Annotated in this window: 35 protein-coding genes; 17 read left to right on the plus strand and 18 right to left on the minus strand. The window is 42.3% G+C overall.

All coding sequences use genetic code 11. The features are described from left to right. Nucleotides 1-183 precede the first annotated feature (183 nt). The 12 genes from QZR76_RS11475 to QZR76_RS11530 all read right to left on the minus strand — a co-directional run bounded on the left by QZR76_RS11475 (nt 184) and on the right by QZR76_RS11530 (nt 19,907). Nucleotides 184-2,787, minus strand: coding sequence for a zinc-dependent metalloprotease (locus QZR76_RS11475; RefSeq protein WP_294142961.1), 2,604 nt, complete (start codon nt 2,785-2,787; stop codon nt 184-186). A gap of 6 nt (nt 2,788-2,793) precedes the next feature. Then, nucleotides 2,794-5,448: a zinc-dependent metalloprotease gene (locus tag QZR76_RS11480; protein WP_294142962.1), complete on the minus strand. Its 2,655-nt coding sequence runs from the start codon at nt 5,446-5,448 to the stop codon at nt 2,794-2,796. A gap of 170 nt (nt 5,449-5,618) precedes the next feature. Next, entirely contained in the window at nt 5,619-7,208 is a 1,590-nt protein-coding gene (locus QZR76_RS11485) for a PKD-like family lipoprotein (RefSeq protein ID WP_294142963.1), read from the minus strand. 17 nt (nt 7,209-7,225) lie between these two features. Next, complete coding sequence (locus tag QZR76_RS11490) at nt 7,226-7,975, minus strand: DUF4843 domain-containing protein (protein WP_294142964.1); 750 nt, start codon at nt 7,973-7,975, stop codon at nt 7,226-7,228. A gap of 23 nt (nt 7,976-7,998) precedes the next feature. Beyond that, nucleotides 7,999-9,564 carry a RagB/SusD family nutrient uptake outer membrane protein gene (locus QZR76_RS11495; protein ID WP_294142965.1) on the minus strand — a complete coding sequence of 522 codons (1,566 nt, stop codon included), beginning with the start codon at nt 9,562-9,564 and terminating at the stop codon, nt 7,999-8,001. Between the two features lie 17 nt (nt 9,565-9,581). Continuing rightward, nucleotides 9,582-12,998: a SusC/RagA family TonB-linked outer membrane protein gene (locus tag QZR76_RS11500; protein WP_294142966.1), complete on the minus strand. Its 3,417-nt coding sequence runs from the start codon at nt 12,996-12,998 to the stop codon at nt 9,582-9,584. A 103-nt stretch (nt 12,999-13,101) separates the two neighbouring features. Continuing rightward, the gene (locus QZR76_RS11505) at nt 13,102-14,268 is read right to left on the minus strand and encodes a FecR domain-containing protein (protein WP_294142967.1); all 1,167 of its coding nucleotides are present in this window, start codon (nt 14,266-14,268) and stop codon (nt 13,102-13,104) included. An 88-nt stretch (nt 14,269-14,356) separates the two neighbouring features. Further along, nucleotides 14,357-14,938 carry an RNA polymerase sigma-70 factor gene (locus QZR76_RS11510; protein ID WP_294142968.1) on the minus strand — a complete coding sequence of 194 codons (582 nt, stop codon included), beginning with the start codon at nt 14,936-14,938 and terminating at the stop codon, nt 14,357-14,359. 683 nt (nt 14,939-15,621) lie between these two features. Beyond that, complete coding sequence (locus tag QZR76_RS11515; RefSeq protein WP_294142969.1) at nt 15,622-16,212, minus strand: LUD domain-containing protein; 591 nt, start codon at nt 16,210-16,212, stop codon at nt 15,622-15,624. After that, nucleotides 16,205-17,575: a lactate utilization protein B gene (locus tag QZR76_RS11520; RefSeq protein WP_294142970.1), complete on the minus strand. Its 1,371-nt coding sequence runs from the start codon at nt 17,573-17,575 to the stop codon at nt 16,205-16,207. Before QZR76_RS11520 ends, QZR76_RS11515 begins: the two co-directional genes overlap by 8 nt. Next, nucleotides 17,572-18,309, minus strand: a complete 738-nt coding sequence (locus QZR76_RS11525; protein ID WP_294142971.1) for a (Fe-S)-binding protein — start codon at nt 18,307-18,309, stop codon at nt 17,572-17,574. The genes QZR76_RS11520 and QZR76_RS11525 overlap by 4 nt, the downstream gene beginning before the upstream one ends. 98 nt (nt 18,310-18,407) lie before the next feature. Then, the gene (locus tag QZR76_RS11530; RefSeq protein ID WP_294142972.1) at nt 18,408-19,907 is read right to left on the minus strand and encodes an L-lactate permease; all 1,500 of its coding nucleotides are present in this window, start codon (nt 19,905-19,907) and stop codon (nt 18,408-18,410) included. A gap of 242 nt (nt 19,908-20,149) precedes the next feature. Between QZR76_RS11530 and QZR76_RS11535 the strand changes: the two genes are divergently transcribed. After that, a complete protein-coding gene (locus QZR76_RS11535) occupies nt 20,150-20,728 on the plus strand; it encodes a hypothetical protein (RefSeq protein WP_294142973.1) in 579 nt (192 codons plus the stop codon). An 11-nt stretch (nt 20,729-20,739) separates the two neighbouring features. Continuing rightward, on the plus strand, nt 20,740-21,186 hold the full coding sequence (smpB, locus tag QZR76_RS11540; RefSeq protein ID WP_294142974.1) for an SsrA-binding protein SmpB: 447 nt from the start codon (nt 20,740-20,742) through the stop codon (nt 21,184-21,186). 496 nt (nt 21,187-21,682) lie between these two features. Here smpB and QZR76_RS11545 read toward each other — a convergent pair whose 3' ends face one another. Beyond that, nucleotides 21,683-23,569, minus strand: a complete 1,887-nt coding sequence (locus QZR76_RS11545; protein WP_294142975.1) for an amidophosphoribosyltransferase — start codon at nt 23,567-23,569, stop codon at nt 21,683-21,685. A gap of 187 nt (nt 23,570-23,756) precedes the next feature. On the opposite strand from QZR76_RS11545, the gene QZR76_RS11550 reads away from it, so the two are divergent. The 14 genes from QZR76_RS11550 (at nt 23,757) to QZR76_RS11615 (ending at nt 40,156) form a co-directional block, all read left to right on the plus strand. Then, nucleotides 23,757-24,173, plus strand: coding sequence for a DUF1573 domain-containing protein (locus QZR76_RS11550; protein ID WP_294142976.1), 417 nt, complete (start codon nt 23,757-23,759; stop codon nt 24,171-24,173). Nucleotides 24,174-24,308: 135 nt separating this feature from the next. Further along, nucleotides 24,309-26,912, plus strand: coding sequence for a hypothetical protein (locus QZR76_RS11555; protein ID WP_294142977.1), 2,604 nt, complete (start codon nt 24,309-24,311; stop codon nt 26,910-26,912). 22 nt (nt 26,913-26,934) lie between these two features. Next, a complete protein-coding gene (locus QZR76_RS11560) occupies nt 26,935-29,559 on the plus strand; it encodes a hypothetical protein (RefSeq protein ID WP_294142978.1) in 2,625 nt (874 codons plus the stop codon). Nucleotides 29,560-29,663: 104 nt separating this feature from the next. Next, a complete protein-coding gene (locus QZR76_RS11565) occupies nt 29,664-30,035 on the plus strand; it encodes a hypothetical protein (RefSeq protein WP_294142979.1) in 372 nt (123 codons plus the stop codon). A gap of 103 nt (nt 30,036-30,138) precedes the next feature. Beyond that, a complete protein-coding gene (locus tag QZR76_RS11570; protein WP_294142980.1) occupies nt 30,139-30,489 on the plus strand; it encodes an NADH-quinone oxidoreductase subunit A in 351 nt (116 codons plus the stop codon). Next, on the plus strand, nt 30,480-31,037 hold the full coding sequence (locus QZR76_RS11575; protein ID WP_294142981.1) for an NADH-quinone oxidoreductase subunit B: 558 nt from the start codon (nt 30,480-30,482) through the stop codon (nt 31,035-31,037). Before QZR76_RS11570 ends, QZR76_RS11575 begins: the two co-directional genes overlap by 10 nt. A gap of 12 nt (nt 31,038-31,049) precedes the next feature. Further along, the gene (locus tag QZR76_RS11580; RefSeq protein WP_294142982.1) at nt 31,050-32,672 is read left to right on the plus strand and encodes an NADH-quinone oxidoreductase subunit D; all 1,623 of its coding nucleotides are present in this window, start codon (nt 31,050-31,052) and stop codon (nt 32,670-32,672) included. 87 nt (nt 32,673-32,759) lie between these two features. After that, a complete protein-coding gene (gene nuoH, locus QZR76_RS11585) occupies nt 32,760-33,836 on the plus strand; it encodes an NADH-quinone oxidoreductase subunit NuoH (RefSeq protein WP_294142983.1) in 1,077 nt (358 codons plus the stop codon). A gap of 10 nt (nt 33,837-33,846) precedes the next feature. Beyond that, complete coding sequence (locus tag QZR76_RS11590) at nt 33,847-34,317, plus strand: 4Fe-4S binding protein (protein ID WP_294142984.1); 471 nt, start codon at nt 33,847-33,849, stop codon at nt 34,315-34,317. A 70-nt stretch (nt 34,318-34,387) separates the two neighbouring features. After that, a complete protein-coding gene (locus QZR76_RS11595) occupies nt 34,388-34,897 on the plus strand; it encodes an NADH-quinone oxidoreductase subunit J (RefSeq protein ID WP_294142985.1) in 510 nt (169 codons plus the stop codon). Between the two features lie 54 nt (nt 34,898-34,951). Then, nucleotides 34,952-35,251, plus strand: coding sequence for an NADH-quinone oxidoreductase subunit NuoK (gene nuoK / locus QZR76_RS11600; protein WP_294142994.1), 300 nt, complete (start codon nt 34,952-34,954; stop codon nt 35,249-35,251). 50 nt (nt 35,252-35,301) lie between these two features. Further along, complete coding sequence (gene nuoL / locus QZR76_RS11605) at nt 35,302-37,203, plus strand: NADH-quinone oxidoreductase subunit L (RefSeq protein WP_294142986.1); 1,902 nt, start codon at nt 35,302-35,304, stop codon at nt 37,201-37,203. Between the two features lie 17 nt (nt 37,204-37,220). Continuing rightward, the gene (locus QZR76_RS11610; protein WP_294142987.1) at nt 37,221-38,714 is read left to right on the plus strand and encodes an NADH-quinone oxidoreductase subunit M; all 1,494 of its coding nucleotides are present in this window, start codon (nt 37,221-37,223) and stop codon (nt 38,712-38,714) included. Nucleotides 38,715-38,737: 23 nt separating this feature from the next. After that, nucleotides 38,738-40,156, plus strand: a complete 1,419-nt coding sequence (locus QZR76_RS11615) for an NADH-quinone oxidoreductase subunit N (RefSeq protein WP_294142995.1) — start codon at nt 38,738-38,740, stop codon at nt 40,154-40,156. An 87-nt stretch (nt 40,157-40,243) separates the two neighbouring features. Here the strand turns inward: QZR76_RS11615 and QZR76_RS11620 are convergent, their stop codons facing one another. The 5 genes from QZR76_RS11620 to QZR76_RS11640 form a co-directional block, all read right to left on the minus strand. Further along, complete coding sequence (locus QZR76_RS11620; RefSeq protein WP_294142988.1) at nt 40,244-41,557, minus strand: hypothetical protein; 1,314 nt, start codon at nt 41,555-41,557, stop codon at nt 40,244-40,246. A gap of 205 nt (nt 41,558-41,762) precedes the next feature. Next, nucleotides 41,763-43,955 (minus strand): patatin-like phospholipase family protein, encoded by a 2,193-nt coding sequence (locus QZR76_RS11625; protein ID WP_294142989.1) that lies wholly within the window; start codon nt 43,953-43,955, stop codon nt 41,763-41,765. 20 nt (nt 43,956-43,975) lie between these two features. Beyond that, on the minus strand, nt 43,976-45,367 hold the full coding sequence (locus QZR76_RS11630) for an alpha/beta hydrolase (protein WP_294142990.1): 1,392 nt from the start codon (nt 45,365-45,367) through the stop codon (nt 43,976-43,978). 27 nt (nt 45,368-45,394) lie between these two features. Further along, nucleotides 45,395-46,093: a hypothetical protein gene (locus QZR76_RS11635; RefSeq protein WP_294142991.1), complete on the minus strand. Its 699-nt coding sequence runs from the start codon at nt 46,091-46,093 to the stop codon at nt 45,395-45,397. After that, nucleotides 46,074-46,871 carry a metallophosphoesterase gene (locus QZR76_RS11640; RefSeq protein ID WP_294142992.1) on the minus strand — a complete coding sequence of 266 codons (798 nt, stop codon included), beginning with the start codon at nt 46,869-46,871 and terminating at the stop codon, nt 46,074-46,076. Before QZR76_RS11640 ends, QZR76_RS11635 begins: the two co-directional genes overlap by 20 nt. 181 nt (nt 46,872-47,052) lie before the next feature. Between QZR76_RS11640 and ybaK the strand changes: the two genes are divergently transcribed. Continuing rightward, nucleotides 47,053-47,538: a Cys-tRNA(Pro) deacylase gene (gene ybaK / locus QZR76_RS11645; RefSeq protein WP_294142993.1), complete on the plus strand. Its 486-nt coding sequence runs from the start codon at nt 47,053-47,055 to the stop codon at nt 47,536-47,538. Nucleotides 47,539-47,687 lie beyond the last annotated feature (149 nt).

The raw sequence follows: 47,687 nt of genomic DNA on the forward strand, positions 1-47,687 counted from the left end.
TGATCTCGAAATTGATATCCCGGATCGCCCACTGGATCGTGTAGCGATGGGATAGGTTTTCAACTTTTACGATTGATTCTTCCATACAATAGATTTACTTTATATTAGTGATTAAATGTTTTTATTCTTATTTTTAAATCGGTAAAAAACCACAACAATATTCCTTCCCCAAATACCGACTATCTATTTTTTATCCAACATCTTCTGTATCTTATACAACAGATACTCGTAATGTAACTTGGTATCACCGGTACTTTTAGGGAGCGCATTCTTTAACAAAGTCTGAACTTTAAACAACATTCCGTAATAGTGATTTACCGGAATATAGTCACTTGGCATAACCACATTCATATTCGGGTAAAAACCGCTTTGTTCTTCCATGACATTCCTCTTATCCTGCACGAAATAACGATACTCCTTCATTAATTGATCAGCCGTTCTCCGGTCTATAACAGACAATTCGTTCTCCATATTCACCAACCCTTTCTTAGGAACGAAATTGCCCGCATTTGTCGCCACCGTCGAAGAAGCAACCACACTTCCCAGGAACTCACGCTGTAACGCCATCTCGTACTTTTCCAAAGGCCGATTTTTAATGGTTCCTTCCCAAACAGCTTTATATATATCATCAACGTATTCTCCAACAGAATAATCTCCTCCTTTTTCAGCTCCCAATGCCACATACTTCAAACGGAAAGTCAACGTTCCGAAAATAAAGCTTCGAATCCGGTCGATATAAGAGTTACCTATCTCGAGGTTACGAAGAGTCTCTTTATTTTCCAACCAGGAAAGATCTTTCGCCAAATCGACCATAGCTTTTAAAGCTGCTTTTTGCGTCGCCTTCGGAACCACGACATAACTCGTCATATTCTCATCATCAAAAGCTTCCCGTTGATAAAAACCGCCCAAGTTCACCGACAGGTCATTTACCCTTTTCTGTAATTGGGAATACAACATATTATATAGAATAGAACGTTTGCTTTGATCGGCATCTCCTTCCGCGTACCATTCATAAAAATGTTGAACGGACAATTTCAAATTATTAACGGCATACTGTAAGGCTTTTAAATGATCATCTCCCAAATCGTTAGCAAACGTGGTAGGGTCATAATAATAATAAGGCATCTTCCCGAAATGACAATAAGGATTATTACGCTCCGCCTTTATCCAACCATCCAATGTTTCAAATTCATCTTCCGGCTGAGCGGCATGGGCAATCGGTCGGTACAACCATTTGATCACGTAATGATCATATTCTCCCAATCCTTTCGGAGTCATACGAACACCTCTTTCGACATCTCCCGGTTGAGCAATGTAATTACACGGGACATAATCCATAATAGAAGGACTAAGTCCGTATTTTTGAGTGAACGAGGGTGAGCGTAGGGAATCCACCGGATAAACACTTGAAGCTCCGGCATTATAGACTAATCCCAAGTTAATTCCTATCTCCCGCATCACACTCGTACGGATAAGATCACCGATCAAATCATCAGAGAGCTGATTCTGCCTCACGCTCGGATCGGCAGCCATTGTCGTTACCTTACGACTCCATTGAACATCCGAAGCCAAACCATCATACAAATAAAGCGATGCATTCAATATCTCTCCCGTTCTCGGATCAACAGTCATAGAACGCTGCATGTCCATCCAGAGGGGTGCATACCGAATGGTTGAGTAACTGATGTTATTGGCATTAAAATCAGGATCATTTCTCGGAAAATCAACTACCCGAATCGCATTTTTGAATCCTATTTTTTCAAAAGCCTCGTTCCATGCCTCGATTCCCTCCTTCACGTATGTCTTCCAAACCGAAGGGATCAAGGTATCCATGTAAAAAACAATCGGCTTTAGGGGTTCAACCAATTCTCCCCGCTGATAAGCTTCCATATCACTCGGTTCAAGTCTCCAGCGTTTTGTCAAATAAGTAGTTTCCAACGGCTTCCGGCCATCCGGAAATTGGGATACACTCATAAACGATACTCCCAGACGGGGATCTGCCAACCGGGGTTTCATTTTCTCTTCCGGTAGTAACAACAACATCTTATTGGCCGTCACGGAAACCGTTATATCTGCCGGTAACATTTTGAAAGCCCCGAACAAATACATATTTTCAATAAAACCTAACTCGCAAGAAACCATTATATTATCTTTAAAGGCTTTCACGTCTTTCAAGAAGGAGGTCTCTTTTTTAAATTCATGAATGCGGGCTATGTATCCATAAAATGAATTGGCAGAATAAGAGGCGAAAGGTGTAGTGTAGGGGGAATACTCCATAAACAAAGGAGTCATATCCACCACGATAGCGCTACTGTCCGGAGTATACGCCGCAATTTTAAAAGATGCATACACGCCGCCTGCATTAGCGAGATCTATAGCCTCACTCATATTTTGTTCTCCGGTACGATTTAACGGTTTATCCAAAAGTGAAATCCGTGCCTGTAGAGTGGAGTCCATACGTACAAAACGAAAAGGAAGAGAATAACCGCCGAATTGCCCGACAACACCTTCTCCGTTATCGCTTATATCTTCGATTGAAGAAACCAGTAACATATCTTTTCCCAACAGGTTCAGGGGATATTCCACGTATACTTTATCCCCTACTTTATGTATCGTCATCAACCCCTGAGAAGTTTTTATCTTTTTACCCTGAAAAAGTTTTTGATAAGGGGTCAACGTTTCTTTCTTGTCTTCCTTTTTCTTTTTTCTGGCCCAAGAGACCTGATAAAAACCACACAAGAAAAAAGAAGTGATCAATATATATAGTATTCCTTTCATATTTACCATGATGAATTATTTCAACGCCTGTTCCAATTTATAGAGTAGCAAACGATAATGTTGACGGGTATCTTCGGACCCTGTATTGGCCTTCGCTTTTATCAAGGATTGCATTTTCTTCAACATATCGAAATACAGATGATCAAGCGGTTCCACAACCATATTGCTATTGACATTCACCCAATAACCAAATCCCTGCCGTTCCATTTGTTCCATACTCATACTCTGCTCCAATGCCGGAATCTCTTTACAAATCTCAATCTGAGGCTGATCGGAATACATGCCCATCCATTCCACGGGTAACATCCCGTACTTCTCCCGATGAAGAGTTTTCACGATCTCCGGAACCTCTATCATCTTACTATTCGCGGTTATCGAGAACGGATCTCCCGATATTCCTTTCTTGGCCACATCCGAGAACAACATGATATTGGCAAGCAGTTTCATTTGAAGTTTTTTCTCCGAAACGGATAAAGTCTTTCCCTTTCTTGTCGGTTCGAAAACATACTCTTGCACATCATTTAAAAATTCCCGCGGAGTATAAGTATTCTTATTTTCATCTTTTACGGCTGTTAAAGCGACACTCCCTAAACGACTCATTACCGCTCCGAATATCTTATCTTCCAACTCGGAAGAAATATCACTTCTCAACGGCCACTTCGACTGCAATTCTCTGGCATTAAGCCAATCCATTTGACCGATCTGGCCCAATAAAAACTGAAATGCACGTCGTTGTTTCTCCTTCGGTACCACAGCATAACTGGGGCGTTGATCCCCGTCATAGCGTTCATTCAAATAGATACCACCTATATTCAATAAAACATGATTCACGTAACGAACATACTGGTAAAGAATCTCGTTGTACATGTTTTGACGGAACGTGAGGTCGGGGTCATCTTTTCCCACCCAATCACTCATGTTAGCCAACACGTATTTTAAATTTTTCACACCGTAGGTTGCCGATTTTATAGCGTCATCGCCCAAATCTTCCTCTAAAGAACTCGGGTCAAAACGAGAAAAAATCTGTTGTTTTCCGTAACGATAAACAGGATCTCCGGATTTCTCACTAATCCATCTATTCAGAGTCGGAACTTCATCTTTTGCACTCTTGGCATCTAATATCGGTGTATACAACCAGGCAATAGCATACAAATCGTATAAACCTAAATTCGGGGGTGTTAATTTCACTCCCCGTTCTTTATCTCCCGGTTGAGCCACGTAATTATTACGAGCGTAATCCATGATAGAATAAGTCGTTCCGTATTTTTGCGTGAAAGAAGGAGAACGTAAAGAATCAGTCGGGATGGAAGAAGAACCGGCCATATTATGCATTAAGGCCAAGCAATGCCCAACCTCATGCGCTACCACGTAGCGAATACAATTACCCAAAGTCTCCTCGTCAAAAACAATCTTACGCACGTCCGGATCAGCCGGGGCCGTTTGCAAGAAACGCCAATTCGTTACCAATTCGACCATATTATGGTACAAGTAAACAGAAGCATTTAAGATCTCCCCCGTTCTCGGGTCGGTCCAAGAGGGACCCATGGCATTCGCGATCCAGGAAGGCGAATATCTCACGCAAGAATATTTCAGGTTATCCGGATCAAACTCCGGGTCATCCGTGGGAAAATCTTTCGCGATTATCGCGTTTTTAAAGCCTATTTTTTCAAAAGCAGCCTGCCACTCTTCAACTCCTGCTTTGATGTATTTTCTCCAACTTTCGGGAAAAGCGTTGTCTACATACCAGACAATAGGTTTTTTCGGTTCTACCAGTTGTCCCGCCCGGTAGGCAGCCTCATCAGAAGGTTCCAGACGCCAACGGGTAGCGTAATAAAGTGCTTCCACACCTTTATTCTCGTGACTAAACGAAGATACGCCCTGAAAGAAAATACCGATACGAGGATCAGCCATACGGGGACGCATAGGTTCTTCGGGTAGAAGAACAAGACTACGGGTCAAAACCGAAGTGAACGGTAACTTGTAGACATAATAATATTTCCCGTCCCGTACGTTTACCTCGTAACTTAAAGAAGACTGCACGCTTACGTTATCTGAAAATGCTTTTATTTTCCCCAACTGGGATTTATCCTTTTTAAACTCCTTCACGATCCAACGACCGCTTCCCAATATCGGTGCATAAGGAGAGAAAGGTGTCAATTCTTCGTTATCGCTTATAAAAAAATCCGTCACATCCACGACAACTGCCGTGCTGTCCGGATTATAAGCGAGAATATTGAAATTATATAATATCGCGGGTCTTGTACTCGCCTCTATACGTCCTTTTATATTTTCCACTTCCGTGGTATACATCGTGTTTACTTTACATAAACTGATAAGAGAATCCGTTTTCGTGAAAACAATATGCAAGGGATCGGTCGGTTTTTCTCCCACGCTTCCGAACCAGTTACTCGTCGTTTCCGAAATAGTAGATCCCAAAAGCATATCCCGGTTCAGTAGTGCCAACGGGATTTCAAAATAGACCTTACCGTCCATTTTATGAATAGTTAAAAGTCCCTTTGCCGTCTCACAAGCTTTTCCTTTAAACAATTTTTGATAAGCCGTCTCCGTTTCCGGCTGACTCTTATCTTTTTTCTTTTGCTTTGCCAAGGTAACCTGTCCGCTCCCGAACAATGCAAACACAACAAAGAAAATCACAACTCTTTTTTTCATTACCAATTCTTTTCAATTTTACAAATACAATATAACATTTCCCTTCTATAACAGCTCCGACACCGTTATAGTTCTACAAATCAACCAAATATTTAGGAAAGAAGGTATTCCAAAAGTACTTTTGGAATACCTTCCAAATTAGTCATTAACCAGAACTTCTCAACAACTGTTTACTTATAAAAATCAGTATAACTATTATAAGCTAACTCCAAAAGATCAACAATTTTGCCTCCCACATTAAACCTTGTCTCTTCTATGATCTTAGGAGTAATGATATTGGATATGTCGATCGCAAAGAAATCTCCGTTTTCCAATGCAACATACAATCTATTATAATCTATATTAGATGCATTATAGATAAATGCCGTAACATCGGCGGCGAAAGGAGCCATCAACGTACCGGTCGTATTGTTTTCCCGGTTCACATAATGAATCTCTTTTCCCTTGGAATAGAAGATATAGTTATTGGAAATCGGTGCTCCATAATCCGAAGCCGAGGTCAGGAATTTCGTTCCCTTAGGCAAATTTCCTCCCGGAAATGCTTGCTTGCCGGCTTCTTCATGTTGAACCACCAAACCGGTAGCACGATTAACAATAAAATCGGTCAACCAGGTTTTTCCGTCTTTATCATTATAGATAATGGAATACTGATACACATTTCCCAGGTAGTTGTAATACTCCCCTGCATACAGATGTAAAACTTCTGTTCCCTCCGGCATAGCCCAAACAGGATCCGGATAATCAGCTCCATCCACGTAAGTCAAAGGGAAAATATTATAAGGTTCCGAATTCATCTTGATCATCAACACTCTTCGATTCTTTTCGTCCCAACAAGGAGAGATATACCCTCCCGACGGAGTACGTCCCAAACCGAAACCTGTCACATCATAACCTTTTTCATCTACAATATAAGGTTCCGACAAGAATTTTCCTCCCAACCAACTGGCCGTCTTCACTCTCCGGTACAATTTCCCGTCTGCCGTCGCCAATAAAGAGATCCGACCTCTATGGAATGCACTCACGACATCAAAATTAGCAGGAGTCCCACTCATAAATTCATCTTTCAGCTCTCCGGCAAATCTCATACTCTCGTTATTGACCACATAAATACCTTTATTCGTCAATACGGTCGTAGCAGCCATCGAAGAGGAGATCGCATTGTCATGATTCGCGTATAACCCCCGGGGAGTTCCCTGCAACTTCATATTGTCGTTCGCCTTCTCGAAAACATTATCTTGCAAACTATAAACGACTTTACTTACGCCGTTAACGGTTTGGGTTGTCTGGGAATAACACGACAATTTAGCGTCGCTTCCGTTTTCAGACAATATCAACACATTACCTCTCCTGTATCTTCCGTATGTATAAAACCAAAGTCTTGCGACGAATTTCATTCCGGTCGATTGGTCAACGGCAGTAAAAGTTCCGGTCTGCGGAATTTCCGTATAAGACGTAATTCCCAATCTTGCGAACAAGGTATCCGTTGATATCGCTAAGTCTCTATCCTCACAGAAAAGTTTTCCGTCATAAGTTCTCCATTCGAACCTAAAGCTGGAAGAGTCTCCTTCAAAATGCATCGGCACCGTAGCTTTCGTGGAGTCACCCTCGTAAGCACGAATGTAAACCGGAGAAGAGGCATAATTATAATCCCATACCGGACCGTTAATCTCTTTATAGTCATATGTTCCCTCGTCGTCAAAACAACCTATCAACAAGGTGGCGAGGAATAAACATCCTAACAATATTTTGTTTTTCATCATAATAACTTCATTTTAAATTACAACATTACTTGCATGTACTCGTTATTTTCATCATCGTATATTCGAGGATTTTGTTCCAGCAACCACTCTTTAAATTGTAAAACAAGTTGAATGGCTCTATCAGGAGATTCTGCAATCAATTCTTTACCCATCTCTCCATTCTTATCGATCTCGTTCATGAATAATTTGAACTTCTTCTCCGAATATTTTCCTAACAGGTAATTCGTAACCTCGCTATCCCACCATTCAGGTTGTGACACCTGAGTCGAAACAACAATGATTGCTCTTCTTCTCTCCCATTGTCCCAAATTAAGTTTTTCGCCGGGAACCAATTCCACGATAATCCGTACAGGAGCTGCATCCATTTTAGCAGTCCGGTGTATTTTCAGGTATATGGTATCCCTGATATCTACGGCATCTTCCCCGACGGTCGTCGACTTAAACGTGTATGAGGGATCCAGGGTAAACTCTTTTCCTTCTTCACCCGTACTGCCTTCCGTAACGGCTTTTAAACCGAACGTAAGATCTTCCGTCAAAAGATTTCCGGATAGACAAACAACAAGCGGAATTTCTATATCCTGCGTTCCATCAGGATAATGGAAGAAAGATATCACGGTCGAATCGGCCCCTTCCGTACCGGGATAGATCGCATTCATATAAAATTTATCGAAAAAAACTTCGGGACGATCCGTAAACGTAAAAATTTTCTCTTCTTCACAGGCCCAGAATAAAAAAAGAAGGAAACTTAAATATATACTCTTTTTCATATCTATAAATCATTTAAAATTTATCATAATCCTTCATTCGTCGGCATCGGTAACAAATATTCACCACGAGTATAAGGACGAACCGTTCCATTACCGAAATCAACACTTGCATTCAAACGCTTATATAAATAGAATAATTGTCCTTCACCGATCCACTCCCTGCGGGCGTCACGGATTAATTCGTTTACAAAATCCGCCCAACTGGAAATACTAAGGGTTTCAACACATCCTCTTGCCGTACGGATATCTTCTAATATCCTTTTAGCTTCGCCGAAATTATTTTGACGAGCAAAATACTCCGCGATGATGTATTTCATCTCTGTCGCACGAATCAACGGAATAACCGTAGCATTATAATCCCGGGTCGTTTCATCCGTACTACAATAATACTTTCCGGAAATCGGATACTCTCCTCCGGCAAGGTAGGTCAAACGCAAATAACGATAATCCCGATCGGATTCGTCCACGCCGGCATAGTTCTGGAAAACCTTCTGTCCATCGAGATTGAGCACAAACCATCCCGCACTTCCCGTATACTCAGGTGCATAACTGTAAGACAACCCGAAATCTTCATAGGCGTTTTCATTATACACTCCAAAAATCAGGTTACTGATCGTTTTCAAATCTCTTTTATTATTCCAATTGGTAGTACTGGCGCCGGAATAATCATCTTTATCGAAAGCCAACTCATCACCGTAATTACTCTTTACTTTAAAATCCAACACCTCTTTTGCGCATTCATAAGCTTCCTGATACCTGCCTGCATACTGGTAAGCTCTTGCCAATAAAGCCGTAACGGCAAAATAGTGCATACGGTATCCGCGTCCTTTAAAGAAACTCTCCACATTCAGAGTCTGATTACCGTAAATCTCCGTTCCGAACACGAATGTATTATGGAATCGACTCTCTCCTCTGATCAAAGTTCCTCTTCCCACGAGAGAAGTATCCCAAACGACAACAAGCGGACGAGCTTTTTCCAAATCGGTTATTATCTTATCAATAGCAGATTGTACGCCCATTTTTTGCGAATAGAGGCTGGGATAAGTTTCCACATAGGGAATATAAGCTTTCCCGTCGTCATTGACCGGAGCAGGAGCAAACAACCGCAACATATCAAAATGCATAAAAGCCCGACAAGCGTAAGCCTCTCCTAAAATAAGGTTTTTCTCCATCTCTCCTTGTGAGAAAAGATCAGAAGAAGCATTTTGTATATTCTGTATTAAGTTATTAGCATTGGCAATAATATTATAAGCATCCGTCCAAACAGTTTTTAAATAACTGATCGAATTGGTTGTCGTATAGTCGAGTTTTGCAAAATCTCTCCAAATCCGACCTGCATAAAAGTTATCTTCTTCCAACTTATACTGTTGTGATATGCAATCCAACATACCCCAGGTTAACTCTTTTCCGTACAAGGCTGTCTCTCCCATGGTTTTGTATAAACCATTCAAGACTGATCTGTAACCATCTCCCGTTTTTAACAAGGATTCTTCGGTAATTTGCGTTTCCGGCTGCACGTCTAACCAACTTTCACAAGCGGCAAGCGAAAACGATATCAATAATACCACTATTTTAATATAATCTTTCATTTCTATTACTTTTTAGGTTAGAAACTAATATTCAAGGTAAAACTATAGTTCCACGCGTACGGGTAATTAGTTCCCCTTTCTACTTTTACCGTTGACCAACGAGCAAGTTCGTTCATGTTGAAGCGTAAACCCAATGCCGTTAATCTCCATTTGCTTATCAACTCCTTCTTAAAATCATAACCAACAGATAAACTGGTAAATTCCAAAACATTCTCATCCTGCACAAATCGACTGGTCGGTTGCGTACTTGCATTATTCTGAAGATTACGATAAGGGGTTATATCTCCCGGTTTTTTCCATCTATCGGTGAGTAATCGCTTATCCACATTTTGAGATTGAATATTGGGATTTTCTACCCGATTCATCAACGTCGTATTGTAAACCTGTCCTCCCCATTGATAGCTGAAGGTAGCATTCATATAAATACCGCGGAAATTAACATTGATTCCGAAAGAACCCTGAGCGTCAGGTAATTGATCTCCGACAACAACCTGGTCGTTGGAATCCCACGTATAAGTACTTGAACCGTCTCTTTTAATATACTTTTCTTTACCGTTTGCCGGATCGATACCAGCCGAACGTACAGCATAAATAGCCGTAGTGGAAGCACCCTTATAATATCTCGTGAACGGAGCATATTGCGTATAAGAGGACCAACCTCCTTGATAAGCCTCATTAATAGCCTCGTTATAAGCTTCTGCGGCAGCTCCCAATTTCGTTATCTTATTCTTGTTACCTCCCATATTACCCATGAAGCTAACGATCCAGTCTTTATCCTGGTAAAGAGTAGCAGATAAGTCTATTTCAAAACCTTTATTCTCGACAGAACCCGAATTGTCCCGGTATTCGCTGAAACCGGAAGAAGGACGAATGGAGATCTGATCGATCAAATCCACGGTTTTCTTAATATAATAGTTGGCAGACAAAAGTATCCGATCGTTGAGGAATCCCAACTCGAAACCGACATCTGTCGTCTTTGTCGTTTCCCATTTCAATTTCGGATTACCCAAGTACTTCAATGAAGTAGCCGGTCCCGTATAGTACCAATGTTCGGAATCCACCTCATAAGTGGAGATTGCCGTGTACGACGGGAAATTCACCTTACCCGTACTACCGTAAGAAGCCCGGAGCCGTAACCGGCTTAATAACCAATTATCCTTCAACCAGCTATAATTATGGATATTGATACCGGCACCAACTGACCAGAAAGGAGCGTATCTCTTATCCGACCCGAACTGTGAAGATCCGTCCAAACGTATGGATCCGTCGAAAAGATAAACATCGTTATAAGAGTAGTTTACAGAAGCCAAGAACCCGATCAGGCGGGAAGTCGATTCTGCCACGGAAGCCTTATCCGGCTGTCTTTTAGCATAAGAAGGATTATACATCCCTTCCATTTGGAATCCTTCAAACACCATGGTATGAGAATTGGAATTATCCTCTTTGATGTTTATTCCGGCCGTAGCATTGATAAAATGTTTCTCGAATGCTCTGTTATAATAAAACATGGCGTTTAGGTTCCAACTGTAATCATCCGTATAAGTCTGCGTTAATTGTCCTCTTTCGTTTTCATTGTAATTACCGGAATTACGGTATGCATATACAGACTTAGGATCTATAAAAGATTCTTCTTTCTGAGTGGATTTAGTCACACTAAATTGTCCCTTGAATTGCAATCCTTCCAAAATAAATAAATTCACGTTCAGGTTATCCTGGAACTCGTGATAACGGGTCCGGCCGTCAAATCCTCCTAACGTAACATCGAACAGGGGGTTTGCCTGCGGACTGATACCACTCTTGAGATATTTCAGGTATTCGCCGTTTTCATCGTATATCTCCTCGTAAGGTTGCTGAGAAGCATAAGTACTGAACAAACCGTAAGGCGAGTTTTCGGAACGCGTTCCCGCGTAAGAGATATAATTCCGAATTTGCAATTTCTTGTAACGATAATCCAATGACATACCGGCTCCGACGCGATCCCGATAGGAACCCTTCATCGCTCCGCCATTTTTATCATAGAAGAAATCAACTCCATAACGTATACTCTCCACACCACCTTCTATGTAAACCGTATGTTTGTGGTTAAACACATTGTGTAAAGGTTGAGCCAGCCAATCGGTGTCGACACCTTTCAAGACCTGATTCAATTTGTTGTAATAATCCTGATCGCTATTCGGTTGGCTACTCGGAGACGAAGCCGTGTAAACACCGGCCAACCGTTCTACTTCCAATTTCTCGGCAGCATTACAGAGGTTATAATCGGAAAGATCCGGTAACTCCAAGCCTCCGGTAAAATTATAAGTAACCCGCATTTCTCCCGGTTGCGGAGCAACCGTAGTGATTACCATCACACCATTGGCCGCACGGGAACCGTACATCGCTGTTGCTGCAGCATCTTTCAAAATAGTGATACTCTCCACCCGGTTCATATCCATATCGTATATCTTTTGAACATCTACCTCAAAACCGTCCAAAATAAATACGGGCAGGTTAGGGTTATCTTTCAGGTTGGTACGTTGTGTCTGTTTCATGTATTCCGATTCCAGACTTTTATTCATACCGATACTGGACTCTCCCCGGATATTGATTTCAGGCAAGCTATTCGGGTCGGATCCCCACGCACTTTGCCGGATTCGGAAAGAAGGATCAAAAGTCTGAACAGCCGCAAGCATATTCTTACTATTGGTTCTCAATAATTGTTCCCGGTTTACCGTTGTCACATTTCCCGTAAAACTCTCTTTCCGGATATTGGAATATCCCGTCACAACGACATCCTCCAACGCAACCTTATCCTCCTTCATGACAATTCTCAAATCTTTTCTGACCTCACCCTCTTTTAAGGCATTGATCTTTACGTTTTGAGTCTGCATCCCGATAAAAGTAAAAACTAAAGTTGCCGTATCCCGGGGTATTGGAATTCGAAAAGCACCATTATTATCCGTAGCCACACCCAAGGTCGTACCTTTTACAAGAACGGTAACCCCGGGTAAGAAGACGCCCTTCTCATCCACGACAACTCCCTTGATCACGATAGGTTCCTTCTTCGTACTATCTTGAGCCGTTACTTTAGGAGCCAATCGGATAACGATCAAATTTTCTTTAAATTCATAAGCAAAACCGCGAGGTGTTAAAATCTCTTGAAGCAACTCTTTTACCTCTACATTCAACGCTTCCACGTTTACGCGACTCTCCCCTTTTATCAGATCATAATTATAAAGAAAATCATACCCGCTTTGTTCTGTGATTTCTTTAAAGACTTTGATCAACGTCGCATTTTTCATCTTAATGCTGACTGTCTCGTTCTGGGGAAAACCTTTCGCAGAGAGAAGCATTGTCCCTGCAAGAATAAAAAAAGTAATCCTTCCCATCGTAAATAAAATTTCCTGCAACCACGTTTTTCCACGTGACATGGCAAAAATCCATTTCTTTTTCATAAATTTGTAGCGTTTAGTAATTAAACATTGTATCCCACGTCTACGCGCATTTGACAAAGGGACACGTTATCTAAAACTGAAAATGTTGGAAGCATTTTCAGTTTTATTTTTTATTCACAGTTATAGTTCTATTTTCAATCTGAAAACCAACATCATACGTTCCTTCTAAAACATCCAGGAATTCATGAATATCACCGTAACGTTTTATCCTGCCGGAAAATCTTATCCCCTTCAACTCTTCACTCGTATAATGAATTTCTATATTATACCATCGAGCCAACGTATTCATGATCTCCTCCAGGGTCGTTCCTTCAAATTTATAATACCCGTCTTTCCAGGAAGTATATAAAGTAACATCTACCTGACGTACATCCATTTTTCCTCCTATCGAATCAAATACGGCTTGTTCTCCCGGCTTTAAAACTCCTAAGGTTTCTATTCCGTTTTGAATCGCCACGGCGCCCTCAACCAAGGTTGTAACTATCTCTGAACTACCCTCATAAGATGCCATATTAAACTTCGTTCCAAGTACCCGAATATCGACCCCTTTGCTTGTCACGATAAAAGGTCGCAACGAATCTTTTTTCACTTCAAAAAATGCCTCTCCATCGATATATACATGCCGCTCATGGGGTCCCCATGCTAACGGAAATCTCAAGCGGGATTCCGAATTCAACCAGATTTTCGTACCGTCTTCCAATTCCAAAGGATACTCCCCTCCCCGAGGTACTTCCAAAGAATGAAGTTTCAGATCCTCGTTACTCGAAGCAAGACTATCTCCTTGCACAGAATAAACCAACCCTTGTTTCTTATTACTGATCACCTGTCCTTTCTCTACCAAAGTAAAAATTTTACCTAAATTCAATGTGAAAGTTTCTCCGGAAGCCAACGTCAAAACAGCTTTTGTCTCTCCCCCCTGAATACTCAATGATTCCATCGATTTTACCCGTGCAGGCCTATTCTGAAAAAAATAGTAGAAAGAAAAAGAAAACAACAAGAAAACAGAAGCCGCATAAGCCCACTTCTTGATATTTCTCAAATATCTGGTCTTACGCTTCTCTTGAATCTTCTTTATACAAATCTGATAAGCAACATCAACATCGATATACTTTTTCTGCTTGCAATCAAAATAATACTCCTCTAATTTCTTCAGCACGACTTGATTCTCCACCTCAGATTCTAACCATTCCTTTAAAATCAATTGCTCCTCTAACGTCAATTCCTCCCCGTTAATTTTGGCAGCAATTATTTCCCAAATAGAATTTTGCATATCTTTCTAACCTTGTATTTTGTCAAAAGACTCCAAAACTTCTATTTAATGTGACAAGGATTTCGTTTTTTTTAGAAAAAAATTTATTCTATTTGGTTTTCGCTGATTGTGAATACCTTAAGAAGATAAAATATAATAAAGCAGTGAACGATTTTCCACGCAAAGAAATTCGTAATGATTTAAAAGCTCTCGCCATCTGCGTCCGAACGGTATTTATAGAAATTCCCAACTGGTTGGCCACCTCCTGATACTTCATGCCTTCTACACAACACAGATCAAAAATACGTCGGCATTGCTCCGGCAAACGATTCATAGCCCGATAGAGTTCTTCCCGCTCTTCCATCTCCTCCAAATCCACCTTACACTCTTCCTTTTCATTTACGATCATACGAACCAAACGATCGTTATGCCTTCTCTCGTTCCGTATATAATTGATACAATTATTACGAATAGCCCGAAACAGATAACGTTCCAACTCCGAATTTATACTCTCGTATTTTTTCTCGTACCAAAAATTGATAAATAACTCCTGAACAATATCTTCTGCTACTTCCCGATCCTTTAATATCGTACTGGCATATACGACCAAATTGGCGTAATACACCCGAAACAAGCGTTTATATGCTTGTTCATCACCCGTTTTTAACTCTTGTAGTAAATTAGCAGACACCTAACAATTTTATTAAATCTCACAAACAAAGATACATCAAATTTCACGTCATTCACCAAACTAAAACAAAACAAATGTATTTTTTTCATAAAACCATTGGCCATTTACGTATTTTTCGAGAAATTTATCAAGTCACTATTCGGCCGTATCACTTCTTCACAATTAAGACAATAAAGCATGAAAATATTTTAATACAAGACTAACAGAACAAACCGAATCAAACAACAACGCACATATTGTTAAACAATTATAATGAACATTACAAAAATAAACATAATCCTATAATGATTCTTTATTAAAAGAAAGACACTCCATTTTCTTTTCTATTTACTTCATCACGAAATTTGCCGACATCAATTTTTTTTTGATTTTTAATTTACGGTTTACGATTTACCATTAAACATAAATTTCTTTGACCGGAGATTGATAAATCAGGAGTCTTAGTCATTCCATACTTCCGCAATTAACGCTAGCACGATCAGCACGAAACAGTAGGTATCGGGCAATAATAAAAAATAGCAAAGTCTTTTCGGGACAATACAGACAACAAACGGATCAGGTGATTTGGCGATCGGATGATTCCGCAAATCGTAATTCCAATCACTAAATCTCCTAATCACCAAATCTCCTAATCACTAAATCATTAAATCTCTAAATCATTAAATCTCTAAATCATTAAATCTCTAAATCTCTTCATCCACTAATATTACCGTCACCGCCTTCGCCCCGTGTGCTCCTATAACGAGAGCTTGTTCTATATCGGCCGTTTTCGAGGGGCCCGCGATAAAACATCCGTACCCGAAATCGTCAAAACGAGGATGGCGATAAGCCTCGTGCATGTTATTCACGATCTGACGTCGATCCAATACGATAACCAGGGACTCCGAAATAAAATAGAGCGCCTTATACTTTGTATTTTGCTTGATCCATATGGCCCCGTTCTCGATCACGCCAAATTCGCCACTGATAACTCCGACATCCGTCCCGTTTAACTCCCGGGGATCTGTCAACGTATCGGGGTTTAACGTAGCACAGGTGATACCCGGCAAATCGGAAACAATCACTTTAGCTTCGGGATATTGTTTTCGAATGATCTCGTTTATATCCTCCCCTTTTTCAGGTAAAAATACATCACACCCTACCGCTTGGGCCATCTCCATAAAATGTTGAATCTTATCGTCAAAGGTCATCGGTTCAAAGTCCATCACGGGCCGCTCTACTTCCGGTACCGGATGAGCTTTTATTCTGTTTAATATATCGTCTTTGCTACTCATGGTCTATCTTATTATGTTTCCACATGGAATGAAAAGTTTCCGGAGCGATCTCGGGTAATTCCCGTCCTTTTCCCCAAGGATCCAAACTATTGTACAATACAAAACGAGGCATATGCTCTGCAATGCGTCCTGCTTTTATCGTCGCATAGAACAAATCGGGATGATTCATGACCCATTTCATACGTTTCACCATAAACTTTTTCATCGGATCTGCCAAGTTCAACCGGTCCATTTCCTGTCTCCATTTATAAATTTGTTCGGCTAAATCAATTTTAGCCGGACACACGTTGGAGCAGGAATAGCACAAAGAACAGGCCGACACATTACCGGAATATTTTTGCGGAGACTTCAACATCCCCAAGTTAATTCCAATCGGTCCCGGAATAAAATAAGAATAGGAATACCCTCCCGTCCGACGGTATACCGGGCAGGTATTAATACAGGAACCGCAACGAATACACTTTAACATACCTATATGGTCAGGATTACCCAATATATCACTTCTTCCGTTATCCACGATCACAATATGCATCTCCTGTCCTTCCACCGGCTTTTTATAATGTGAAGTATAAGTCGTGGAAGGCTGTCCGGTAGCGGAACGGGCTAACAAACGAACATACACGGCTAACGCATCATAATCGGGAATTACCTTTTCCATTCCCATGATGGCAATATGCACCTTCGGGAAAGAAGTTCCCATATCAGCATTTCCTTCGTTGGTACAGACTACAAAAGCCCCCGACGAAGCAATGGCGAAGTTCACTCCCGTCATGGCAATATCGGCATGTAAAAACTTCTCTCTTAAATTAGCCCGAGCCGCATGGGTCAAATAGGTAGGATCACTATTTCCCGGTTCCGTGTGCAGGTACTTTTCAAAAACCTTCCCTACCTCTTCCCGCTTTACATGGATGGCCGGTAAAACAATATGGCTGGGCGGAGTTCCCATCAACTGCATGATACGCTCTCCCAGATCCGATTCTACGGCATCAATACCCCGTTTTGCCAGAAAAGGAGTCATCCCGCACTCCTCGGCCAACATGGATTTACTCTTTATCAAATTCTTACCGCCATGTTTTTTAATGATATCGTATACTATTTGATTGTGCTCCTCCGCATCCTTAGCCCAATGCACATGAATCCCGTTTTCCGTGGCATGTTTTTCAAACTCTTCCAGATAATAAGCCAGATGGCTGATGGTATGTTGTTTTATACGACTTGACATCTCCCGCAATTTCTCCCACTCCGGTACTCCAAAAGCCATTTTATCGCGTTTCTCCCGAACAAAGAAAAGGGCCTGGTCGTGCCATTGGGTCCGTTCCTTATCGGCTATAAATTTCTCGGCTGCTTTAGCATGTGTACTCATGATCTCGATGTTAAAATTTCAATGATATGAATCGTTTTAATCGGTAATTTTTCCCGCCTGATAATCCCCTCCATATGCATCAGGCAAGAACTGTCAGCTCCGGTAATAAATTCAGCTCCGGTCGACATATGATCCCTCACCTTATCTTCTCCCATACACACAGAGGTAGCCGCCTCTTCCACGGCAAACATGCCCCCGAAACCGCAACACTCGTCTACCCGTTTCGGTTCCAGAACCTCCACGCCCTTTACCAGGGAAAGCAGATCTTTCAACTTGGAAAACCGGGGGATATTCAACTCGCTCGGTGAAGAGAGATGTAATAAACGTTCTCCGTGACAACTATTATGCAAACTTACCTTATGCGGAAAACAAGCATCCAACTTATCTACTTTCATCACGTCATGCAAAAATTCACATATCTCGTATATCCGGCTACTGATACAAGCATGCTCCTCTTTATGTAACAATCGAGGATAATTTTCCTTGACAAAAACGACACAACTGGCCGAAGGTCCGACTACATAATCGTATTTTTCGAACAACTCCTCCATCTTTTTCGCCAACCCGGCCGAATCGTGTTCGAAACCGCCATTCGCCATGGGCTGGCCGCAACAAGTCTGCTCCAAAGGATAATCCACATCCAACCCTAAAGACTTCAACAGCTTGTAAGAAGCCACACCAACATTCGGATATATCGCGTTGACATAACAGGGAATAAATAAACCTATCTTCATATACTATATTTTAATTTGAAAAACGGATTTTATCCCACTTTTTCATTGTAATACATTCATCTTTCCAAAAATACTATCTTTCATGTCTAAATATTCTCTCACGCGAAAAAATAAACAATAATTCCTGTAATAATGACATAGGCTAATGCGTAAGGAATAGCCGCCTTCAATATATTCCCCTCCTGTCCCTGCTGATTGGTTGCCGATGTGGCAATGGCAATACTTTGCGGAGAGATAATTTTTCCACCCGTCGCTCCGGCTGTATTTGCCGCGGACAACCAACCGGGATCCACTTGAATATGTTCCGCAACACCTGCTTGCAGTTTTCCGAAAAGAATATTAGCCGAAGTATCGCTTCCGGTTAAGAAAGTACCCAAAGCCCCGATTGTCGGGGCAAAAACCGGATATAGAGCCCCTGTTGCAGCAGATAAAGCCATCGCCAATACCTGTATCATTCCGGCTGTCTCCATGATGGAAGAGAGTCCGACCAAACAGATCACCGTAACGATCGTTTTTCTTAATTGAACGAACGTTTTCCAAAGCAAACCCAACAGTACCCCGGCAGAAGCTCCTTGAATCAATCCCCCGATAAAAGAACCTAAGAACAAAAGAATCCCCCCTTGCGTCAACCATTGAATAACATACCGATTCTCCTCTCCGTGAATGGTAAAAGAAACAGTCGATATCCAAACGGATTGCAAAGAGTTCTTTATCGCCGGAAATAACGGACTTGTTATCAACACGAAAAACATAATCAAAACATAAACCATCCATGCCGATACGATCTCTTTTCCTCGATATGGAGATTTTACTTTTTTTTCTCCCTTTTTACGAGTCAACTTCCCAAAAGAAATAATAACGACAACCGCAACAATACTACCGATAATAGCCGGAGTTTCCGCCCCTATATAGCGAGCCGATAAATATTGGGCCGCCAAAGAAAAACCTCCGACCAATATACTCAATACAATATTCTTAGGTAAAGACTTAAGCTTCGGATCTGCCAAAAAGGTAAGGACGAGAGGCACTAAAAACATCAATACGGACAATTGAAGAACCACGGCCGTACTCAAAGAACTTACCGGCAAACCCGTTTCCTGAGCCAAAACAATCACGGGAACCCCAACAGCACCGAAAGCAGTCGGGACACTATTGGCAATTAAACTCACGACAGCTGAAAAAAGCGGACGGAAACCCAGACTAATCAATATGGCAGCCGGAATGGCAACAGCCGTACCGAATCCTGCCATTCCCTCCAACAATCCACCAAATCCCCAGGTGATCAAAAGCACCTGAATGCTCTTATCCGTAGAAATAGAAGAAAATTGCTGCTTCAACACCTCTATTTTTTTCGTATGCAACAATACATTATAACTGTATATAGCCATCAGAATAATAAAAAGAATAGGTACCAACGCCTTTAACATTCCGTACACGAAAGCAAGTGCCGTATCCTGTACCGAACTATGAAAAGCAAACAAAGCCAAGAATGCCGTTACCAGCAAAGTTATTACACTACTTTTATCTCCCGACATTTTAAAGAATCCCATCAGAACAATCAATAAAAGAATAGGCAACGATGCATAAAAAATTTCCATAGCTTCTGTCATTAAATCAATGAAAATGAAAAGATAACGAAAAAACCTTGTCCATTCACTTCAAATACGAAATAAACGTATAAAACAAAAAAAATGTTACTTCCCACACGTGAAATTTTAAAAAAATTTATTTACGACTCAACTATTTAATAACCTGAAAACATACCCATCCCCAATCATTTCAAAACAAAATAAGATTATAGAATCCTAATTGAATAAAAAATCATATTTTTGCAAGGCAAATGAGTAAAGTACATTTAAAATACATAGCAATTCGATTGAAACATTTGCTGACAAGCCCGGAAGTAGAATGGAACACAATCAGAATGGACGAGACGGGAAGAATTGAACTTTTCAGAAATTACATCATCTTGCCGTCAATCCTATTTTCCATCCTGGTCTTTTTATTCAGGCTTATGAGCAACGATGTCATGGTCTCTCTGGGATGGGGAATTATTAATTTCATTGCCTGTACCGCGGGATGTTATGTCTGTTTCCGTCTTACCCGGGAATATCTTTCCAACAAAACTATAAATTCAGGCACGATAGCCTTGAAACTATCTGTCTACAGTTCGGCCGTATTCATTCTGTTTCATAGCCTTGCCGTCGGTTTTCCGCAAAATTTCATCGGAGACGTGATGGCCATTTTAAGTCTTCTCTCGCTCAGGACTCTATACATCGGGCTAAATACCATATCGGAATTAAATACACGGTACAAGAAAAGCGCTGTTATTATTATCGGGTTACTGATTATTTGTACCCCCATCATCATCACGAGACTCTTAACGATTATTTTTAGAATCCCGGCTATTAACGCGTAAAGAAAAAAATTATGGAAAACATCAATATAAGAAATAAACGAGCCTCTTTCGATTACGAGTTTCTGGAAGAATACACGGCCGGTATTGTATTGACAGGGACCGAAATCAAATCGATTCGTGCCGGAAAAGCAAGTCTGGTAGATGCCTATTGTTATTTCCATAATGGAGAATTGTGGGTAAAAGGAATGTATGTGGCCGAATACAAGTTAGGCACCTATTACAATCATATCGAACGACGCGAACGTAAGCTGTTGCTCATGAAAAAAGAGTTAAACAAACTGGAACGTAAAACAAAAGAATCCGGCCTGACTATCGTGCCGATTCGTCTTTTTTTAAACGAAAAAGGGTTTGCCAAGCTCCGGATCGCACTGGCCCGCGGTAAAAAAGAGTTCGACAAACGGGAATCTTTGAAATCAAAAGATGCCAAACGGGAGATGGATCGTTTTATGAAAAGATAAATAAGATTTAAACCGAGACACCGGATTTCTCCATTACCTTTACGTCCCTTGTCGATCAAAACCGAGTAAATACCTGTACATGAACGTTTTTCTCAACCAATAGCGATTTTGTCAGTCAGGAAAATCCGTTTAATTTACACGTCCGATACTTATCCTTCTATTCTCCCTTTTAGAAGGCATTTCCAATGGAAAAGATCAAAAAAACATTATCGAAATGTTAAATAAAAAAAAAGAGTAATACCTGATAAAGGTTGGCGTATTCTATATACGAAAAAGGATATTTATCCGTCACAAGAAAATATTAATTTATTGTTATATATAGAATAATTCACAAATTTAGTGAACCTATTTTACTATAATGGCGTAAACAAATAAATCTAAAACAATAGATTTATAACGATTAATAACCAAAAGGGAATATATCCCAATTCCGGGCGAGGACCCCTTATTCCTCCCCGGAATTTTTTATTCGATTATTTTGAATAAAAAATCCGGATCAATAGGAACGTTCATTACGCCCTTCAATCCAATTGATATAGGCCGTATTAACCACCTTATTTCCTCCGGGAGTCGGGTAATTACCTGTAAAATACCAATCACCGTCATTACCCGGGCAGGCTTTATGCAAATTCTCTACCGTCTGAAATACGACCTTCACTTCTGCCCGTATACTTTCACTTTTCACCATTTGCGCAATCTTCTCCGAAATCTCTTCGTCACTAAAAGGAGCATAGATCTCTTTCACATGGTTCTGTATTTTCTCTTTCGGAAGTCCTTCCTGTTGTTTACATTTTTGATAGACCTCATCAATCAAATGTGCCATTCCCCGCTCTTTCAATAGCTCTATTGCCGCATTAAAGGCTATAAACTCTCCCATCCGATTCATATCTATTCCGTAACAATCCGGATATCGTATCTGGGGAGCCGATGATACGACAATAATCCGTTTCGGATGCAAACTGTCCAATATCCGTAAAATACTTTTCTTTAACGTTGTGCCCCGAACGATTGAATCATCTATCACCACTAAATTATCCGTATCCTTTACCGCTCCGTATGTCACGTCATACACGTGTCCGACCATATCGTCGCGTCCTTCGTCTCCGGTGATAAAAGTACGCAATTTAGCATCCTTAATGACAATCTTTTCAACACGAGGTTCTTTACAGATAATAGCATCTAACGTCTCTTCACACCAATTTGCCTTCCCTTCCCGTACCAATCTTTTTTTATCTTCCACCAGGTACTGCTGTATTCCCTTTACCATTCCGTAAAAAGAAGTTTCAGCAGTATTCGGGATGAAAGAGAAAACGGTATTATCCAGATCTCCATCTATCGCCTTCAATAGTTGGGGAGTCAATAATTCCCCTAATCTTTTCCGTTCCTGATAAATACTTCGGTCGTTTCCCCGTGAAAAATAAATCCGTTCAAAAGAACAACTGCTTTTTTGTCGAGGTTCCCGGACCAATTCTTCCCGGACAGAACCATCCTTTTTTATGATCAGGGCATATCCCGGACGAATTTCCCGTATATTCGTATCGTCTACCCGGAATGCCGTCTGAATGACAGCTCCTTCGGAAGCCACGACAACCACCTCATCATCTTTATAATAATAGGCCGGACGAATACCCCAGGGATCACGCATAACGAAAGCATCTCCATGCCCCACCACTCCAGCAACCGCGTATCCACCATCCCAATCGGCACTACTTTTGGATAAGACATCGACCAAGTTCAAATGTTCTTCTATCAAAGGCGAAATATCCTGCTTAACATACCCCTGGTCCCGGTAATCCCGGTATCGATCCTGAATCTCATTATCCAGATAATAACCGACTTTTTCCAATAAGGTTACCGTATCGGAATAGTTCCGAGGATGCTGCCCCGCCTGAATCAAACTTTCAAACAATTCATCCACGTTTGTCAGGTTAAAATTAGCCGCCAAAGCCAAATTACGGGAACGCCAATTGCTCGCCCGCTTCAACGGATGGACGTAATCTATATTATTTTTTCCAAAAGTAGCGTAACGCAAATGCCCCAGGTAAATCTCCGAAACGAACGGAAAGTTCTGCTTGTTCCAAACCGCATCTGTTTCCTTTAGCTCCTCCGCACGAATAGATTCGTGAATTTTATCAAACACCTCCTGAATGGGATTGGCATCACAGGAACGTACCCGGTCCATATATTTGAAACCCGGAGCCATATCCAACTTTACTCCTACCACCCCAGCACCGTCTTGTCCCCGGTTGCGCTGTTTTTCCATCAAAATATACAAACGATTTAGACCGTATAGGTATGACCCGTATTTTTCCCGATAATATTCCAAGGGCTTTAATAACCGAATGAATGCGATCCCGCATTCATGATTAATGACATCACTCATATAATAATTATATTTACCTTTCAACGAATAGATTCCGAAAGCGATACAAAATTAATAAAATCAAAAAGCATTGACTGTTTTTGACAGACTAAATCATTTCATTTTTTTATTTTTCAGATTTTATTTCATAATATATCGATTTTTTTCCGATAACCTTTATCTTTATATTCTCTAATACAAGAAAAAAATGAAAAAGAAGTACCCGCTCATCATCATCGTCGTTAGCTCTATCGCTATTCTCTCTTTCCTGTTTTCAGAGAATTCTACCTTCCACAAACCACCACAACAACAGACGACAATCGTAGTAAGCCGGGACTCCGTCAATTTAGATACCTTCCGGTATAACGAGTCAAAAAAAGCTATATTCGAAATCAAAAATACAGGCCGTTTTCCATTAATTATAAAAAAAATAGAAACATCTTGCGGATGTACCGATGTAAAATGGAATAAAGCACCTCTACTGCCCGATCAAACAGAAAAAATTCAAATTACCTTTACACCCAACTCCCTGGGACATTTCTCTAAAACCATCCGAATATTTTGTAATATCTCCTCTCAAACTTACACGTTAAGATTAAGCGGGTTTGTAAAAGAAGAAGAATAATATTTTATCTATAAATATTTTTCCAACAAAACAATACTTAATTTTACATAAAAATTCACTCGCTTAAGTATATTCGAAACAAAAAACATTAACTTAGGGAGACAATACTAAAAAACAAACCCAATCTAACCTACCATGAACCGAATATTACTATTATTGAGTATGGTAATTTCAGCCTATACTGCTCATGAAAATCCTCCATTTAAAGAGAAAACAGCTGACAGGTTTCATAACCTTTTCCAGAAATATCCCAAAGAAAAACTCTACCTGCACACCGACAAAGACATTTATCAGGCAGGAGACACGATCTGGTTCAGAAGCTATATGGTAAACGCCTTTACTAATACCCCGGCTATTATCAGCAGGCTCATATACGTGGAACTATCGGACAAGAGGGATTCCATCATTCAACGCCTCAAATTCAGGGAGTGGGACTCCACGTTCTACGGGAACATCAATTTACCGAAAGATATAAAACAGGGAGATTACTGCATACGGGCCTTCACGTACTGGATGCAAAACGAGGGTACCGATTACTTCTTTAAAAAAAATATCCGGGTAGCAAACCCGGACGAAGCCAGAATTAACACCGAAGTAAAATACATCCGTAAGGAAGACGGTACGCTAACGGCAGAGATCAAGCTGTCGAATGCCATGAATATCGTCTACAATAAACAGCTTTTCCAATATCAAGTAAACAAACCCAATCAAGCGGGCAAAACCCGTTCTGTCCGTACCGACGATAACGGTATCTTACGCGTTCAACTTCAACCCGATGATTATTCCATACACCTGAGTACCAGGGATAACTCTTCCATAGAGTGCGACCGCTACCTCTATATACCCAAGGAGACAACCGACTTCGACGTGCAATTTTTCCCGGAAGGAGGTAATCTACTGAATAACAACTACCAGCGAGTTGCCTTCAAAGCTATCGATTCCAACGGACTCTCAACCGAAATCGAGGGAACTGTCTATTTAGACAGCGTGCCCATTGTGCATATCAAAAGCGAACACAAGGGAATGGGAAGTTTCAAACTCCCCGCCTACGACGGCAAACACTACTACGCGGAGATCACGAACGACAATAGTATCACCAAACGTTTCGATCTGCCACCCGTTCTTAACAACGGGGTAGGAATCCAGGTGGCACATAGTGATTCCAGTATCTATTATGACATCATAACGGCGGATAATACTATTTTTTCCAAGAAACTTTCCCTGTTGATACAATGCAGAGGACAATTCCTTAACCTGATTCCCGTCGACGAACAACACAAAAAGAGAAAAATCATTACTTCCGATCTGCCGGAAGGAATAATACAAGCCGTTTTACTGGATTCCTCCTACAAGGTATACAGTGAACGCCTGTTTTTTATCCGACCCAGGAAGCAAGCTGACATGGAGATCGGCACGGGTAAGGAAACGTTCGGCCCGAGGGAAAAGGTAGACCTTCGCTTACTCCTGGACTCCAACGCCACCCAAGGATCGTTCTCCATGGCCGTGGTGAAAGATTCGGGGTTAGATACCGTATCCTATAACGACAATATCCAATCCAACTTACTGATGACCTCCGACTTGAAGGGGTACATCGAGGAACCGGGATACTATTTCAGCGACACGACCGCTGAAATCGACCGGCACCTGGATCTGGTCATGTTAACACACGGCTGGACACGGTTTAACGTGGCGGATCTGGCAAAAAATCAACCCAGGAAAATGGATTTTTACTTAGAATTGGGACAAGCCATCACCGGGAAAGTGAAAAATGTCTGGGGAAAAGTTTCTGAAAGGGCCCATTTAATTTTCATCTCGGACAAGGGGGATGTATCTATGACCTTTACTGACTCTACCGGGAATTTCAGTAACAATGAACTGTTTTTTACCGACGGAACAAAATTCGTCGTCAGGGCGACCAATCAAAAAGGCAAAAACCGGGTAGAGATCCATTTCGACAAAGACTCGTTTTTAACCGTGTCCAACTTTTTTCCTTACAACGAGAGAATCAGAAAAGAAGATAATGAGTTCTATCAAAAATTTCACCAAAGCTATTACTACGAGAACGGGGAAAAAATATACCTGTTAAATGAAGTAAAAGTAAATCGTAAGGCTTCGCCAAAAAAATACACCAAATACGACAATTGGGCCGATGATCTCTACCGGTTGGACTCCGCCCAGATCGCCGCTGACCCGGAAGAGAACATCGTCAAACTCATTGCCCGGAAAATACCCGGACTTATGGCTTATCGGAATTATATATGTGAGATCGGAGGGCAACCTTTCGATCCTATTCCCATAGTTTTAAACGGATTCGAAGAGAGTTACACGTTCTTTAACATGATTCCCAAAAGGTATTTATTGGGAGTCACTCTATTAAGAGGAGAAGTTGCTAAAACTGTTTTCAATGGGGATCCGGTTCTTTTAATTACGACACAACCCGATTACCATTTTGAAAAACCATCGACTCATTTCAACATAAACCGGATACGACCGATGGGGATTCAAATTCCCGACGAATTTTACGTTCCTAAATACGATATCGACTCCATACGTAATGCTCCCGAAAAAGACGAACGAATAACCCTGTTTTGGGAGCCGGTTATCTCGTTATGTCCCGGACAACCCGCTGAATATTCTTTCTACACGGGAGACGTGACAGGAAACTACACCATACTTATTGAAGGAATAACTTTAGATGGGAAGACAGTAAAAAAGAACAAAAAAATAAAAGTAGAATAACCCACATCAATACTCTTGTATTATGAGACAAATATTCATCATCGGTGCAATCATCATGGCTTATGCTTTTCAGGAAATTCCTCCTTTTGAGCAAAAGTTAGCCGGAAAATTTTATGATTTCTTTCAAAAAACACCCAAAGAAAAAATTTACCTCCACACGGATAAAGAGATCTACTATGCCGGAGAGAACATTTGGTTCAGGGCTCACCAAGTCGATGCAGCCACTCATATCCCTCAAGTCATTAGCAGAATCCTCTATGTTGAATTAACCGATAAACAAGACTCGGTTCTTCAGCGTCTCAAATTCATGGAATGGGACTCCGCTTTTTCAGGCAACATCAAATTACCCGAAAAAATGACACAAGGTAATTATTCTATCCGGGCTTTCACCTACTGGATGCAAAACGAAGGTGCCGACTATTTTTTCAAAAAAAACATACGCATCCTCAATCCTTCCGAAGCCCGGGTAAACACCCATGTCAAATACATCCGGGCAGCAGACAGTTCCCTTAGGGCCGAAATTACGCTCACCAATGCCAGGGATATCCCTTACAGCAGAGAATCTTTTCAATACGAAGTAAACAAACGCAACGCAGCAGGAAAAATACAGAACAGACGCACCGACGATAAGGGTATTCTCCGGATCGAACTGGAACCCGACGATTATTCCATACACCTCTCGACAAAAGATAAATCGTCCGTCGATCTCGACCGTTATCTGTATATTCCGATGGAATCCGCGGACTTTGACGTACAATTCTTTCCGGAAGGAGGTAACCTGCTAACAAACAATTACCAGACAATCGCTTTCAAAGCCATCGATTCCAACGGGCTCTCCACCGAAATAGAAGGAAATATTTACTCCGACAGTACAGTTATAGCCAAAATAAAAAGCGAATACAAGGGAATGGGAAGCTTCAAATTACCGGTATATAATAATAAGCATTATTATGCCGAACTGACGAATAGCAATGGCATTACCAAACGTTTCGATCTTCCCTCCCCGGTCGACAACGGTTTCGGTATTCAATTAACAGTCCGTGATTCCGTTATAGAGTACAAAATCATGCAAGGAGAAAAAGCTACGTATCCTCCCGGTATGACCTTACTCCTGCAATGCAGGGGACAACTCATCAATCTCGTTCCCGCGAATGAACGCTATTCCGGAGGTAAAATTCTCCGACACTCCTTACCGGAAGGTATTATCCACGCCGCCCTCATAGACTCCGCTTACAAGGTATACAGCCAAAGGCTTTTTTTCGTTCGCCCCGAGAACCTCGTAAAACTGGATATCACGACCAATAAAGAAGAGTTCGTCTCGCGGGAAAACGCAACCGTAGACTTGCTTCTCGACTCGATTGCCGGCAGAGGATCATTTTCCATGGCCGTTGTTCCCGATTCCGACCGGGATACGCTGTATTACATCGACGACATTCAGTCCAACTTGCTGCTGACCTCCGACCTGAAGGGATACATCGAGGAACCGGGATACTATTTCAGCGATACGACCGAAACTATTGCCCGACACACGGATCTCCTCATGCTCACCCACGGCTGGACCCGCTTCAATATTGCCGATATCGCAAAAGATAAACCGGAGGATTATGAATTTTACCTGGAAAGAGGACAATCTATTGCCGGTAAAGTGAAAGACGTCTGGGGAAAGGACGCCAAAAATGCCAGCTTACTCTTCCTATCTGACAAAGGAGATATCACGATGACCGGTACGGACTCTTCCGGACGTTTTTGTAACAATTTGTTTTTCGTCGACGGGACTAATTTCGTTGTCAGAGCAACAAACCGGAAAGGAAAACACCGGGTAGAGATCGAGTTCGACAAAGAAAAGTTCCTGCCCGTTTCCAACTTTTTCCCGTATAACGAAAAGATTCGCCAGGAGGAAGATGATTTTTATAAAAACGCTTACGAAAACTACTATTACGAAAACGGAGAAAAAATATATTTATTGAACGAAGTAAAGGTCGTTCGCAAAATACCGCCTAAAAAATACACGAAATACGATAACTGGGTAGATGATCTCTACCGGCTGGATTCCACTCAAATTGCCGATGATCCGGAAGAAGATATCGTTAAACTGATCGTCCGTAGATTCCCGGGACTTATGAGTTACAACAATGAAGTATATCGCTTAGGCCCCTACCCTCCGAAGCCCAGAATCGAAATGATGGTAAACGGTTTTTCGGAACATAACTCCACTTTTGTTCGCATGATACCCAAAAGATTCTTGTTGGGAATAAGTCTTTTAACCGGTCCGGTCGCAAGGAACTTCACGAATCCTTTTGACACATCGGCATGCAAGGATACCGTCATACTAATAACGACCAGACCGGATTATCATTTTGAAAAACCATCGACTCATTTCAACATAAACCGCATCAGGCCTCAAGGCATTCAGATTCCCGACGAATTCTATGTGCCCAAGTACGAGATCGATTCCATTCGGCACAGCAAAACAAAAGACGAAAGAACAACGCTTTACTGGAATCCGGAGATTTGGATAGAGCCGGATAAACCGAACAAACTCTCCTTCTATACCGGGGATAAACGAGGAAGTTATTCCATTATTATCGAAGGAGTCACCCGAAAAGGAGCAATTATAAGAAAAATAAAAAAGATAAAGGTAAATTGACCGTTTGTACGTAATAGTTGTTAATTAACATACTTTACAACCTAATTTTGGAACTATGTTTTAAAATTAAGTTATCTTTGTGGACCTTAAAAAAAAAGAGATAAATGCGTAATTTGTTAAAATACAGCTTATTAACATTAATCCTTCTATTAATGAACGGATCTTCTCAACTCATCTCCGCTCAACCGGAAGTGTTAAAAGAGAGTTATGCGGCTCAAGCAACCTTACGACAAGCCTCTACCGAGATTCTTTATTTACTGGAAGCATTCTCTTCCTACTTTGGAGAAGTTCCGCTGGGTAACACACACATTACCTCGGATCTAAAATCTTACGCCCATCATCTCTTCCATGCTAAATACGCGAAGAACATTGTGCCGCCTTTAGCATCTTTTAATTCGAACAGGTATTTTCATCCGTATTCGACTCTCAACAAAACAAAATACTACGTTTTTGCCCTACGCAAAATTATTATTTAGTCCGTGGAAAGAGAGTATATCTCTTTTACCTTCTTTTGTTTTCCAGTATAAATTAGTCATCTGATTTATCTGTTTTATATCCATATTCTTAATATTTTATTTTATGAATCTGACCTTATTTGTAGTAGTGCTACTTACGGCCATCGCACTTGTCGTCATGGCCATGGGAATTGCCCGGTTAATATCTCCCCGTTCTTACAATAAACAGAAAGGGGAAGCCTACGAATGCGGTATCCCGACGCGAGGAAAATCCTGGATGCAATTTAAGGTAGGATATTACCTGTTTGCCATCCTGTTTCTGATGTTTGACGTGGAAACCGTATTTCTGTTTCCCTGGGCCGTTACGGTTCAAAGTTCCGGGATATACGGGTTAATAAATATCTTATTCTTTATGTTGATCTTAATCTTAGGATTAGCATATGCCTGGAAGAAAGGAGCGTTGGAATGGAAGTAAATATCAAATCCATGAAATATGAAGAGTTCAACGACAATGAATATCTTGAACAACTTCGGGCATCCGGTACAAACGTGTTCATGGGATGTCTCGACGAGGTCATTAACTGGGGACGTTCGAACTCCCTTTGGCCTCTTACCTTTGCTACCAGCTGCTGCGGTATCGAATACATGGCAGTCGGAGCAGCTCGTTATGACTTTGCCCGTTTCGGCTTCGAAGTAACCCGAGCCAGTCCGCGACAAGCCGATTTTATCGTTGTAGCAGGAACAATTGTTCATAAAATGGCTCCGGTATTAAGACGTCTTTACGATCAGATGGCAGAACCGAAGTATGTTATCGCCATGGGCGGATGCGCCATTTCCGGAGGCCCTTTCAAAAATTCATACCACGTCGTTAAAGGAGTAGATTCCATTATTCCGGTCGACGTCTACGTACCCGGCTGCCCTCCCCGACCGGAAGCATTGTTGTATGGTATCATGCAACTCCAACGTAAATTAAAGGTTGAAAAATTTATCGGGGGTATAAATCGAAAAGAAGAGAAGAAATAAATGACATAGTTTATGCTAACAGATAAAATTAAACATATAAACCCGGATATCGTCATAGAGGAAAACGGCATACCCACGGTTATTGTTCCGTTTTCCGAATATCGAAATATCGCCTTGTTTTTAAGGAACGATCCCGAACTCTCCTTCGATTACCTGGTCTGTATGACCGGAATGGACTGGGGTGACTCTCTGGGTATCATCAACCTACTGGAATCCACCATACACGGGCATCGTATCCTCTTAAAAACAAGTACGACCGACCGGGAAAACCCGGAACTCCCCTCCATAAGCGATATTTGGGGAACAGCCAACTTAAACGAACGGGAAGTATTCGACTTTTTCGGCATACATTTCATCAACCATCCGGATATGCGTCGTCTTTTCTTACGTAACGACTGGATAGGTTACCCGCTACGAAAAGATTACGACGCGAGTGAATCCGTCAATCCGGTACGTCTGGAAAGTGATGAAACGCTGGATATTGCTCCCTCCTTCGAGGAGGATAAGAGCGGGGAAATCCAGGAAAAAGAAAACATCGTATTTAAGGAAAACGAATACGTGGTCAACATCGGCCCTCAACATCCGGCCACACACGGAGTCCTTCGTTTCAGAGTATCTCTGGAAGGAGAAATCGTAAAGAAAGTAGATGTCAACTGCGGTTACATTCATCGGGGCATCGAAAAGCTGTGCGAGACCCTTACCTATCCCCAAACGTTAGCCCTGACGGACCGATTGGACTATTTAGCCGCACAGCAAAATCGTCACGCGTTATGCCTGTGCATAGAAGAAGCTTTGCAGATCGAAATACCGGAACGGGTAAAATACATCCGGACCATTATGGACGAACTGAACAGACTCTCTTCCCATCTCTTGTTCTGGTCGGCCCTCTGTATGGACTTGGGAGCCCTTACGGCATTCTTTTACGGTTTTCGTGACCGCGAAAAGGTATTGGATATGTTAGAAGAGACTACCGGGGGACGTCTGATTCAGAACTACAACGTGATCGGAGGTGTCATGGCAGATATTCATCCCAACCTAACCCGCAGGATCAAAGAATTCATCACCTATCTGCCTCCTATGATCAAAGAGTATCATGAGGTATTCACCGGAAATGTTATTGCACAACAACGCCTGAAAAATATCGGCATTCTATCTAAAGAGAATGCTGTCTCTTATGGAGTTACCGGCCCCTCCGGAAGAGCTTCCGGGTGGGCATGTGATGTTCGCAAACGCATACCGTACGGTGTCTATGATAAAGTCGATTTTAAGGAGATCATTTATACCCAGGGAGATTCCTTTAGCCGATATATGGTCAGGATGGAAGAGATGCTCGAATCCCTCCATATTCTGGAACAATTAGTAGACAATATCCCGGCCGGAGATTTTGCCGTGAAAACAAAACCGATGATTAAACTTCCGGAAGGTCGGTATTTCAAGAGCGTAGAAGCCAGCAGAGGTGAGTTCGGGGTATATATCGAAAGCCGGGGGGAGAAGACACCTTACCGGATGAAATTCCGCTCCCCTTGTCTGACGTTGGTCTCGGTTGTCGATCAATTGGCTCGAAACAACAAGATTGCCGATCTGATCGCCATAGGAGGTACCCTGGATTACGTGGTTCCGGATCTCGATAGATAAATAAAAACAAAAGATAGTTAGATTTAGCAAGGGATGCAGATGCAGTTGGAATCATAAATCTAAAATCATAAATCTAAAATAGCGTATATGTTTGATTTTTCAATAGTAACAGAATGGGTCGACAACTTACTCCGAAGTTTTCTGCCGCATACAGCAGCTACCTTGGTCGAGTTCATCATCATCGGATTATGCCTGTTGGTCGGCTACGCCCTTATCGCCCTGGTATTGATCTATGCCGAACGAAAAGTGTGTGCCTTCTTTCAATGCCGGATCGGCCCTAATCGCGTAGGACCGTACGGTATCGTGCAAAGTATTGCCGATATGATCAAAATGCTCACGAAAGAGTTGATTGAAATCAACCAGGTGGACCGTTTCCTGTTCAACTTAGCCCCCTATGTCGTGATCATCGCCTCCGTGCTGGCTTTCGGGTGTATTCCGTTTGCCAAAGGACTGCATGTTATCGATTTTCACGTGGGAATCTTTTTCCTGATTGCCGTCTCTTCCATCGGTATTGTCGGCATACTGCTTGCCGGATGGGCCAGTAACAACAAATACTCCCTCATCGGAGCCATGCGAAGCGGAGCCCAAATGATCAGTTACGAACTCTCCATCGGACTCTCTATTTTGACGATAGTCGTATTTGCAGGAAGCATGCAACTTTCCACGATCGTAGAAGAGCAAGCCGGCGGCTGGTTCCTTTTCAGAGGACATATTCCGGCCTTTATCTCGTTCGTGGTATACCTGATAGCCGGAACGGCAGAAACCAACAGAGGTCCTTTCGACCTGCCGGAAGCCGATTCCGAGTTGACAGCCGGATACCATACGGAGTATTCCGGGATGCAGTTCGGATTTTTCTACCTGGCGGAATACCTGAACATGTTTATCGTGGCAGCTGTCGCCACGACCCTGTTCTTGGGAGGATGGATGCCGCTACATATTCCGGGATGGGAAAGCTTCAACCAGATCATGGACTACATTCCGACCATCGTCTGGTTCTTCGGGAAAGTAGCCGTCATCATATTTATCATCATGTGGTTCAAATGGACCTTCCCGCGACTGAGAATAGACCAATTGCTTAAATTGGAATGGAGGTATCTTCTACCCATCAACCTCTTCAACCTCTTCTTAATGGTCATCGTGGTGGTTTTCAAACTACACTTTTAAATTTTGAATTATGAATGTGAAAGAATATATCGGTTCCTTTTTCAGCGGATTATACTCGTTACTTGTCGGTATGAGGGTAACGCTAAATGAATTTTTCACGAAAAAAACAACGGAACAATACCCCGAAAACAGGGCCACCTTAAAAATGTTTGACCGATTCCGGGGAGAGTTGACCATGCCTCATAACGAAAAAAACGAACACAAATGCATCGCTTGTGGAATATGTGAAATGAATTGTCCCAACGAAACCATCAAAATCACCTCGGAACTGGTAACCGACGAGGAGGGAAAAAAGAAAAAGGTATTGGTAAAATACCAGTACGATTTGGGAAGTTGTCTGTTTTGCCAACTATGCGTGAAGAACTGCCCGCAACAGGCCATTACGTTTATTCCCACGTTCGAACACGCCGTTTTCACGCGTTCCAAATTAGTCAGGATACTGAACCGAGAAGGTTCTAAAGTGGAAGAAAAAACAAAATAATGAAAAGAGAAAGGAATAAAACAGGCTCTCTTGTTAAGATTCCCCATCTCGAAATTAATAGATTAAAATTATGAATATTGTTTTACAAGATGCCGTTTTCTTTATTTTGGCAACAGTCATCGTAGTTTGCTCCATTCTGACGGTAACGACCAAAAGGATTCTACGATCCGCAACCTATCTGTTATTCGTGCTCTTCGCCACGGCAGGTATCTACTTTCAACTCAATTACTCCTTTTTAGGTGCCGTTCAGATAACCATCTACGCGGGAGGCATTATCATACTTTATGTATTTTCTATTTTGTTGACCAGTTCGGACGGAGATAAAGCGGAAAAACTGAAAAACAGCAAAATGGTTGCAGGTTTACTGACAGCCTTGGCAGGTACGCTCCTGTGTGTTTTTATCACCTTAACGCATTCGTTCGGCCCCAGTCGGTTGACAGGCGGGGAAATTCATATGAAAACCATCGGAACGGCCTTGATGGGTATGGACAAATATCAATATCTGTTACCCTTTGAGGCTATTAGTGTCTTACTTCTGGCCTGTATGATCGGAGGTATTGTCATTGCCCGAAAACGATAAAATGGAATAAGAAAAAACATCGCAATATCTAAATACAAGAACATGGAAATACACATGGAATATTATCTGGTGATCAGCACCATCATGCTTTTTGCGGGAATATACGGATTCATTACCCGCAGAAACCTATTGGCCATCTTGATCTCGATCGAGCTGATCCTGAACTCCGTTGATATCAATTTCGCGGTATTCAACCGTTACCTCTTTCCCGATCAGCTGGAAGGCTTTTTCTTCACCTTGTTTGCAATCGGAATATCAGCTTGCGAAACAGCCGTGGCCATCGCCATCATTATTAATATATACCGGAACATCAGGAATATTCAGGTAAAAAATCTGGATAAGATGAAGCATTAGAAGCTAACGAATCACAGAATCGGGAATTTGAAAATATAAAATTATAAATCATGGAATACGTTTTACTCATTCTAATCCTGCCGTTATTCACCTTTTTGGCTATCGGATTACTGGGAACAAAGCTTAAACCGCTTACCGCCGGTTGCATAGGAACCGCGTCCCTCGCCTTGTCGGCTATCTTAGCCTATATCACGGCAGGACAATATTTCTCAACGGCACAGGTAAACGGCATATACGAAAAATTAATCCCCGTGAATTTTACATGGCTTCAATTCACGGATCGTTTACACATCGATTTAGGGCTTTTGCTGGATCCTATCTCGGTCATGATGCTGGTGGTCATTACCACGGTTTCATTGATGGTACATATATACAGTCTCGGATACATGAAAGGAGAACGGGGATTTCAGCGTTATTACGCTTTTCTCTCCCTGTTCAGCTTCTCCATGTTAGGATTAGTAGTAGCTACCAATATCTTCCAAATGTATATTTTCTGGGAGTTAGTCGGAGTCTCTTCCTATCTGCTGATCGGCTTCTATTATACCAAACCGGAAGCCGTAGCAGCTTCTAAAAAAGCATTTATCGTTACCCGCTTTGCCGACCTCGGGTTTCTGATCGGAATCCTATTATTGTCCTATTTCACCCAGACATTCAGTTTCGAGATGTTGACATCGGGAGACCGACTGTTGTTTGCCGATGCCGCCGGAAAGACATTCATGGGCTGTTCCGTTATCAGTTGGGCATTAGCACTTATTTTCATAGGAGGAGCAGGCAAATCGGCCATGTTTCCTTTACACATCTGGTTACCGGACGCCATGGAAGGTCCGACACCGGTTTCCGCTCTGATTCATGCCGCCACCATGGTCGTGGCAGGAGTGTATTTGGTAGCCCGACTATTCCCCGTCTATTACCTGGAAGCACCCGACGTTTTAGTCATCATTGCTATCGTGGGAGCTTTTACCTCTCTATACGCGGCCGTCGTCGCTTGCGTACAAACCGATATCAAACGGGTACTCGCTTTCTCTACCATTTCCCAAATCGGGTTCATGATGGTAGCCTTAGGTGTATCCGGCATGGACGGACACGCCGGACTGGGATATATGGCCTCCATGTTCCATCTCTTCACCCACGCCATGTTTAAAGCTCTGTTGTTTCTCGGGGCCGGAGCCATCATCCATGCCGTACACAGTAACGAAATGAGTCATATGGGAGGATTAAGAAAATATCTTCCGGTTACACATATTACCTTTTTGGTCGCTTGTCTGGCCATTTCGGGTATTCCCCCCTTCTCCGGCTTTTTCAGTAAAGACGAAATATTAGCCGCAACTTTTAATTTCAGTCCGGTACTGGGAAGTGTCATGAGCTTTATAGCCGCTTTAACCGCATTCTATATGTTCCGGTTATACTACAATATTTTTTGGGGCAAAGAGAATTCGCACGAACACACGCCCCACGAAGCACCCAGATCCATGACCATGCCGTTGGTATTCCTGGCCATTGTCACCCTGTTTGCCGGTTTTATTCCTTTCGGGAAATTTGTCAGCAGCAACGGAGCCGAATACATCATCCGTTTGGATTGGGCCGTGGCCGTCAGTAGCGTACTCATCGCCTGTATCGCTATTGCCATCGCCACTCGTCTGTATAAAAAGGAAAGCCCCATCCCCGCTCGTATGGCAAATGCTTTTCCTGCCTTATACAAGGCAGCCTCCAAACGATTTTACATCGATGAATGTTACCTGTTTATCACCAAACGAATCATCTTCAACGGGATTTCCCGTCCGATAGCCTGGTTTGACCGCCACGTCATCGATGGAACAATGAACGGTATCGCCAACTTATCCCAACGAACCGCTTACGTGATTCGGGGATTCCAATCCGGACAAATACAACAGTACGCTTATATTATCCTGTTGGGTACCCTGCTAATTGCTTTTTTAATCTTGTTCGTATAATCTAAATACACATAGATATGAATTTTTTATCCTTATTCGTTCTTATTCCGATCCTGATGATGTGCGGATTACTCTTTTCAGCCGACCTGAAACAGATACGAGCCGTTGTCGCCACGGGAGGATCTCTGTTGCTGGCTTTGGCCGTCGGATTGGTATTTGCCTACCTGGGCGAACGAAATGCCGGTAATACGGCAGAAATGCTTTTCACGGCAGATTGCGTATGGTACGCTCCGCTCAATATACATTATTCCGTAGGAGTCGACGGGATCTCCGTTGCCATGTTACTGCTCTCCTCCATTATTGTTTTCACGGGAATATTTGCCTCTTGGAAAATGGAGTTCCTGCAAAAAGAATACTTCATGTGGTTCTGCTTGCTCGCCGTCGGCGTATTCGGCTTCTTCATCTCCATCGATCTGTTCACCATGTTTATGTTCTACGAGATCGCCCTGATTCCCATGTATCTGTTGATCGGGGTATGGGGGAGCGGAAAAAAGGAGTATGCAGCCATGAAATTAACGCTAATGTTAATGGGAGGATCGGCATTACTGCTTGTCGGCATCCTGGGAATCTATTTCCATTCGGCCGCCGGCGGAGGTCCGGTAACCATGAATCTGCTTCAGATCTCCCGGGCTCATATTCCGGTAGAAGCTCAACATTGGTTCTTCCCCTTGACATTTGTCGGTTTCGGCGTTTTAGGAGCCTTGTTCCCGTTTCACACCTGGTCTCCCGACGGTCATGCATCCGCACCGACGGCCGTCTCCATGTTACACGCGGGAGTATTGATGAAACTGGGAGGTTACGGCTGTTTCCGGGTAGCCATCTACCTGATGCCCGAAGCCGCCAAGGAACTATCCTGGATATTTATCATCCTGACGGGTATCAGTGTGGTATACGGAGCCTATTCGGCCATCGTTCAGACCGATTTGAAATACATCAACGCTTACTCCTCCGTGAGTCATTGCGGTTTGGTACTGTTTGCCATTCTGATGTTAAATCAGACCGCCATGACCGGAGCCGTACTCCAAATGCTTTCCCACGGTTTGATGACCGCCCTCTTCTTCGCCCTTATCGGAATGATATACGGACGCACACATACGCGGGATATCCGGGAAATGGGCGGATTGATGAAGATCATTCCCTTCCTGGGTTGCTGTTACGTCATTGCCGGTTTAGCCTCTTTAGGTTTACCGGGATTAAGCGGATTCGTGGCCGAGATGACGGTATTCGTCGGATCGTTCCAACACACGGACACCTTCCACCGGGTCTTCACCATTATCGCCTGTACCTCTATCGTTATCACGGCAGTCTATATCCTGCGGGTGGTCGGCAAATTACTATACGGACAAGTCGTTAACGAACACCATCTGGCACTTACGGATGCCAACTGGTACGAACGTTTATCCGTCATCGTCCTGATTCTGGCGATAGCCGGTATCGGTCTGGCTCCCTTATGGGTTTCCAATATGATCCGCGACAGCTTGTTACCGGTCATCAACGTGTTGAACTATTAGTAATCATCAAACCTCAAAATAAAATGTATTACACGAACTTAATGCCATTAAAAGAAGAACTATCCTTGGTTGCCTTGATAGTCATCCTTCTGCTATACGATATATTCGGTTCTCCCAAAAGCCTGAAATATTTTCAACCGACAGCCTGTATCCTGATGGGAATACATACGCTGTTGAATCTGTTTCCCGGCGAAGCTGCTTCCGCCTTCGGAGGTATGTATCATTACGAACCGATGGGAGGAATCGTAAAAACAATTCTGAACATAGGTACACTACTTATTTTCATGCAGGCAAACAACTGGCTGAAAAGCGAAGAGACCATCATTAGAAGGGGTGAATTTTACATGATTACCCTCTCGACGCTGTTAGGCATGTATTTTATGATTTCTGCCGGAAACTTCCTGATGTTCTTCATCGGAATGGAAACCGTATCCATCCCGATGGCCACCTTAGCCGCCTATAATAAATACAAGAATCTTTCAGCGGAAGCCGGAGCCAAATACATTCTTTCGGCGGTCTTCGCCTCCGGGCTGGCTCTTTACGGTATCTCGTTAATATACGGCACGGTCGGAACCCTCTATTTTGAAGATATTCCCGCGGGTATCAACGGTAGTCCCATCCAAATCATGGCCTTTGTATTCTTTTTCACGGGATTAGGTTTCAAACTATCCTTAGTTCCCTACCACCAATGGACTCCCGATGTTTACGAGGGTGCCCCGACCAGCGTAACGGCCTATCTTTCCGTTATCTCCAAAGGATCGGCCGCTTTCGTGTTAATGACCATTTTGTGTAAAGTCTTCGGAAACCTGATCAACGAGTGGCAAGCCATTCTTTATGGGGTGATTATCGCCACCATCACCTTGGCAAACCTCTTTGCCCTGCGCCAACAAAACATAAAACGATTCTTCGCCTACTCCTCCATCTCGCAGGCAGGATACCTCATGTTGGGTGTGATCAGCGGATCGGCCATGGGTATGACGGGGTTGGTGTACTATATTCTGATTTACATGCTTTCGAATTTAGCCGCTTTCGGGGTTATCGCCATTGTCGAAACCCGCTCCGGAAAACTGAACATCGACGAGTACAACGGCTTGTATTCAACAAATCCCAAGTTAAGCATCGTCATGATGATCGCTCTGTTTTCTCTGGCAGGGATTCCCCCTTTTGCCGGATTCTTCAGTAAATTCTTCATCTTTGCCGCTGCCGCTAAAGAGGGATATTACGTTTTGGTATTCATCGCCTTATTAAACACGATTATCTCCCTTTACTACTACCTGAGAATCGTAAAAGCCATGTTTATCAACAAAAACGAAGAAGCAATCACGACCTTCCGCTCGGATAATTACACCCGGTTAAGCCTGCTGATTTGCAGTACGGGTATTCTCTTATTAGGCATCATCAGCAGCGTTTACGAATACATCGACACGTTCAGTAAATTTTAATTTTCCCTCTTAATACAATCCCCTTTATCTCTTTCACGGAGAATAAAGGGGATATTATTTACGCAACATTACGACCAGCCGCAAGCTTTAATTTATTTGGACAATACCCTCCCCGTAAAAATAAGGCCCGAAGATAAAAGAGTGGAAAGTTTGCCGTTCCGGATTATACACCCCCAATAAGTTTTCGTTACTTCCTACCTCTTTAAAATCGGATACGACATAAAAAAGTTTGGAATATTCCTGGTAAACGGGAGAATGCCAATACCCCTGCAATTCCGTCACTTCCCGCTTTACCTCCAAGGTTTCAGAGTTTAAAATTCCTATATAAGTTTTATCTTCCTCGTCCTTTTCGCAAACACTCAATAAACCGACCTCTTTATTCATACAGAATAACTCGTTTCGTTTTCCATCCAGAACCCTCTCTTTCATACTACCCGATTTTGTATTCAAGGAGATCAGGCACTCCTTTTCCAGCCCGGATTCCGTGTTCGAGGAAATTCCGGCAATAAAAACAAGATTCCCGTTTACCGGATCATGAATAAATGTACTCTCTTTTCCCGCGAACGGCTGTATATCCTCTTTTTTCACCCAAGTCCCGATCTCCGTCTGACTGCCGGTTTCGTGATCTATTTTTAACAACTGCAATACCGTTCGCTCTTTAACCTCCTTGTCTGCACGCAAAACACAGAGATCATTCCCGATTTTACCCCAGGAGATCAAATCACGTGTATCTGTTAACTCCTTATATTTGATCATTAACTCCCTATATCCGACGACCTTCAATGAATCTTCATACATATCCGGATTAAAAGAGACTATTGTAATCCGCTCCTGATCCTTTAACAGTCCGAACACAGGCTTTACCCCGGAAATCTTGATCAAACTTTTCAAAGGGAGAGTTTCAGGCAACAAACACCGGGGCATAAACATACTCCAAGGGAAACTACCCATCCTCCAGATAGAACGCTCATCACCCCATCCTCCCCAGACATATAAACCACAATCCTCTTTACCGATATTCAGCTCTCCTATATCCTGTCCCACCTTATTCCGGATAACAACAACCCGGAATCTCCCTGCCCTATACCGGGGAATAAAAAAAGTGATATAGTCCTCCGTACATTCCAACGGTTTTATATTAGGCAAAAATTCAATTACAACTGTCTCCGAACGGGAATAAGCCTCCGACTCCAAAGCAATTTCATCTTTTACCGTAAAACCCTTAGCCCGTATCATCACCAAAGTATTTACAGGAAGAGCGGTCAATAAGTCAGGCATCTGAACATCCGTAATACCGATATGACCCTTTTTATACAACCTCCGGCTAAAATCGTCTTTATCGCAACTCGTAAAAGAGACCATTAGAATCATCATTATACCCCAAAATAGATGTCTTTTCATTTTTTATAAATATATAGCGTGAATATTTTATGCGTATATTATTGGAATACTTTCAAGATATCACAACCTACAATTAGCCCAAAATTAAACACAAATAATCAAATAAACAACAATAATAGAAAAATACAATATTATATTAATACAACATCACTCAAAAATGTCAATCCGTATACATTTTTATCAGGTAATTCAAACAGAAAAGCAGTTAGAAGTAAAAACCCAGATCAAAATAGAATTTTAATTTTTTATCCCGGTCGGAAAGGCTGAACACGACATCTATCGGTCCTAAGCGGGAATCTCTGGAGTAAGAAACGCCTCCGCCCCAAATACCCCGTCGACCCCACATATCGAAAAAACGATCGTCCTGTTGCGCGTAATTACCGATCAGCGAGGCATAATGCCGCCCCCCCATGCGTTGCCGTAACTGGAACCTCCACACCAAAAGCGAGTGCTCGGCCATTTCCATATGGCTGATTCCCCAGAAGGCTATCTGCTGGGGCTGATAACGGCCGGGCTGAACACCTCCCATGCAATTCATATAGGAATAAGCCGGGTCCCGGCCTATCAATACCCGCCCGGAAACAGAGGGTAACATTTTCAAACGATTCGTAAGCGATATCACGCCCTCCAAACGAGACTCCAGAACAGAAAAGGGAGAATGCTCCTTATAGGTAATCATATTATCGGTATACAGGGAGTAATCGGCCTGAAACGAGACTCCCCGGGTCGGATAGTAGCGCCGGTCGTAAGTCTCTAAACGGGCTAACCCGTAATAGCTAAAAAAGCCCTCCGGACGGACGTCCATCACCTCTCCTCCATCGGAAAAAAGAAAAGAGTTATAATCGAAATACTCGTAACGCAAGCCCACCTGAAATTGAAAATTCCGGAAATACAGATTGGAAAGCCCGAGTTCTCCCATATGATAACGAAACGTCATATTGTAATCCTTATGTCCTTCCCGGTACACGTTAACGTCACTGAAACGAAACATATAAGCCAGATTGAAACGACGCAAAAAAGTATTCTCCAATGTATATTCGAGACGCACGTAGGGATTGGCACTCAAACGCCCCGTTACGGAAAACTGGGAACCTCGCAGAGTTTTATTGTTCAATGTCGTATTGATCAGGATTGCCGCCATCTCCTCGGAATCAAACCGAAAACCCAAATTGACGCGACTCATCGGATGTTCTTTTAAGGTCAACTCCAAATCATAGGGAGGATTCCCGACCAACCGGTAATTAACGGCACTAAATGCTTTTGTCCCGTACAACACCGAAATCGTTCGATGCAAATCCTGCAAGGAGATCTCACTATTTTCCCGGACATACAATTTCCTCCTTACCCACTTTTCATCTTTCGAGGAGACGCCCTGAATCCGGATATTTCGTATCTTAAAATGTCCGGAAGGCACTAAACGGCTCTTCTCCCCGTTCGAATCTATCTTTTCCGGCTCCATTCCGATTTTCTCCTTGAAGGCCATCAACTCATCCCACTTCAGCAATGCGGCGATCTTTCCCCGGGCCAATAGAGAATCGATTGCTTCTGCACTAAAACTGGCTGCCGAATAACCTTTTACATTAGGACGTATCAACAGATCGGTCTGCTTCAGATTGGCCTCGTATTTATTCATACAGAGCAAATTAATAATCTGAGGGATCACCTGAGACACGGATTTCAATTCGTCCGCACCGAGTAGATCGGCCTGCACATCCACGCCGATAATGACCTCCGCACCCAACGCCTTAGCTACATCCACCGGAAAATTATTCAATACCCCGCCGTCAACCAATACCATATCCTCCATTAAAACCGGAGTAAAAGCTCCCGGAATCGCCATACTGGCACGCATCGCCAGAGCCAGATTACCCTGATCGAGCCAGACCTCCTTCCGGGTTATCATATCAGCCGCAATACAGGTAAAAGGAATAGGCAATTTCATAAAATCCAAAGAGTCATGATAGCCGATCGTCAGATCCTGAAACAGATTATAGATATTCTGACCGCTTACAAATCCCAAGGATCGTCTCTGCTTTCTGTTTTTATCGAAAGGTATGGATAACAAATATTTCTCATCCTGCTCCTTCTCGGAAAAAGAGAGGTCATACCGGTAAACCTTATCACTCAATAAAAATTCCCAATTCTGACGGCGTACCATACTGTCGAGGGCATCCGCACGGTAACCTATGGCGTATAGCCCCCCCACGATAGATCCCATGCTGGTTCCGACAATAATGTCAACCGGAATACCGGCTTTTTCCAAAACCTGCAATACCCCGATATGAGCCACCCCTTTAGCACCTCCGCCGCTTAATACAAGTCCGACCTTCTTCCGTTGTGCATCCGTGGTATTGCACAATAACAGGAGAATAAAAAAAGACAACCAGACTCTTTTCATGGGATGCAGGTATTATTCCATCACTTTTTACCGGATAAACTTAAAATCCATTTACTGATCTCCTCCAAAGCCAAGGGAGAAAAAGTTTGTTCTATAACTCCATATTCCCGGGGAGTTCCCGTGGTACACTCTTGAAACAAATGGTTTAATCCGGGTAATTTTTTTATTTCGAACCGTTTGTTTTTCCCTTCCGTCAAAGCTTTTCGTATAGCCTCTAAGTTCACATCGGCAGGAACCTGCAAATCTTTTTCTCCATTCAACGCCAATACCGGACACTTCACCTTTTTCAGTATCGGATAAGGATCATACCTGAGCAAAGCCGTATACGAGGGCACCAGACAGCCGTCCACCTGCACCTGAATCCATCTCTCGACGCTCATATTTCCGGGTTTCAAAAAAAGATGTTCGTGTGCGAAACGGGAAACAAGAGCCGTAATAGAGTCTCTTTCTTTTTCAGGATCGTCCGAAGCAATAATCCGATTAAAGATCGTCCGGTCCAAATCGCCGATTTTTTCTGCTAACTTCGGGTCCATCCCGTAAGCCTTCCCGATCAACGCTTTTTGCAATAAAATAAGTTGATCTCCTCGGATACCGGGGCCAGCCAATAAAACAATAAAGGAAACATGTTTGTTTCTATCTGCCACGATAGGAGCTACACATCCCCCCTCGCTGTGACCGACCAATCCGATTTGCCGAATCTTCCTTTCTCTCCTTAAAAAATTGACCGCCGCATCCGCATCTGAAGCGAAATCCCATAAAGAAGAGGTTCCGAAATTACCCGTAGAGGCTCCCACTCCCCGATCGTCCACCCGCAATACGCCTATACCTTGTCGTGTCAAATAATCGGCCAAAATCCAAAAAGGTTTATGTCCCATCATCTCTTCATCCCTATTCTGCGGGCCGCTACCGCTGATCAGCACGACCACCGGAAAATTCCTTTTTCCTTCCGGCAGGGTCAATGTTCCGGCCAACCTGACGGAATCTTTTTTATTCTCGAAAAACACCTCCTCGACCCGGTAAGGATAAGGTTCTTTGGGCTCCTGATACCGTACGTTTCCATCTCCCGGAACAAAAAGTAAAAAAGAGGTGTATCCCATCTGCTCAAAAGTCCCCTCTATCTCCCCCTTTTCGTTCAACTTTCCCGTGTATTCAACACCTAATCGCCGAATAACGAAGCGTAATTGTTCATCTTTCCAACGAACGCTGTCGACAGGGATTCCGATGGCACTCTGATAAGGGCTGTCTAAAGAAGCGATATATCCGCCTTCGTTTTTATCGATATGTAACACGAGCTTTAAAGCCCCTCCCGGAAGAATTAATACCCCATTCCATGCACCCGTATGACGTTGAGCTGAAACCGTTCCGGAAAGCCCTATAAAACAAAATACCCAAATGATTAAAAAAGATTTCATCGGTCTCGTATTGATTCTTTCACAAATCTACAAAATTTGCAACTTGATCCCGAAAGAAAGACTTAAAATATCACCTAAACCGATGTATCTGTTCCCGACAGCGCTAATAAGATATAAATCACAGGTACTGAATTCATAAAAAAACGTCATTTTTTTAAAGGGGGCACTCCGGTCCAACCCGAAAGTAAGCCGTTGTCCGATAAAAGCATGAAAACGAACACGGGTAGAAAATTTATAGTAATTATTCGGGTAACGCTCCGGCTCCTTTACCCAAAAATCATCGTCCAATACCGTATTCACGTAAATACCCGTCGTTAAAGGATCGAACGACCACCGCTTTCCCAGATAAATATTAGTCCAGGGAATATAATTCTGTTTCAATGTCAAAGTAACCTTAGCCTCATTCGAGGAAAAACGAGGTATAAAACCGATCAGGAAATCGGTCTCCCATTGATCTCTCTTTCCGTAATCCCACCCCATTCCTAACGAAAGCAATCCCATAGAACCGGCAAATTGCAACTTCTGGTATTTAGGAATTAATTTTTGCCAGACTGTCTGATAATTAGCCAATTTCCGTTCATAACGCTTTTCTAAACGTTTCTGTCTGTCCAAACGGCGGGCTTCCCTCTCTTTAATCCGGATACTGTCGGCATCCTGCTGTGCATAAAGAGGTGAAGCGACAAAAAGCAATAACCCGACTCCCCATTTAATAATAGACCACTTCATAACTATATCCTTTCGGGGTTAAAGTAAACAACAGGTAATTTTTATCTTTCATACAACTGCAACCGTAATACATGATTCCGTCTTCAAACAAATCCTCCGCCATCAAAGTATGATTATGTGCATGTAAGCAAAATTCCATCTTAGGAAACTGTTTTAATAATTCATGGAACACCCGGGATACATTATTATTAAACTCGACATCCCCCGGACGGACATGCATCACGGGAATAGTACGCTTAAAACCCGAAACACTATCCTGCAACTCGTTATAGATAAAAGAAAAATCAGGAATCGGATGGGAATAATCAAATTCAAGAGCATTCGTATTCATACAAATAAATTTCGTATCTCCCGCTATAAATGAAAAATTCAAATCCCCGTATATCTTTTTATACACGTCGACTCCATTTCCCAATACGTCATGATTACCGAGCAAGGCAACGTAAGGGACTTTTAACTTCGACATGATGTCACGTACCCATTCAAACTCCTTGGTTAAGCCGAAATCGGAGATATCTCCGCCATGAATAACAAAATCCACATCATCCCGGGTATTTACATGAGAGACAAATTTTTGGGTCTCGTCATACCAACGCTGACTATCTCCCATCAACACGAAACGGATCGTATCCTTCCCTTTGCAAACCTCCCCGATACGGGTAATATTCTTCTCGTTTATTCCCCTCTCACCATTTAAACGGACGTCATAAGGATGATATTCTATCAAATCGCAACTATACACACATAAAGCGATCGCTAATACTACGCCTATTTTCATTATAAGTTTATTTTACATACACCATAGATTAGAGTGAAGATACAAAAAACAGACCAAACACAACGTATTTTAAGATAATAAATATTAAAATCAAATATTAAACTGTTTCTATTTCCGAATTCCTTACCCTATCTGTTTTTTATCACAACCTATTATCTTTGCATTCGAAATACAGAATCTTATGAAGACCAAAATAAACAAAACGAACGCAGCCCGTTTACTGGACAAAGCCAAAATCGAATACGAACTCGTTCCTTACGAAGTCGATGAAAACAACCTGGCCGCAACCCATGTTGCAGAGCAATTGAATGAAGACATCGAACAAGTTTTTAAAACCCTTATACTGAAAGGAGACAAAAACGGCTTTTTTGTCTGCGTCATTCCCGGAAACCAAGAAGTCGATCTGAAAACGGCAGCCAAAGTATCCGGCAATAAAAAAGCGGATCTGATTCCCATGAAAGAATTGCTCCCCACGACCGGATATATCCGGGGAGGCTGTTCTCCCATCGGGATGAAAAAAGAGTTTCCCACCTATATCCATGCTTCCTGCCTTAACTTCGACTACGTCTATATCAGTGCAGGCATCCGGGGCCTGCAAATCAAAATCGCCCCCACAGACCTGATCCGTATCACCAAAGCAATGACGATCGAAGAATTAAGCGATTAAAAAATTCTGAGATTCAGGGATTAAAAGATTAGGTGATTTCAGATTTATGATTTCGGATTTTAGATTTATGATTTCAAGAGGGCGGAATCAGAAATTAATCATAAACCAATTTTAAATCTACAATTTAAAATTTACAACTAATTGAAGAG

This window comes from uncultured Sanguibacteroides sp., from assembly GCF_900543425.1.
Classification (GTDB): Bacteria; Bacteroidota; Bacteroidia; order Bacteroidales; family Marinifilaceae; genus Gabonibacter.

Bases quoted from the DNA above. Each gene is read 5' to 3' on its own strand.
- QZR76_RS11475 (WP_294142961.1), bottom strand. From the start codon at position 2,787: ATGGTAAATATGAAAGGAATACTATATATATTGATCACTTCTTTTTTC.
- QZR76_RS11480 (WP_294142962.1), bottom strand. From the start codon at position 5,448: ATGAAAAAAAGAGTTGTGATTTTCTTTGTTGTGTTTGCATTGTTCGGG.
- QZR76_RS11485 (WP_294142963.1), bottom strand. From the start codon at position 7,208: ATGATGAAAAACAAAATATTGTTAGGATGTTTATTCCTCGCCACCTTG.
- QZR76_RS11490 (WP_294142964.1), bottom strand. From the start codon at position 7,975: ATGAAAAAGAGTATATATTTAAGTTTCCTTCTTTTTTTATTCTGGGCC.
- QZR76_RS11495 (WP_294142965.1), bottom strand. From the start codon at position 9,564: ATGAAAGATTATATTAAAATAGTGGTATTATTGATATCGTTTTCGCTT.
- QZR76_RS11500 (WP_294142966.1), bottom strand. From the start codon at position 12,998: ATGAAAAAGAAATGGATTTTTGCCATGTCACGTGGAAAAACGTGGTTG.
- QZR76_RS11505 (WP_294142967.1), bottom strand. From the start codon at position 14,268: ATGCAAAATTCTATTTGGGAAATAATTGCTGCCAAAATTAACGGGGAG.
- QZR76_RS11515 (WP_294142969.1), bottom strand. From the start codon at position 16,212: ATGAGTAGCAAAGACGATATATTAAACAGAATAAAAGCTCATCCGGTA.
- QZR76_RS11520 (WP_294142970.1), bottom strand. From the start codon at position 17,575: ATGAGTACACATGCTAAAGCAGCCGAGAAATTTATAGCCGATAAGGAA.
- QZR76_RS11525 (WP_294142971.1), bottom strand. From the start codon at position 18,309: ATGAAGATAGGTTTATTTATTCCCTGTTATGTCAACGCGATATATCCG.
- QZR76_RS11530 (WP_294142972.1), bottom strand. From the start codon at position 19,907: ATGGAAATTTTTTATGCATCGTTGCCTATTCTTTTATTGATTGTTCTG.
- QZR76_RS11535 (WP_294142973.1), top strand. From the start codon at position 20,150: ATGAGTAAAGTACATTTAAAATACATAGCAATTCGATTGAAACATTTG.
- smpB (WP_294142974.1), top strand. From the start codon at position 20,740: ATGGAAAACATCAATATAAGAAATAAACGAGCCTCTTTCGATTACGAG.
- QZR76_RS11545 (WP_294142975.1), bottom strand. From the start codon at position 23,569: ATGAGTGATGTCATTAATCATGAATGCGGGATCGCATTCATTCGGTTA.
- QZR76_RS11550 (WP_294142976.1), top strand. From the start codon at position 23,757: ATGAAAAAGAAGTACCCGCTCATCATCATCGTCGTTAGCTCTATCGCT.
- QZR76_RS11555 (WP_294142977.1), top strand. From the start codon at position 24,309: ATGAACCGAATATTACTATTATTGAGTATGGTAATTTCAGCCTATACT.
- QZR76_RS11560 (WP_294142978.1), top strand. From the start codon at position 26,935: ATGAGACAAATATTCATCATCGGTGCAATCATCATGGCTTATGCTTTT.
- QZR76_RS11565 (WP_294142979.1), top strand. From the start codon at position 29,664: ATGCGTAATTTGTTAAAATACAGCTTATTAACATTAATCCTTCTATTA.
- QZR76_RS11570 (WP_294142980.1), top strand. From the start codon at position 30,139: ATGAATCTGACCTTATTTGTAGTAGTGCTACTTACGGCCATCGCACTT.
- QZR76_RS11575 (WP_294142981.1), top strand. From the start codon at position 30,480: ATGGAAGTAAATATCAAATCCATGAAATATGAAGAGTTCAACGACAAT.
- QZR76_RS11580 (WP_294142982.1), top strand. From the start codon at position 31,050: ATGCTAACAGATAAAATTAAACATATAAACCCGGATATCGTCATAGAG.
- nuoH (WP_294142983.1), top strand. From the start codon at position 32,760: ATGTTTGATTTTTCAATAGTAACAGAATGGGTCGACAACTTACTCCGA.
- QZR76_RS11590 (WP_294142984.1), top strand. From the start codon at position 33,847: ATGAATGTGAAAGAATATATCGGTTCCTTTTTCAGCGGATTATACTCG.
- QZR76_RS11595 (WP_294142985.1), top strand. From the start codon at position 34,388: ATGAATATTGTTTTACAAGATGCCGTTTTCTTTATTTTGGCAACAGTC.
- nuoK (WP_294142994.1), top strand. From the start codon at position 34,952: ATGGAATATTATCTGGTGATCAGCACCATCATGCTTTTTGCGGGAATA.
- nuoL (WP_294142986.1), top strand. From the start codon at position 35,302: ATGGAATACGTTTTACTCATTCTAATCCTGCCGTTATTCACCTTTTTG.
- QZR76_RS11610 (WP_294142987.1), top strand. From the start codon at position 37,221: ATGAATTTTTTATCCTTATTCGTTCTTATTCCGATCCTGATGATGTGC.
- QZR76_RS11615 (WP_294142995.1), top strand. From the start codon at position 38,738: ATGTATTACACGAACTTAATGCCATTAAAAGAAGAACTATCCTTGGTT.
- QZR76_RS11620 (WP_294142988.1), bottom strand. From the start codon at position 41,557: ATGAAAAGACATCTATTTTGGGGTATAATGATGATTCTAATGGTCTCT.
- QZR76_RS11625 (WP_294142989.1), bottom strand. From the start codon at position 43,955: ATGAAAAGAGTCTGGTTGTCTTTTTTTATTCTCCTGTTATTGTGCAAT.
- QZR76_RS11630 (WP_294142990.1), bottom strand. From the start codon at position 45,367: ATGAAATCTTTTTTAATCATTTGGGTATTTTGTTTTATAGGGCTTTCC.
- QZR76_RS11635 (WP_294142991.1), bottom strand. From the start codon at position 46,093: ATGAAGTGGTCTATTATTAAATGGGGAGTCGGGTTATTGCTTTTTGTC.
- QZR76_RS11640 (WP_294142992.1), bottom strand. From the start codon at position 46,871: ATGAAAATAGGCGTAGTATTAGCGATCGCTTTATGTGTGTATAGTTGC.
- ybaK (WP_294142993.1), top strand. From the start codon at position 47,053: ATGAAGACCAAAATAAACAAAACGAACGCAGCCCGTTTACTGGACAAA.